This window comes from Inquilinus sp. CAU 1745 (genome assembly GCF_039839375.1).
Taxonomy (GTDB): domain Bacteria; phylum Pseudomonadota; class Alphaproteobacteria; order DSM-16000; family Inquilinaceae; genus JBDOQU01.
Genome location: NZ_JBDOQU010000004.1, coordinates 222948 through 266032 on the forward strand (window position 1 = coordinate 222948; position 43085 = coordinate 266032).

General features: G+C 67.3%; 46 protein-coding genes and 1 tRNA gene (1 of these 47 only partly in view). 15 read left to right on the forward strand and 32 right to left on the reverse strand.

Annotation, left to right across the window (positions count from 1 at the left end):
• Window positions 1-31, reverse strand: partial view of a hypothetical protein gene (locus AAFN89_RS07335; RefSeq protein ID WP_347537498.1) — the beginning only. It extends 188 nt beyond the left edge of the window; the window shows 31 of its 219 coding nt (coding positions 1-31); its start codon is at window positions 29-31; its stop codon lies beyond the left edge, outside the window.
• A gap of 176 nt (window positions 32-207) precedes the next feature.
• On the opposite strand from AAFN89_RS07335, the gene AAFN89_RS07340 reads away from it, so the two are divergent.
• From AAFN89_RS07340 to AAFN89_RS07350, 3 genes are read left to right on the forward strand one after another with little or no spacing between them, the layout of a single operon-like run.
• The gene (locus AAFN89_RS07340) at window positions 208-2196 is read left to right on the forward strand and encodes an acetyl/propionyl/methylcrotonyl-CoA carboxylase subunit alpha (protein ID WP_347537500.1); all 1989 of its coding nucleotides are present in this window, start codon (window positions 208-210) and stop codon (window positions 2194-2196) included.
• A gap of 9 nt (window positions 2197-2205) precedes the next feature.
• A complete protein-coding gene (locus AAFN89_RS07345; protein ID WP_347537502.1) occupies window positions 2206-2655 on the forward strand; it encodes a hypothetical protein in 450 nt (149 codons plus the stop codon).
• Between the two features lie 41 nt (window positions 2656-2696).
• Window positions 2697-2996 (forward strand): acylphosphatase, encoded by a 300-nt coding sequence (locus tag AAFN89_RS07350; protein WP_347537504.1) that lies wholly within the window; start codon window positions 2697-2699, stop codon window positions 2994-2996.
• On the opposite strand, the gene lipB is transcribed toward AAFN89_RS07350, so the two are convergent.
• Entirely contained in the window at window positions 2993-3715 is a 723-nt protein-coding gene (gene lipB / locus AAFN89_RS07355) for a lipoyl(octanoyl) transferase LipB (protein WP_347537506.1), read from the reverse strand. The two genes, AAFN89_RS07350 and lipB, sit on opposite strands and share 4 nt — an antisense overlap.
• A 63-nt stretch (window positions 3716-3778) precedes the next feature.
• Here lipB and AAFN89_RS07360 point away from each other — a divergent pair.
• Together AAFN89_RS07360 and AAFN89_RS07365 are read left to right on the forward strand one after the other, a co-directional pair.
• Window positions 3779-3865 (forward strand) — tRNA-Leu (locus AAFN89_RS07360).
• Window positions 3866-3959: 94 nt separating this feature from the next.
• Window positions 3960-4277 carry a hypothetical protein gene (locus AAFN89_RS07365; protein WP_347537508.1) on the forward strand — a complete coding sequence of 106 codons (318 nt, stop codon included), beginning with the start codon at window positions 3960-3962 and terminating at the stop codon, window positions 4275-4277.
• Window positions 4278-4342: 65 nt separating this feature from the next.
• Here AAFN89_RS07365 and AAFN89_RS07370 read toward each other — a convergent pair whose 3' ends face one another.
• The 6 genes from AAFN89_RS07370 to AAFN89_RS07395 form a co-directional block, all read right to left on the reverse strand.
• A complete protein-coding gene (locus AAFN89_RS07370; protein ID WP_347537510.1) occupies window positions 4343-4846 on the reverse strand; it encodes an invasion associated locus B family protein in 504 nt (167 codons plus the stop codon).
• 31 nt (window positions 4847-4877) lie between these two features.
• The gene (locus tag AAFN89_RS07375; protein WP_347537512.1) at window positions 4878-5234 is read right to left on the reverse strand and encodes a hypothetical protein; all 357 of its coding nucleotides are present in this window, start codon (window positions 5232-5234) and stop codon (window positions 4878-4880) included.
• Window positions 5231-5938 (reverse strand): response regulator transcription factor, encoded by a 708-nt coding sequence (locus AAFN89_RS07380; RefSeq protein WP_347537514.1) that lies wholly within the window; start codon window positions 5936-5938, stop codon window positions 5231-5233. Before AAFN89_RS07380 ends, AAFN89_RS07375 begins: the two co-directional genes overlap by 4 nt.
• Before the next feature lie 36 nt (window positions 5939-5974).
• The gene (locus AAFN89_RS07385; RefSeq protein WP_347537516.1) at window positions 5975-6361 is read right to left on the reverse strand and encodes a hypothetical protein; all 387 of its coding nucleotides are present in this window, start codon (window positions 6359-6361) and stop codon (window positions 5975-5977) included.
• A gap of 70 nt (window positions 6362-6431) precedes the next feature.
• Window positions 6432-7496: a hypothetical protein gene (locus tag AAFN89_RS07390; RefSeq protein WP_347537518.1), complete on the reverse strand. Its 1065-nt coding sequence runs from the start codon at window positions 7494-7496 to the stop codon at window positions 6432-6434.
• Complete coding sequence (locus tag AAFN89_RS07395; RefSeq protein WP_347537520.1) at window positions 7483-8325, reverse strand: CsgG/HfaB family protein; 843 nt, start codon at window positions 8323-8325, stop codon at window positions 7483-7485. Before AAFN89_RS07395 ends, AAFN89_RS07390 begins: the two co-directional genes overlap by 14 nt.
• Window positions 8326-8701: 376 nt before the next feature.
• Between AAFN89_RS07395 and AAFN89_RS07400 the strand changes: the two genes are divergently transcribed.
• Complete coding sequence (locus tag AAFN89_RS07400; RefSeq protein ID WP_347537522.1) at window positions 8702-9373, forward strand: LuxR C-terminal-related transcriptional regulator; 672 nt, start codon at window positions 8702-8704, stop codon at window positions 9371-9373.
• On the opposite strand, the gene AAFN89_RS07405 is transcribed toward AAFN89_RS07400, so the two are convergent.
• The gene (locus tag AAFN89_RS07405) at window positions 9366-9857 is read right to left on the reverse strand and encodes a hypothetical protein (protein WP_347537524.1); all 492 of its coding nucleotides are present in this window, start codon (window positions 9855-9857) and stop codon (window positions 9366-9368) included. The genes AAFN89_RS07400 and AAFN89_RS07405 overlap by 8 nt on opposite strands.
• 326 nt (window positions 9858-10183) lie before the next feature.
• Here AAFN89_RS07405 and AAFN89_RS07410 point away from each other — a divergent pair, with 326 nt between their 5' ends.
• Entirely contained in the window at window positions 10184-10879 is a 696-nt protein-coding gene (locus AAFN89_RS07410) for a response regulator transcription factor (protein WP_347537526.1), read from the forward strand.
• Between the two features lie 9 nt (window positions 10880-10888).
• Here AAFN89_RS07410 and AAFN89_RS07415 read toward each other — a convergent pair whose 3' ends face one another.
• Window positions 10889-11353, reverse strand: a complete 465-nt coding sequence (locus tag AAFN89_RS07415) for a hypothetical protein (protein ID WP_347537528.1) — start codon at window positions 11351-11353, stop codon at window positions 10889-10891.
• A gap of 174 nt (window positions 11354-11527) precedes the next feature.
• Here AAFN89_RS07415 and AAFN89_RS07420 point away from each other — a divergent pair, with 174 nt between their 5' ends.
• On the forward strand, window positions 11528-11683 hold the full coding sequence (locus tag AAFN89_RS07420; protein ID WP_347537530.1) for a hypothetical protein: 156 nt from the start codon (window positions 11528-11530) through the stop codon (window positions 11681-11683).
• A 103-nt stretch (window positions 11684-11786) separates the two neighbouring features.
• Here the strand turns inward: AAFN89_RS07420 and AAFN89_RS07425 are convergent, their stop codons facing one another.
• Window positions 11787-12584, reverse strand: coding sequence for a metal ABC transporter permease (locus AAFN89_RS07425; RefSeq protein ID WP_347537533.1), 798 nt, complete (start codon window positions 12582-12584; stop codon window positions 11787-11789).
• Window positions 12577-13404, reverse strand: a complete 828-nt coding sequence (znuC, locus tag AAFN89_RS07430; RefSeq protein ID WP_347537536.1) for a zinc ABC transporter ATP-binding protein ZnuC — start codon at window positions 13402-13404, stop codon at window positions 12577-12579. The genes AAFN89_RS07425 and znuC overlap by 8 nt, the downstream gene beginning before the upstream one ends.
• Window positions 13405-13583: 179 nt before the next feature.
• On the opposite strand from znuC, the gene AAFN89_RS07435 reads away from it, so the two are divergent.
• Window positions 13584-14534: a zinc ABC transporter substrate-binding protein gene (locus tag AAFN89_RS07435; RefSeq protein WP_347537538.1), complete on the forward strand. Its 951-nt coding sequence runs from the start codon at window positions 13584-13586 to the stop codon at window positions 14532-14534.
• A 45-nt stretch (window positions 14535-14579) separates the two neighbouring features.
• On the opposite strand, the gene AAFN89_RS07440 is transcribed toward AAFN89_RS07435, so the two are convergent.
• Both AAFN89_RS07440 and AAFN89_RS07445 read right to left on the reverse strand, forming a co-directional pair.
• Window positions 14580-15653 (reverse strand): tartrate dehydrogenase, encoded by a 1074-nt coding sequence (locus AAFN89_RS07440; protein ID WP_347537540.1) that lies wholly within the window; start codon window positions 15651-15653, stop codon window positions 14580-14582.
• A 124-nt stretch (window positions 15654-15777) separates the two neighbouring features.
• Window positions 15778-16755 (reverse strand): tripartite tricarboxylate transporter substrate-binding protein, encoded by a 978-nt coding sequence (locus AAFN89_RS07445; protein WP_347537542.1) that lies wholly within the window; start codon window positions 16753-16755, stop codon window positions 15778-15780.
• Window positions 16756-16913: 158 nt separating this feature from the next.
• Between AAFN89_RS07445 and AAFN89_RS07450 the strand changes: the two genes are divergently transcribed.
• Window positions 16914-17660 carry a GntR family transcriptional regulator gene (locus AAFN89_RS07450; protein ID WP_347537544.1) on the forward strand — a complete coding sequence of 249 codons (747 nt, stop codon included), beginning with the start codon at window positions 16914-16916 and terminating at the stop codon, window positions 17658-17660.
• 9 nt (window positions 17661-17669) lie between these two features.
• Here AAFN89_RS07450 and nagA read toward each other — a convergent pair whose 3' ends face one another.
• The 9 genes from nagA to AAFN89_RS07495 form a co-directional block, all read right to left on the reverse strand.
• Complete coding sequence (gene nagA / locus AAFN89_RS07455) at window positions 17670-18815, reverse strand: N-acetylglucosamine-6-phosphate deacetylase (protein ID WP_347537546.1); 1146 nt, start codon at window positions 18813-18815, stop codon at window positions 17670-17672.
• On the reverse strand, window positions 18812-19819 hold the full coding sequence (locus AAFN89_RS07460) for an SIS domain-containing protein (RefSeq protein WP_347537549.1): 1008 nt from the start codon (window positions 19817-19819) through the stop codon (window positions 18812-18814). Before AAFN89_RS07460 ends, nagA begins: the two co-directional genes overlap by 4 nt.
• Before the next feature lie 35 nt (window positions 19820-19854).
• A complete protein-coding gene (locus tag AAFN89_RS07465) occupies window positions 19855-20640 on the reverse strand; it encodes a GntR family transcriptional regulator (RefSeq protein WP_347537551.1) in 786 nt (261 codons plus the stop codon).
• Complete coding sequence (locus AAFN89_RS07470) at window positions 20637-21533, reverse strand: BadF/BadG/BcrA/BcrD ATPase family protein (RefSeq protein WP_347537553.1); 897 nt, start codon at window positions 21531-21533, stop codon at window positions 20637-20639. The genes AAFN89_RS07465 and AAFN89_RS07470 overlap by 4 nt, the downstream gene beginning before the upstream one ends.
• On the reverse strand, window positions 21530-22663 hold the full coding sequence (locus AAFN89_RS07475; protein WP_347537555.1) for a DUF1343 domain-containing protein: 1134 nt from the start codon (window positions 22661-22663) through the stop codon (window positions 21530-21532). Before AAFN89_RS07475 ends, AAFN89_RS07470 begins: the two co-directional genes overlap by 4 nt.
• Window positions 22656-23495, reverse strand: a complete 840-nt coding sequence (locus AAFN89_RS07480; RefSeq protein ID WP_347537558.1) for a carbohydrate ABC transporter permease — start codon at window positions 23493-23495, stop codon at window positions 22656-22658. The genes AAFN89_RS07475 and AAFN89_RS07480 overlap by 8 nt, the downstream gene beginning before the upstream one ends.
• A gap of 4 nt (window positions 23496-23499) precedes the next feature.
• Window positions 23500-24465, reverse strand: coding sequence for a sugar ABC transporter permease (locus AAFN89_RS07485; RefSeq protein WP_347537560.1), 966 nt, complete (start codon window positions 24463-24465; stop codon window positions 23500-23502).
• A gap of 76 nt (window positions 24466-24541) precedes the next feature.
• Window positions 24542-25666: an extracellular solute-binding protein gene (locus AAFN89_RS07490; RefSeq protein ID WP_347537562.1), complete on the reverse strand. Its 1125-nt coding sequence runs from the start codon at window positions 25664-25666 to the stop codon at window positions 24542-24544.
• A gap of 6 nt (window positions 25667-25672) precedes the next feature.
• Window positions 25673-25795 carry a hypothetical protein gene (locus tag AAFN89_RS07495; protein ID WP_347537565.1) on the reverse strand — a complete coding sequence of 41 codons (123 nt, stop codon included), beginning with the start codon at window positions 25793-25795 and terminating at the stop codon, window positions 25673-25675.
• Window positions 25796-25976: 181 nt separating this feature from the next.
• Between AAFN89_RS07495 and AAFN89_RS07500 the strand changes: the two genes are divergently transcribed.
• A complete protein-coding gene (locus AAFN89_RS07500; RefSeq protein ID WP_347537567.1) occupies window positions 25977-26852 on the forward strand; it encodes an N-acetylmuramic acid 6-phosphate etherase in 876 nt (291 codons plus the stop codon).
• A gap of 201 nt (window positions 26853-27053) precedes the next feature.
• On the opposite strand, the gene AAFN89_RS07505 is transcribed toward AAFN89_RS07500, so the two are convergent.
• Genes AAFN89_RS07505 through AAFN89_RS07515 form a run of 3 tightly spaced genes read right to left on the reverse strand, consistent with a single transcriptional unit; the run spans window position 27054 to window position 33776 of the window.
• A complete protein-coding gene (locus AAFN89_RS07505; RefSeq protein WP_347537569.1) occupies window positions 27054-28073 on the reverse strand; it encodes a serine hydrolase in 1020 nt (339 codons plus the stop codon).
• Window positions 28070-30703, reverse strand: coding sequence for an aminopeptidase N (gene pepN, locus AAFN89_RS07510; protein WP_347537571.1), 2634 nt, complete (start codon window positions 30701-30703; stop codon window positions 28070-28072). The genes AAFN89_RS07505 and pepN overlap by 4 nt, the downstream gene beginning before the upstream one ends.
• A 34-nt stretch (window positions 30704-30737) precedes the next feature.
• On the reverse strand, window positions 30738-33776 hold the full coding sequence (locus AAFN89_RS07515) for a phosphoenolpyruvate carboxylase (RefSeq protein ID WP_347537573.1): 3039 nt from the start codon (window positions 33774-33776) through the stop codon (window positions 30738-30740).
• A gap of 207 nt (window positions 33777-33983) precedes the next feature.
• Between AAFN89_RS07515 and AAFN89_RS07520 the strand changes: the two genes are divergently transcribed.
• Window positions 33984-35366 carry a methyl-accepting chemotaxis protein gene (locus AAFN89_RS07520; RefSeq protein WP_347537576.1) on the forward strand — a complete coding sequence of 461 codons (1383 nt, stop codon included), beginning with the start codon at window positions 33984-33986 and terminating at the stop codon, window positions 35364-35366.
• Window positions 35367-35574: 208 nt separating this feature from the next.
• Here AAFN89_RS07520 and AAFN89_RS07525 read toward each other — a convergent pair whose 3' ends face one another.
• From AAFN89_RS07525 to AAFN89_RS07550, 6 genes are all read right to left on the reverse strand, one after another.
• On the reverse strand, window positions 35575-35883 hold the full coding sequence (locus tag AAFN89_RS07525; RefSeq protein WP_347537578.1) for a HigA family addiction module antitoxin: 309 nt from the start codon (window positions 35881-35883) through the stop codon (window positions 35575-35577).
• A gap of 19 nt (window positions 35884-35902) precedes the next feature.
• Window positions 35903-36157: a type II toxin-antitoxin system RelE/ParE family toxin gene (locus AAFN89_RS07530; RefSeq protein WP_347537580.1), complete on the reverse strand. Its 255-nt coding sequence runs from the start codon at window positions 36155-36157 to the stop codon at window positions 35903-35905.
• A gap of 77 nt (window positions 36158-36234) precedes the next feature.
• Entirely contained in the window at window positions 36235-37305 is a 1071-nt protein-coding gene (locus AAFN89_RS07535) for a GTP-binding protein (protein WP_347537582.1), read from the reverse strand.
• 1 nt (window position 37306) lies between these two features.
• Entirely contained in the window at window positions 37307-37804 is a 498-nt protein-coding gene (locus AAFN89_RS07540; RefSeq protein ID WP_347537584.1) for a Fur family transcriptional regulator, read from the reverse strand.
• A 3-nt stretch (window positions 37805-37807) separates the two neighbouring features.
• Window positions 37808-38215, reverse strand: coding sequence for a hypothetical protein (locus AAFN89_RS07545; protein WP_347537586.1), 408 nt, complete (start codon window positions 38213-38215; stop codon window positions 37808-37810).
• A gap of 530 nt (window positions 38216-38745) precedes the next feature.
• The gene (locus AAFN89_RS07550; protein WP_347537588.1) at window positions 38746-40740 is read right to left on the reverse strand and encodes a PhoX family phosphatase; all 1995 of its coding nucleotides are present in this window, start codon (window positions 40738-40740) and stop codon (window positions 38746-38748) included.
• A gap of 214 nt (window positions 40741-40954) precedes the next feature.
• Here AAFN89_RS07550 and AAFN89_RS07555 point away from each other — a divergent pair, with 214 nt between their 5' ends.
• The 3 genes from AAFN89_RS07555 to AAFN89_RS07565 are packed head-to-tail and all read left to right on the forward strand — an operon-like array spanning window position 40955 to window position 42946.
• Window positions 40955-41554: a LemA family protein gene (locus tag AAFN89_RS07555; protein ID WP_347537590.1), complete on the forward strand. Its 600-nt coding sequence runs from the start codon at window positions 40955-40957 to the stop codon at window positions 41552-41554.
• Entirely contained in the window at window positions 41551-42321 is a 771-nt protein-coding gene (locus tag AAFN89_RS07560) for a TPM domain-containing protein (protein ID WP_347537592.1), read from the forward strand. The genes AAFN89_RS07555 and AAFN89_RS07560 overlap by 4 nt, the downstream gene beginning before the upstream one ends.
• 4 nt (window positions 42322-42325) lie before the next feature.
• On the forward strand, window positions 42326-42946 hold the full coding sequence (locus tag AAFN89_RS07565) for a TPM domain-containing protein (protein ID WP_347537594.1): 621 nt from the start codon (window positions 42326-42328) through the stop codon (window positions 42944-42946).
• The last annotated feature ends 139 nt before the right edge of the window (window positions 42947-43085 follow it).

Genomic DNA, 43085 nt, shown 5'->3' on the forward strand with positions numbered 1-43085 from the left:
CGATCAGAAGAGAGGGAAGGGGGGAGGGCATGAGAACGGCTCCGTCCAGTGAAAGAAGCTATGGGCGTGAATACTCCAACGGCCCTGATACGGATGCGTTTCGCCAGTTGGTGCAAACAGGCATCGCGCTCTGCTATTCCTCATTCTCAAACCACATTGCGGCGGCCGCGCCCGATGACAAGAGATGGACGGGAGGAAACCGGACGGATGTTCGACAAGATTCTGGTCGCCAACAGGGGCGAGATCGCCTGCCGGGTCATTCGCACCGCCCGCCGCATGGGCATCGCGACGGTCGCGGTCCATTCCGAAGCGGACGCCGACGCGCTGCATGTCCGCATGGCGGACGAGGCGGTGGCCATCGGGCCCTCGGCCTCGGCGCAATCCTATCTGGTGATCGACCGTATCCTCGATGCCTGCCGCCAGACCGGGGCGCAGGCCGTCCATCCCGGCTACGGCTTCCTGTCGGAGAATGCGCGCTTCGCCGACGCGCTGGCGGAAGCCGGCATCGCCTTCATCGGGCCGGGGCCGGCGGCCATCCGCGCCATGGGCGACAAGATCGAAAGCAAGAAGCTGGCGAAGGCGGCTGGCGTCAGCACCGTGCCCGGCCATCCCGACGCGGTGGCGGACGATGAAGAGGCGCTGGCCGTGGCGCGGGAGATCGGGTTTCCCGTAATGCTGAAGGCCTCGGCCGGCGGCGGCGGCAAGGGCATGCGCATCGCCTGGAGCGAGGCGGAGGTGAAGGAGAGCTTCCGCTCCGCCGCCAGCGAGGCGCGGAACGCGTTCGGCGACGATCGCGTCTTCGTCGAGAAGTTCGTGACCCAGCCCCGCCATATCGAGATCCAGGTGCTGGGCGACGCCCACGGCAATGTCGTCTACCTGCATGAGCGGGAATGCTCCATCCAGCGCCGCCACCAGAAGGTGATCGAGGAAGCGCCGTCCCCCTTCCTCGACCCCGCTACCCGCGAGGCGATGGGCGAGCAGGCGGTCGCGCTCGCGAAGGCCGTGGACTACAAATCCGCCGGCACGGTGGAGTTCATCGTCGACGGCGCCCGCAATTTCTATTTCCTGGAGATGAACACGCGGCTCCAGGTCGAACATCCGGTGACGGAGAAGATCACCGGCCTCGACCTCGTGGAATGCATGATCCGCGTCGCGGCGGGGGAGAAGCTGTGGTTCGGCCAGCAGGATATCCGGCTGGATGGCTGGGCGATGGAGGCGCGGGTCTATGCAGAGGACCCTGTGCGCGGCTTCCTGCCCTCGACCGGCCGGGTAACGCGCTACCTTCCGCCCGCCGAGGACGACCATGTCCGCGTCGACACCGGCATCCATGAGGGCGGCGAGATATCGATGTTCTACGACCCGATGATCGCCAAGCTAGTGACCCATGGCGGCGATCGGGCGGAGGCGATCGGCCATATGGTCCGGGCGCTCGATGCCTTCGTCATCGGCGGCGTGCGCCACAATATCCCGTTCCTGGCGACGCTGATGGCCCATCCGCGCTTCGCCGCCGGGGAGATGACCACCGGCTTCATCGCGGAGGAATTCCCCGAAGGCTTCCACGGCCGCGACCTGCCGCCGCGCGACCGGGAGCGCATCGTCGCGGTCGCCGCGGCGCTCCACCGCCACTATGTCGACCGCAACCGCCAGGTCAGCGGCCAGGTCGCCGTCCACCGCACGCCGCCCTTCACGGACTGGATCGTCCGCATCGACCGGGAGAACGTGGCTGTCACCATCCGGCCGATCGACGGCGGATACCGCGTGGCGGAAGGGGAGGGCGCGCCGGTCGATGTTGTGGGTGACTGGTCGCCCGGCCAACCCCTCTTCGACGGATCGGTGGGCGGGGAGCCGATGGTCGTCCAGGTGAAGATGACCGGGATCGGCTACCGGCTCGTCCATGGCGGCGCGACGGTGGACGCGCTGGTGCTGACCCCGCGCGCCGGCGCGCTGGCGGATCTGATGCCGGTGAAGGAGCCGCCGGACCTCTCCCGCTTCCTCCTGTCGCCCATGCCGGGGCTGCTCGTCTCGCTCGCCGTGGAGGAGGGACAGGATGTCGATGCCGGGGAGCCGCTGGCCGTGGTGGAGGCGATGAAGATGGAGAACGTGCTGCGCGCCGAACGGCGCGGCCGCGTCTCCGTCCTCCACGCCGCGGCCGGCGACAGCCTGTCGGTCGACCAGAAGATCCTTGAATTCGAATAGGCCCCGCTCTTGTTCGCCGCCCAGCCACCCGAACCGGCCCATTGGGAAGGCCGCGTGCGATGGCTGCACAATGTGCTGGCCGACGCCCGGGACCGGCAGGATGCCGAAATCGGCGACCACACCGCCGCCCTGCTGGCGGAGCTGGAGACGGTGTTCGCGGCCGGGGCCTGGGTCGCCACGGTCATCCTCGCCGCCTCCATCGTGGAGGCGCATCTGCGGGCCTCGATGCCGGAGATCGGGCCCTATGGCAACGCCGTCTCCCTGTTCGGGGAGGCGGGGCTGACCGAGGAACATGACTGGCTCCGCCGCCGCCGGAACCGGCTGCTCTACGTCTCCGACCCGCCGGCCCTGACGCCGGACATGCACTGGTTCCAGGCCGAGGAGTTGGAGGCCGACGCCCGCCGCGCCGTCACGCTGATGGCCGACGCGCTGTTCCGGCCGCTCTACAGGCCGCTCTGAGGGACATTGCCGTAAGCGCTACGAGCGGTCACAGTCGCGAAATGACCGATGCTCCCCAACCCGACCGCCTGTCGGTCCGTCTCCTCATCGCCGGCCGCGTGCAGGGCGTCTTCTTCCGCAACTGGATGATCGCCGAGGCCAATCGCCTGAACCTCGACGGCTGGGTCCGCAACCGCGCCGACGGCACGGTCGAAGCCGTCATCGCCGGCCCGCGACCGGCCGTGGAGGAACTGGCCGAACTCTGCCGGCAAGGCCCGGACTCGGCCCAAGTCGCCTCCATCGACCGCACCCCCGCCCCCGACCCCGGCGCGAAAGGCTTCACCAAGGCGGCGACGGCCTAGCGGTCCACCGGATCGGCCTCCTCGAAGACCTCGTCCCAGGCGGCGCGCAGGGCCACATCCATGTCGGCCATCGTCACCGGCAGGCCGAGGTCGACCAGCGACGTCACGCCGTGCCCCCCGATGCCACCCTGGATGCCGCAGGGGACGATGCCCGCGAAGTGGGTGAGGTCGGGCTCGACGTTCAGCGATATCCCGTGGAAGGTCACCCACCGCCGCACCCGCACGCCGATCGCCGCGATCTTGTCCTCCTGTCCGGCCCGGCCGCCGCGCCTTCCCCTGTCGACCCAGATGCCGACGCGGCCGTCGCGCCGCTCTCCCTCGACATTGAACCGCGCGAGCGAGCGGATCAGCCACTCCTCAAGGTTCCGCACGAAGACGCGCAGGTCCGGCCCGCGCCGGTGCAGGTCCAGCATCACATAGGCCACGCGCTGGCCGGGGCCGTGATAGGTGAATTGCCCGCCGCGCCCGGTTCGATGGACGGGGAACCGTGTCGGCTCCAGCAGATCCTCGTCACGGGCCGACGTGCCGGCGGTATAGAGCGGCGGGTGCTCCAGCAGCCACACCAGCTCCGGCGCCTCGCCGCGCGCGATCCGGTCGACCCGCGCCTCCATCTCCGCGACGGCCTCTTCATAGGGGATCAGCCCTTCGGAAATCCGCCATTCCAGCCCCGGAGCCGGACTTTCGCCGACGGGCGCGCACAACTTCTTGATCGAGGTCATGCGATTTGGTATTCCCCCGTCACCTCGAAGGCAAGGTCCGTCTGATGGGCTTGCCTGACCGGTGCGGTCGTGGCGGAATTGGTAGACGCGCAGCGTTGAGGTCGCTGTGGGCTAACCCCCGTGGAAGTTCGAGTCTTCTCGACCGCACCAATCTTCTTTTCGAGAAATTCCGTCATGCCGGACTTGATCCGGCGTCGATGGCCGCAGGGACGCGGCCCGGTTCTTCGCCGACGGTGAAGCGGCGATGACCCATGGATTCCGGATCAAGTCCGGAATGACCAATAAAAACAATGTGGTGCCCCAACCAGCACAACGTCATGCCGGACCTGATCCGGCATCCATGCGGCGTCGAAGGCCGCCGGACGCGGCCCAGTTCTTCGCCGACGGTGAAGCGGCGCTGACCCATGGATTCCGGATCAAGTCCGGAATGACCAATAAAAACAATGTGGTGTCCCAACCAGCACAACGTCATGCCGGACTTGATCCGGCATCCATGGGAAGTCGACACCGCATGGATTCCGGCTCGGGGGCCGGAATGACCGAAAAGGAAACCTCATGGTGAGCCCGTCGAACCATGTGTGCACACACCTTTCGACAAGCTCAAGGTGAGGAGGTTCTCTCCCCCGCTCACTGCGTTATCGAATTGTACGCCGCCGTGAAGCCGATCAGGGAAAGGTCGATCCGCACCTGTCGCTGGTCGGCGGCGATATAGCTGATCGTCGCCTCGTCGCCGGCCCCGAACTGCTCGATCAGGTCGTTCGCCGTGGCCCCGGTGATCGACCCTCGGCAGATGTCCCCCGAACAGGAAGGCAGCGAGGCGAGCAGCGGCTCCTGCCCGTCCACGCCGAGCCCGAATCCGGTGCTCTGCTGCGCATGGATCAGTTCGATAACCAGCGCCATCTGCTGGCTTGAATCCGGTCCAAGCGCGATCCTCGCGCCAAGCGGGCCGGCATCCGTGGCCAGACCGTTCTGGGTATAGATCACGCAAGGACGCGTGGTGTTCTCTCCGGGGGCCGGGCAGTTGCTGCGCCACTGCTGGAAGGCCTCTTCGACGCCGTCCTGCGCCTGCGCGCCGCCAGCCGCCAGGGCCAGGATGAAGGCGGAGATCAGGGGGATGGTGGAATGTCTCATGGCTTCCTCGCGTTCCTCTTTCAGGTGGTGGTCAGGATTCCAGGCACATCATCATCGGCGTCGGCGCCGATGCGCCCGGCAGGCATACCGGCTGAATCCCGCAACTGCCCGCGGGCTGCGGCTCCGTCTGCGGCAGATCGTCCAGCCGGGCCCGGCAGATGGGGGTGACTTCGCGGGCGGACTGGTCGGCCACCGCCTGGGCGGCCTGCTCCAGCCCCCGGCCCGCCTCGTAAGGCGCGCCCATGCCCAGCGCGTCGGACGATGGCGCGCCGCCGCCGACCAGCGCGCTGACCGCCGTCCCGACCAGCGCCGCCGTCACGCAGCCGCCCAGCGTCGCCGAGGCTAAAACCAGCAGCGCCGCCGCCGCCATTTCGGGCCTGCGCCTCACAGCCTTTCTCCGGCATGGGCCGCGCCGTTCATGCCGGCCGCGCGATCGGTCCGTCCCAGGGCCCAGATCGCCGCCTGGGTCCGGTTGCCGACATGGATCTTCTTCAGCAACCGCCGCACCTGGACCTTCACCGTCGCCTCGGCGATGCCCAGCCGGCGCGCGATGACCTTGTTGGGCTCGCCCTCCACCAGATGCTGCAGGATCTCCGCCTCCCGCGGCGTCAGCCGGGGTCCCGGATGCCCCGGCGTCGCGGCGGCGCGCGGCGGCGCGGTCCCACCGATCAGCCGCGCCGCCAGCCGCGTCGGAAAGACGTTCTCGCCCAGCATCACCAGCGCGATGGACTGGATCAGCGCCTCCTTGGAGATGCCGCGCGGCAGCAGGGCGTGGAATCCCAGATCGAGCGCCAGCATCAGCTGGTCCATCGATTCCTCCGAGACGAGGACGACCAGGCGCAAGGTGGGACGCTCCGCCATCAGCCGTTTCAGCCCGGCGGCGGGAGAAGGGTCGATCGGTGGCATGTCGAGGAAGATCGCCACCGTCATGTCGGCCGGCGACGCGTCGCCGGCGTTGCCGATCAGCGCCTCGAAGCCGGGCAGGCTGCCGGTCACGCGGATCGGCGAATCTTTCAGGAGATGGCGTAGCCCGTCCCGGAACAGCACCTCGCCGCCCACCAGCGTCGCGTCGATGGTATTGGTCCGGTCCATGACATCCTCGGCTCCCCGGTTTCTTCGGGCTTTGCGTCAGTCGCTGGCGGTTTCGCCATTCAGCGCGTCGGTGACGGTGTCGACGGGGGAGTTGGAGTTGGAGGTCGCGGTCTGGTCGCCATCGCTCGCCTGGTCCGCGCCGATATCCGCGTTCGCGCCCTTGCCGACGAAGATGCAGGCCATGTTGGATGTCGCGCTGCCGGTCTGCCCGTCGGCGCCGCCGCAGATGACCTGCGTGACCTCTCCCGAGCTCCCGCCCGATCCGTTCTGGTCCTCTCTGTCCTCCACCGCCCGCATTGAGAAGGCGATGCCCACCCGGTCGCGTGGCTGGAAGTTGTAGGGCCGTTCCATCATCTGCGCCTGCGCGGCGCCGGAAGCGCCGAGCATCAGGAGCGCGACCAGTGAAACCGTCGAACGACGCATGATGTCCTCCTGTCCTGTTTCCTCTGGAAAAAGGAGGGGAGCGGCCGAAACCGCTCCCCCGAACCATGGATTACTCTTCACCGCCTTCTTCGCCGGGCTCCGGAACTTCGATGGCGCCGACGCTGACGCTGATGTTGTTGCCAACGGCCGTGGCGATCGAGGACACGATCGGCCGGCCCAGAACGTCGAGATCGTCATTGGCCAGCTCGTCCACGCCCAGGTTGTAGTAGCCCTGGAGGGTCACGTCGTGGACGTTGGACACCGCATTGACGTTGGCGTGGCTGTACTGGCTGATGTTCGCCGTGACCACCGCGTCGTCGGGCGTGGCGGGATCGACGGTCAGGCTGTAATTGTTGCCCACCGCCGTCGCCGTGCTGTCGACCGTCGCATTCAGGATGTAGGAGACATCCGAAACGGCTTCGACCTTGGCCGCGTCGAAGTACCAGTCGCCATACAGACTCTGCTCGGCGTCGGCGTTGACCGCGACCGTGCTCTCGATCGAGGCGTTGTTGCCCACGGCCGTGGCCGTGCTGATGACCTCCGGCAGTTGGCTGATCGCGTTGGCGACGAAGCCGGTCGGCACATAGACGTTGCCGGAGACGGTCACGTCGAGTTCGCCGCTGGTCGTGCCGACGACATCCAGGCCGTTCGGCTCATCGCCGTTAACGCCGCCGGTTACGGTTCCAGCAACGTCCGACTGGTTCGTGCCCGCCGGCTGTCCGGCGATGCCCACAAGCCCGTTGATCGCCTGCTGATTGGACGATGTGCCGTTCGCGCCGGTGCTGTCGATGTCCACGAAGCCGGTGGCGTTGCCGGTGACGTCCAGCGAGCCCGAAGTGGTTCCGGTCAGCGTGACCGGGACCAATTCATATTCCACCGGCTGATGGTTGTAGATGCCGTAGACGGTGGAATAGGCGGTGACGTCGCCCTTCTGGATCTGAACGGTTTCGACCGTCACCATGCCCGACGGATCGAAGTAGGAATAGACGTCGACCTCGATATCGATGTCGGTCCAGACATCCAGGTACCAGTCCCAATGGGAGTGGTCGAACGCCTGGGCCGAGCCGGCCCCGAGGCCGACGGCCAGCGCGCATGCCGCGGTGGCGGTCGCCAGTACGAGTTTACGTGTTGCCATTGTCAGAGTTCCTCTCTTCTAGAACGCCGTCCATGTACCCGGTCTCCACGAGGGCGCAGTTGGGGCCCGCGGGGAGACCGAGGAATTCCGTCATGATCTGGTGCACACCCATTTCCACGACGGACCTGACGCCGAGCTGGAGCGGCTCGTTCTGGATTCTCCCGGCGTCAAACTCGACAAGCGTGTCCCCGAAGAAGCGGAAGACGTTGGCTTCCACCTCATAGCCGAGGATCTGCTTCTGAAGGCTGGTGACGTAGCGGACCGCGAAGGTCCGGGCGTCGACGACGCGCATGTCCAGCGCGACGTTGATGATGACCGTCCGCGCCCCGGCGCCGATGCCCGACACGTAGAGGCCGGCGCCCTCGCTGACGATGTTGTAGTTCAGCTCCGTCAGCGCGCCGAGGATCAGGAAATCGAACGGCGCGATCTGGAAATCCTGCTTGCCGATCGGCAGCATTCCCTGCTCGGCCATCCGCACCTCGGCCAGCGGGACCCGCAGGTCGAACCGCTCCACCAGATGCGCCTTGCCGGTCTTGAAGAGCGCGCTCATGACCATTTCCGACACGCCCTGGGTCAGGGCGTTGCCGTTCTCGTCATAGTTGATCTGCCCCGTCTTGTCGGCAACCTCACCGACGGAGAAGGTCGGCAGGTTGTTCGCCGCGATCTGCTGCATTGAGCGCAGGCATTGCGAATAGGGCGTGTCGTTGTCGGTGACGGGGAAGCTGTAGACCGGCTGCACGCCATTATCCGGATAGACGCCGGTGCCGGCGCAGGCGGACAGAAGCATGGTCGCCGCCGAGATGGTCAGTGCTGCGCGGATCCCATGCATGCGTCTCTCCCTGCCCCGGCCCGGACCTGTGGCGTTACCGGTCTCGCTTGGCGGCGCCGGCGCTTCAGGTCAGGAAATTTTTGAATTCATGGCCTCGATTTGGCGCAGTAATTGTGCGCGAAATGCCCCGGATCGGAAGCACGCTTTGGTATCGGCGGAAGGCAATTCCGGCGGGCGGGCGTTAACGATTAATTAACTAAAATGCGCCGGAAGGTGGATATCCGTTGGGCTAGGCAAGCGCGGAAGACGGTGGAAGGAAACCCTTCCGGATAGCGTCCAAAGAGAATCGGCCCGCTACCTCATCGACGTTCGTTCTGTGGATTGCGCCGTCTACTCTGGAAGAGCGGTGGGATTTTCAGCGAGGCCGGAGCGTGCCATGTCCTGTGAAGACGCCTTCGCGGCACGGCCGCAGATCCTGATCGTCGTCGACCGGCTGCAGCGGTCCCGCCGGCTGGCCCGCATCTTCGGTGGCGGCGGGGTCGCGATCGGCGGCATCGTCCGCCGGTTGGCCGACCTGTCCGACGCCCTGGCGCGGCAGAGGGTGGACGCGGTGGTGACATCGCCGCGCTTCCTGGGGGCCGTGGCGTCGCGGCTGTCCCAGCCTGCCGTCTCCGCCCCTGCCAATGCCAAGCCGCTGATCCTGCTGCTGCTGAGAAACCCGGCCGATCTGGGCGTCATCGGCAGCGCCCAGAAAGCCGACGGCTGGATATTCGAGGATTGGGAGATCGGCCGGCTGCGCCAGGCCCTGCTGCTGGCGCGCTTCGGCCTCACCGTGCTGCCCGACATCCGCCGGCTGCTGGGCGGCCGCATGGCGCGGCGGCGGACGTCACGGCTGGATGATCTGTCTGACCTTCAGCGGCGGACCCTGAAGATGCTGTCGCACGGCCTCTCCAACAAGGACATCGCGGTCGCCCTCTCCGTCGGCGAGGCGACGGTGAAGGCCGCCGTGCGCGGCATCATCATCAGGCTGGGCCTGCGCAACAGGACGGAGGCCGCGGTGTTCGCGGCCTCCCATTATCGCAGGATGGAGACGGAGAGGCCTACATGACGTCCAGCATCGCGATCCACTGGTCGATCGACGCGGACCATCTGGAATGCAGGCCGGGGGTGCCGTTCAAGCCATCCGCCACCGCCACGCGCCGGTACAGGCTGTCGGAGATCGAGCTGGCGCTGTCGCTGTAATAGGGGAAGGGGCCAAGCCCCTCCGCCCCGCGCGACGGGCCCATCACGGCGGACCGGGGCAGCAGCACGCCGCTCAGCGTTCGGATATGGGCCTCATTGTCCTTGCCCTCCACCACCGTCACCAGCGATCCGTCGAAGGCCCTCAGCATGTCGTCGGGGCGCACGCCGTCGATCTCATCCAGCAGGATCGCCTGGCGATAGGCGTTGCTCATGCCGATGTCCGAAAGCCCGCCGGGTCTCGGGAAATTGTAGGGCTCGTTGAAAAGCTGCGCGTCGGCTGCCTTCGGGACGACGGTCGATCCGATCGCCGCGACGGCGAGGGCGCAGAGCAGAAAACGAACAAGCCTCATGGCGACTCCTTCTCCCATCATCGGGATCGCAATCTCTTTCGACTTTAGAATAAGGCTCCCCCTCAGCCGATAGGCAAGACTCGCTACCTCTTCTGCGTCGGCTCTTACCTCTTTGTGATTACTGGAAAGGCGCGGTCTTTCTCTTGTTCAGCGAGAACGGAATTCCTCACGCGGGCTCGACCATGGTTAAAATAATATGGCAATCAGACAGTCAACAGCGCATAATAATTATAATCTTGTCGAAAACTGAATATAATGCGGCCAAATTCTCTTCCGTCCTGTTCCTTGCGGGAAAACCTGAGGCTCAACTGACAGGAAGAATGCCGATGACTGATGGACAGGCCCGCTGCCTCATCGTTGGCGGCGACCAGCTTCTTCGCGAAGGATTGCAGCGGGTCCTCTCCGGCGTGGTCGATGTGGTCGACATGTTCGACACGCTCATCCACGGCATGAACGGCCGGTCCGAACCGCCCGCCGTCGATATCGTCCTCCTTCTGGAATGGCATCCGGGCGACCTCCAGTTCCTCGAATGCCTCCGCCGCCTGCGGTCGGGGTCTCCCAAGCGGCGGGTGGTCATCCTCGGCCGCGACCTCGACGCGTGGAGCATCCGGGTTGCCCTGAAGGAAGGGGTGGACGGCTATCTCGTCAGGGATTTCGGCGCGCCGGCACTTCTCCACTCGCTTCATCTGGTGCTGCTGGGCGAAGGCGTCTTCCCCCGGCGCGTGGTCCAGCAGCTCCTCCAGGGCGGGGTGGAGAATGGCGGCCTCTCACGCCATGGGGAGATGCCGGTCCTCTCCAACCGCCAGACGGAGATCCTGGAGCGGATCGCCAACGGCCAGTCCAACAAGGAGATCGCCCGCGGCCTCGGCACCAGCGAGGCCACGGTGAAGGTCCATGTCCGCTCCGTCTTGCGCAAGATCGGGGTGGAGAACAGGACCCAGGCCGCCATCTGGGCGCATGCCCACGGCGTCGGCCAGGGTGAGCTGACTCCCCGTCCTTCCGCGGCGGCCGCTCCGGTCTAGTGCCCCCGCCTAGTGCAGCGTAGCCGATCCGGCGTGAAGGGTCGCTTCCCGTGAATGGCCGAAAGCCCGCTCCGGCGGGATATCGACCGGCGGGAAGACCATCCCGGCGTCGGAGAAGACGCGCCCGATATCCCGAAGGATGCCGCCCGCCGCCCGGCAGGCCGTCTCCGTCAGCATCGAGTGCAGCAGCAAGGGGCCCTCCAGGCTTGCGCCGCCCTGATAGAGCGCCGCCAGGTCCAGGATGCGCCGTTCGTCCTCCGACAGCCCCTTCTGGCACGGGCAGTTGATGTCCAGCTGCCGGATCGCGCCATGGCCGACGACGACCATCAGATTGTCGACCAGCCCCACAGCGCGCGGCGCGCCGGCCCGCGAATAGGCCTCATGCAGTTTCTCGCCCACCGGAATGCGCTTCTGAAGGCCGACCACCCAGATGCGCATCGACCACAGAAGCATCTGCTCCGCGAAGCTCAGCATGTCGCTGCTCCAGGCTCTGTCGTCCTGGGATGAAAGATGGTTCGCCAACGGATCCTCCTCGACGGGAGCGATCATGATAATGAGAATGATTATCATTTTCCAGCGACATTTCCGGGACGCCAGTCGGCCAATCCGGCCCCGAGCCGGCATCCACGCAGTGTCGGTACCCTATGGATGCTGGATCAAGTCCAGCATGACATTGTTTTTGTTGGTCATTCCGGACTTGATCCGGAATCCATGGGCCGTTGCCGCGTCACCGGCGGCGAAGGACCGGGCGCCGTCCCGGCGGCCATCGACGCCGCATGGATGCCGGATCGGGGTCCGGCATGACGGCTTTCTTCTCGAAAACCTCACCTTGAGCCTGTCGAAAGGTGCGTACCCGCATGGTTCGACAGGCTCACCATGAGGAAGAGAGGTCAGGCCCTGCCATCCCTCACGACCGCTGCACGAACGCGCCGGCCATCTGGCTGAGGAGGAACAGCGACAGCGCCGCCACCACGACCGACGGGCCGGACGGCGTGTCCCAGAGGAGGGAGGCGAGGATGCCGCCGGCGACCGACGCTGCGCCCGCCAGGCTGGCCATCGCGGCCATCTGCTCCGGCGTCCGGGCGAAGCGCCGCGCCGTGGCCGCCGGGATGATCAGCAGGGAGGTGATCAGCAATATGCCCACCACCTTCATCGCGATCGCGATCACCGTCGCCAGAAGCAGGGTGAAGACCAGCCGGACGGCCAGCGCGTTGACCCCTTCGGCCCGCGCCAGCTCGTCGCTGACGGTGATCGCCAGCATCCGCCGCCAGATCAGCGCCAGCACCGCCAGAACGGCCGCGCCGCCGGCATAGATCCAGGCCAGGTCGGTGATCCCCACGGACAGGATATCGCCGAACAGATAGGCCATCAAATCGATCCGGAGCCCGTCGAGGAAGCTGATCGTCACCAGCCCCAGCGCCAGCGCGGAATGCGACAGCAACCCCAGCAGCGTGTCGGTCGCAAAACGCTGCTGCTCCTGCAGGAAGACGATGACCAGGGCCAGCGCGGCGCAGGTGAAGACCACCCCGATCGTCAAATCGACCGAAAGGAGGAAGCCCAGCGCGACGCCCAGCAGCGCCGAATGGGACAGGCTGTCGCCGAAATAGGCCATCCGCCGCCAGACCACGAAGCAGCCCAGCGGCCCCGCCACCAGCGCCACCCCGATGCCGGCCAGCAGCGCGCGGACCACGAAATCGTCAAGCATCGCCGCGCCCTCCATCGGGGCCGTGCTCGTGCATATGCCCATGATCATGCCCGCACCCGTCCTCCAGCGGCGCCACCTCGCCGGACAATGTGTGGGCGTGGGCATGATCGTGCCGGTAGACGGCCACGCTGCGCGATCCTTGCGCGCCGAACAGCGCCTGATATTCCGGATGCTCGCTGACCGCCTCGGGCGTGCCGGCGCAGCAGACATGACCGTTGAGGCACAGCACGCTGTCGGTCGCCGCCATCACGACATGCAGATCGTGGGACACGAGCATGACGCCGCAGCCATGGCGGTCGCGGATGCGGCGGATCAGCTCGTAGAGGTCGGCCTGTCCGGCATAGTCGACATTCTGCGTCGGCTCGTCCAGGACCAGCAGCGCCGGCTCCCGGATCAGGGCGCGAGCCAGCAGCACCCGCTGCGTCTCGCCGCCCGACAGGGTCTGGACTTCGCGGTCCAGCAGATGCTCCGCGCCGACCTCCGCCAGGCTCCGCCGCGCCGCCTCTTGGGCGACCGGCCGGGGCAGGGACATCAGCCGCGCCACGCTCATCGGCAGCACCGGATCGATCGACAGGCGCTGGGGCACATAGCCGACGGTCAGCCCCTCGGCCCGCCGGACGGAGCCCTGCGTCGGTTTCAGAAGGCCAAGCACGATCCGCGCCAGCGTCGTCTTGCCGGCCCCGTTCGGCCCGATCAGCGTCAGGATCTCACCCGGCCTGACGGAAAGCGAGATATCGTGCAGCACCCGCCGGTCACGGAACCTCATGCCGACGCCGCGGAGCGCGACGAGGTCGTGGAAATCTGACTTTCTGGCCGACAAGAGGGCTTCCCCCGAAATGCGTCGGCGCCTGGTATAGCGATCGGGAAGCGTGATGTCTCGGGCGTGCATCGGGAACCGGATGGGTGACGGAACGGGGTGGACTGGATAAGAAACGTTATACTATAACATTTCTGTTCGTCATGATTTTTCTTCCCCCGATGATGTCGAGGCAGCCCCCGATGCGGAAACTTCCCCCCTTCGCCGCCGCGCTCTTCCTTCTGGGCGCGGCGTCGCCTCTCCCCGCGCTGGCCGAAGCGCCGTCCGTGGCGGTCAGCATAAAGCCGCTGCATTCGCTGGTCGCCGGCGTGATGGGCGATCTCGGCCAGCCTGACCTGCTGGTGGAGGGGGCGGGGTCGCCCCACACCTATTCCCTCCGCCCGTCCGACGCCAGGGCGTTGGCCGACGCCGATCTTGTCGTCTGGACGGGGCCGGCCCTGGAGACCTTCCTGATCGGTCCGCTGGAGACCCTGGCGGAAGATGCGCGGACGTTGGCCGTCGCCGATGCGGAGGGCGTGGAGCTTCTCCCCGTCCGCTCCACCGGCGCGTGGGAAGGCCATCATCATGAGCATGATCATGAAGGGGAGGATCACGGCCACGATCATTCCGCCGCCTATGACGCTCATCTCTGGCTCGATCCGCACAACGCGGCGGCCATCGTGGAATCGGTCGCCGACGCCCTGTCTGAACTGGATGCGGAGAATGCCGCCGCCTACGCCGCCAACGCCGATTCCGTGCTGGAGCGGCTGGACGCGCTGGACGCCGATCTGCGCGCCCGCCTCGCGCCGGTAGGGGACGCGCCCTTCGTCGTCTTCCACGACGCCTACCAGTATTTCGGGGCCCATTACGGGCTGAACGCCGTCGGCTCGATCACCGTCAGTCCGGAGCTTCCGCCGGGCGCGCAGCGTCTGCGGGAGATCCAGCACACGATCGCCGAAAGCGGGGCGCGCTGCGTCTTCAGCGAACCGCAGTTCGAACCCGACCTGGTCGATACGGTGGTCGAAGGAACCGATGTCCGCCGCGGCCAGCTCGATCCGCTGGGCGTCGCCGTGGAGGAAGGGCCCGAACAGTATTTCCGGCTGATGACAGACCTCGCCGACAACCTCGTCGCCTGCCTGTCCGACGCGTCATAACGGGACGGGCAGGGGGCGGGCCCGCCGAGGCTCGCCCCCTGCCGGTCAGTCGTTCGCGCCGCGGATCGCCTCGCACACCGCGTCGGTGACTTCTTGCGTGGTCGCCTTGCCGCCGATGTCCGGCGTCCGGACGCCTTCACCCGTCACCTGCTCAACCGCCCGCATCAGCCGGGCGGCCGCCGCGCCTTCGCCCAGATGCTCCAGCATCTGGGCCGCCGTCCAGAAGGTCGCGACCGGATTGGCGATGCCCTTTCCGGTGATATCGAAGGCGGAACCGTGGATCGGCTCGAACATCGAGGGGAAGCGCCGCTCCGGATCGATGTTCGCCGTCGGCGCGACGCCCAGCGAACCGGCCAGCGCGCCGGCGAGGTCTGAAAGGATGTCGGCATGGAGGTTGGTGGCGACGATGGTGTCCAGGCTGCGGGGCTTCAGCGTCATGCGCACCGTCATGGCGTCGACCAGCATCTTGTCCCAGGTCACGTCCGGGAATTCGGCCGCGACCTCCGCTGCGATCTCGTCCCACATCACCATGCCGTGGCGCTGGGCGTTGGACTTGGTCACGACGGTCAGATGCTTTCGCGGCCGCGACTGCGCCAGTTTGAACGCGTAGCGCATGATGCGCGTGACGCCGACGCGGGTGAAGATGGCGACCTCGGTGCCGACTTCCTCCGGCATGCCGCGATGGGCGCGCCCGCCATTCCCGGAATATTCGCCTTCGGAATTCTCGCGCACGATCACCCAGTCCAGATCGCCCGGCCCGATGCCCGACAGCGGCGATGCGATGCCCGGCAGGATCCTGGTCGGGCGCACATTGGCGTACTGGTCGAAGCCCTGGCAGATCGGCAGCCGGAGGCCCCAGAGCGTGATGTGGTCGGGCACGTCCGGCGCGCCGACGGCGCCGAAGAAGATCGCGTCGAAACCCTTGAGCCGCTCCAGCCCGTCCTCGGGCATCATGCGCCCATGGGCCTTGTAGTGGTCGGAGCCCCAGTCGAAGCTCCGGACGTCCAGCCGGAAATCGTCGCCGCGCTTCTCCAGCACCTCCAGGACCTGGAGGCCGGAGTCGATGACCTCGGGGCCTATGCCGTCCGCGGGGATGGCCGCGATCCTGTACTGCCTCATGGGTTTCCCGTTCCGTATGGCCGCACGACTCCCTGTCGCGCGGCCTGTTTACAGTCAACTGCTGGAGCGCGATGCGATCAGGTTGGTTCAACCTGATCGCTGAATCGCACTCCACTTATCAAGCTTAATTCGCCGAAACGCCGGCTTCCTCAATAACCTGCGCCCACCTGTCGATTTCCGACTGGAGCTTCTGGCCCAGCGCCTCGGGCGTCGCCTGTTCGTGCGACACCGGCTGCGCGCCCAGGTCAGTCAGGCGCTCGATGACGGCGGGGTCCTTCAGCGCCTCCTGCAAGGCGGCGGACAGCGTGTCGATCACCGCCTCCGGCGTGCCCGCCGGAGCCCAGAGCGCGTGCCAGGCGCTCACCTCGAAGCCCTCCATGCCGGAATCGTCCAGCGTCGGAAGGTCGGGCAGGGCGTCGACCGGCTCCGGCGTGGTGACCGCATAGGCCTTCACCTCGCCGGATTCGATCTGGCCCATCGTGTTGGTGCTCTGGTCGCACATCAAATCGACCTCGCCGGCGATCAGGTCGGTCAGCGCCGGTCCGGTGCCGGGATAGGGCACTTCGATGAACTGCACGCCAAGCTCCTGCATCAGCAGCATGCCGCAGAGATGCGACGCCGCGCCGATGCCGGCATGGGAGTAGGTGACATCCGAACCGTTCTGCTTCAGATAGTCGATCAGCGCAGTCACGTCCTCGGGCTCGAAATCCTGCCGCGCGATGACGGTCATCGGCACGTCGGCGACCTGGCCCACCGGCGCGAAGGCCTCGCCCGGATCGTAGGGCAGGTCGTCATAGAGTGAGGCGCTGGTCGCGACGCCGATATGGTAGAGCAGCAGCGTATAGCCGTCCGCCGGGGCGTTCGCGACCCGCGCCGCGCCCAGCGTGCCGCCGGCGCCGCCCATGTTCTGGACCACGATCTGCTGCCCGAGCTGTTCCGACATGGCTTCGGCGACGATGCGGGTCACCGTGTCGCTCGGCCCGCCGGCCGCGGCGGGAACCATGATGGTGACGGGACTTTCCGGATAGGCGTCCTGCGCCATGGCGGGGCCCGCCACGGTCACCGCCGCCGTTCCAAGCGCGATCAGAAGATTTCGGTTCATGTCATCCTCCCGGAGGATTGTGATGGCGGCGGTTCGCCGGGCTTTTTCATCCGCAAGGGCCAGCCGTATCATGCGTTCCAACTTGCATGCAAAATTAAACGCAAGTGGACGGGCGCGCGATCTTTTGCCATTCATGAACGGATGGGGAAGGAACTCGAATGAACGGCAAGGCAGGTTCGGTTTCCAGGCGGGGCGTCGCCGGGAACGAGGATGCGCTTTCGACGGCCGTAGAGCCCGCGGCGGAGGAAGGCCGGGCGGACGCCGCCTATCGTTTCCTGCGCAACGCGATCCTGTCGAACGAACTGCCGGCCGGATTCCAGGCGGCGGAGAATGAGATCGCCGCGCGGCTCGGCATGAGCCGCACCCCGGTCCACGAGGCTATGGCGCGTCTCCAGGAGGAAGGATTCGTCCAGATCCTTCCCCGGAAAGGCATCCTGGTAAAGGCGCTGTCGCCCGCCGACCTGCTTGAGATCTACGACGTGCTGATCGCGCTGGAGGGTGCGGCCGCCGAACGGCTGGCCGGCGGCCATGTGGCGGATGTGGCGTCCGTCCTGGACGAGTTGGCCGCCCGGACGGCCGATATGGAAGCCGCCCTGCGGGATGGCGATCTGGAACGCTGGGCGCAGGATGACGAAGCCTTCCACGACACGCTGGTCGCGCGCTGCGGCAATGGCCGCATCAGGCGCATGGCGGCGACGGTCACGGGCCAGTCGCACCGGGCCCGGCGGCTGACGCTCCATCTAAGACCGCTCCCCCTCGGCTCGGCCGCCGAGCATCGGGCGATCATCGATGCCATCCGCTCGGGCGACGCCGCGGCGGCCGGAACCGCCGCGCGGAGCCACCGCAGCCATGCAAGGGACCAACTCGTCCCGATCCTCGACCGCCTGAAATTCGCGACGCTCTGAAGGGGAGGATCAGTCCGGCTCGCCCCCGATCCAGGTCCGGCGGACGGCAAGATCGTCGTCGAGCAATACCAGATCGGCGCGGTAACCCGGCGCGATGCGGCCCAGCCGGTCGTCCAGCCCCAGGAAGGCGGCGGGGTAGAGGGAGGCCATGCGCAGCGCCTCCTCCACCGTCTGGCCCAGCCAGGCGATGGTGTTGCGCACCGCCGAGGCCATATCCAGCGCCGATCCGGCCAGCGTCCCGTCCTCGGTGGCGCAACGGCCGTCGATCTCGGTGATCTTCTCTCCCTTGAGGACGAAGCTCGGATCGGCCGCGCCCACCGTGGCCATGGCGTCGGTGACCAGCATCATCCGCCCGCGCGGCTTGGCGGCCAGCGCCACCCTGAGGCTCGCGGGATGGACATGGTGGCCGTCCACGATGATGCCGCACCAGGTGCCGGGATCGTCCAGCGCCGCGCCGACCACCCCCGGCTCCCGGCTGTCGAACGGGGCCATGGCGTTGAACAGATGGGTGAAGCCGCGCAAGCCCTCCGCGATCGCGGCTCGGATCGCGTCGTAGGGGCCGACCGTATGTCCCGCGCAGACCAGCACCCCCGCCTCGGCCAGTCGGCGGACGGTCCCCGCCGGGGCCTGCTCCGGGGCCAGCGTCACCAGCGTCTTCCCAGTCTCCAGCGACATGACGACCGCCATGTCCTCCTCCGCGATCGGCCGGATCAGGCGCGGGTCGTGGACGCCCTTGCGCGCCACATTCAGGAACGGCCCCTCCAGATGGATTCCGAGGATTCCCGGAACCGCCTCCGCCATCGCCCGCCGCACCGCGTCGATCGCCGCCGGCATCTTGTCCGGCGCGTCGGTGATCAGGGTCGGCAGCATCCCTGTCGTGCCGAACCGGCGGTGGGCTTCCGCGATCGTGCGGACGCCGTCGATCGTGGGGCTGTCGTTCAGCATCACGCCGCCGCCGCCATTCACCTGCACGTCGATGAAGCCCGGCGTCAGCAGCCCGCCCTCCAGCGCCACGCGCTGGGCATCCCGTGGAATGTCGGGTTCGGGGACCAGCGCCTCTATGCGCCCGTCCGCGATCAGGACGGCCTGTCCCTTGACGATCCGGTCTCCGTCGAAGACCCGGCCGCCGATCAGCGCCTGGAGGTCGTCGCTCATCTCGTCTCCGTCACCTTGCGCAGATGCCTGGGCTCATCCGGGTCCAACCCCCGCCGGACCGACAGCCGGGCGGCCGCGCGGTAGAAGGCCAGGATCATCGGCAGCGAATCGCAGGCAGGATGAAGCGGGCGGGGGACCGGTAGCCGGTCGGCCGCGCCCTCCGTCTCGGCGATCAGGACGCGCCCGCCCTGGGCGCGGATCGTCGCCGCCAGCTCCCGCACGCTGGCGCGGGTCTCGTCTTCCGGGCTGAAGACGACGACCGGATAATCCTGGCCGACCAGCGCGACCGGTCCATGCATCACCTCCGCCGCGCTGAACGCCTCCGAATGCAGCCCACAGGTCTCCTTCAGCTTCAGCGCCGCCTCCTGCGCGATCGCCAGATTGGTCCCGCGCCCCAGGATCAGCAGGTCCCGCGCGTCGGCCAGCGCGTCGACCATCGGGCTCCAGTCCAGATCCAGCGCCTCCTCCAGCCGTCCCGGCAGTTGGGTCAGCGCCCGGGTCAGCGCCTCGTCGCCGGTCCAGGCGGCGGTCAGGTGCAGTAGCGCGGCGAGCGAGCCGATATAGCTCTTGGTCGCGGCGACGCTGGTCTCCGCCCCGGCATGGAGCGGCAGGACCGTGTCGCAGACGGCCGCCAGCGGCGATTCCGAATCGTTGACCAGCGCCACGGTCAGCGCCCCGCCTGCCTTCGCGCGTTCCGTCATGTCGATCAGGTCGGGGCTGCGGCCGGACTGGCTGATCGCGATGAACAGCGCCCCCTCCATGGCCAGCGTGCGGTTATAGATCGTGGCGACCGACGGCGCGGCCGACGCCGTCACCAGCCCCAGCCGCGTCTCGATCAGATATTTCGCGAAGGTCGCGGCATGGTCTGAACTGCCGCGCGCCCCGGTGACGACGAAGCGCGGCGGGGCCGCGCGCAGCCTTTCGGCCAGCGTAGCGACGGCGTCGGCGTTCCGCTCGAACTGCCGGGCGACGATGCGGGGCGTCTCCGACGCTTCGGCCAACATTCTCGAAGTCTTCTGGGTCTTGCTCATGGTCTCGATCATTCGGGCTTGTGGTTGGCGGGGCCGGCGTCGACGCGCAGCTCCGTCACGAAATCGTAGAGGTCGCCGCGATAGCGCGAGCGGGTGAATTCGACCGGCGTTCCGTCGGCCCGGAAGGCCCTGCGCTCGATCGACAGGATGGCGGTCCCGGCGGGAACGTGAAGCTGCCGGGCGTCCGTCTCGTCGATCAATTCTGCGCGCAGCCTCTGCAACGCCCGGACCGGCCGTGCGCCATGGGCCGCCATCGCGTCGTAGAGCGAGGGGCCGACATCCTTCGGATCTGCCAGGAACTGGCGGGGGACAGTCGCCCGCTCCAGCGCCATCGGCGTGTCGTCGGCCGTCCTCACCCGCGCGATGCGGACGACCTCCGTGCCCGGCGGCAGGTCCAGCGCCATCGCCTCCTCCGGCGTCGCCCGGCCGAAACCGCGCTCCAGCCACACCGATCCGGGCTTCAGCCCACGGGCCAGCATGTCTTCGGAAAAGCTGGTCAGCAGCGACAGCGGCTGTTCGACCCGTGTCGCCACGAAGGTCCCGGCACCCTGCTTCTGGATCAGCAGCCCATCGACCACCAGATCGTCGATCGCCCGCCGCACGGTGACCCGCGACACGCCCAGCAGGCTCGCCAGATAGCGTTCCCCCGGCAGAGCATCCCCGACCCTCAGCGCCCCGCTCTCGACCGCTTGGCGCAGGCGGTACTGGAGTTGCAGATAGAGCGGCGTCGGGCTGTCGGGGTCCAGCTTGAGACTTTCCACCGGGCCGGGTCTGGCCGTTCTCGTCACGCTCATCGGCCCGTCTCCGCCCCTGTTTCCGCCATGGTTCGCCGGGCGATCAGGATGGCGCCCTTCAGCGCGTCGCCCTTCGCCGGGGCCAGATAGGGCTGCTCTTCCTCCGGCAGCCATCCGGCGATGGGGCCGGCCAGCCCGCCCATCAGGCAGACCGTCGGCGCGCCGGCCCGGCGCAGCGTTGCTGTCATCGCTCCCAGATCGCGGCCCGCCTCGCGCAGCAGGTCGGCGGCCACCCGGTCGCCGCCGGCGGCTGCGTCCAGGATCGACGGCGCGAACGCGGCCCAGTCCCTCGGATGCGCGGATTGGGAGAAGGCGACGATCGCCTCCGGATCGTCGCCGAAATGCTTCATGATCCCGACGGTGAAGGGCGTGGCGAGGGTAACGCCGTCATAAGCGAACAGCGCCCGCCGCACGGCCTCCAGCCCCAGCCACGCCCCGCTGCCATGGTCCGACGCCGGGAATCCCCACCCGCCGACGCGGGTCTCCTCGCCGTCGACGATGGCGCAGCCGCACGATCCCGTACCGACGATCATGATCGCCCCGTCGCCGCCCTCATGGGCGCCCAGGCAGGCGGCGTGGGCGTCGGTCCGAAGCGTCATGGTGCGGAAGGGGTGGGACCAGGCCAGCATCTGGCCGCGCTCCCTCGCCTGGCCGGTCCCGGCCAGCCCCAGCCCGGCATGGGTTCGGGCCAGATCGGCCTCGATCAGGCCGGCGACCTCAAGCGCCTGCCGGGTCGCCAGCAGGATTTCCCCGATCGCGGCGTCCAGCCCCCAGCGCGGATTGGCGCTGCCGGCCCGCCCTTCGCCCAGCAGGTTCCCATCGGAATCCTCCAGCCGCGCGCGGCAGCTCGTGGCGCCGCCATCTATACCCAGGAACAGGGCGGGAGGGGTCATGGGCAGGATCCGTAAAGCCGGTGGGGACGGGCGCGTTCCGCGAAAGCCAGGCGGTCCGGCTCCCACGATCGCAGCATATCATCGACGCCCGCGCCCTCGCATTCCAGCCACTCGCCCAGCGCCGGCCCGCCAGCCAGCAGCGCCAGATGGCCGTTCACCGCCAGCGCATCGGGGGCCTCGTCGCGGACGAAGGCCAGGATGTCCAGCGCCACCGGCAGGGCGCGATAGGCCCGCCGGTCGGCGATGTAGAGTTCCACGCCGTCGCAGACCGTCCCGGCGTGCTTGGAGAAGCTGGGCCGGAACCAGGTCGCCCAGGCCTCCAGCCCCGGATGCCGCGACAGCCGGTCGGCCAGCGCGACCCCGTCCAGCCCCGGCGCGCCGATCGTGGTGAAGGGGCGGGTGGTGCCCCGCCCTTCGGACAGGCCGGTGCCCTCGACCAGCACCGTCCCCGGATAGGCCAGCGCCGCCATGGAGGTCGGCAGGTTGGGGGAGGGGGCGAGCCACCGCCGGTCCGGGGCCACCGGCTCTCCGGTCCAGCCCTCGCAGGGCGCCACTGTCGGCGGCGGCAGGGCGTTCTCCGCGCAATGGAGACGCGCGATCTCCCCGAGCGTCAGCCCGTGGCGCAGCGGCGCGTCCATCGGCGCGACGAAGTTCAGCGAATCGGCCGCCACGCCGCCGCCCTCGATGATCCGGCCCAGCGGGTTGGGCCGGTCCAGGATGATGATGTCGATCCCTGCCTCGGCCGCTCCGGCGCAGAGCCGAAGCAGCGTCGCAAGATAGGTGTAGGCCCGCACACCGACATCCTGGATGTCGTAGACGATCGCATCCAGCCCCTCGAAATGGCTGGTTTCGGGCGTCAGGCGCGGGCCGTAGAGCGAGATGACGGGAAGGCCCGTCTGGCCGTCCGTGCCGTCCGCCGCCTTCTCCCCGTCCTGCAGCACGCCGTGCAGCCCGTGTTCGGGGGAGAACAGCCGTTCCAGCCGCGCGTCCTTCAGCGCCTTCAGCCGGTCCCAGGTGGGGACAAGATTGCTGTCCCGGCTGGCATGGTTCGCCACCAGCCCCAGCCGCCTGCCCTCGAACAGGCGCGCGAACGCCTCCAGCCGGTCGACGCCCAGGATGGGATTACTCATTCACCGCCCCCATGGTCAGGCCCTGGACGAAGCTGCGCGACGCCAGCAGGAAGGCGACGATCGTCGGCAGCATCATGATGATCAGCCCGGCGAACAGCAGGTGCCACTGGATGCTGAACTCGCTGAAGAAGACCGAAAGCCCGACCGGCAGCGTCCGCAGATGGTCGCTGGTGATGAAGATCAGGGGGAAGAAGAAATCGTTCCAGACGCTGACGAAGGTGAAGATGCCGACCGTCGCCAGCGCCGGCTTGATCAGCGGCAGGATGACGATCCGGTAGATCTGGAACGGCGTCGCCCCGTCGACCCGGGCCGCATCCTCGATCTCCCGGTTGATGCCCCGGAAGAAGCTGGCCAGGACGAAGACGGCGAAGGGCAGGCTGGAGGCGACATAGACCAGGACCAGCCCGACCAGGCTGTCCAGCAGCCCCAGCTCCCGCATCAGGACGTGAAGCGGGATGACCGCGATCCTGAGCGGGATCGCCAGCCCCGTCAGGAACAGGACGAAGACCAGCTTCGACCCGCGGAATTCGTAGCGGGCCAGCACGTAGGCGGCCATGGAGCCGAAGAACAGGGTGAAGAAGACGGAAGCCGCCGCGACGATGGCGGAATTCCTGAAGTAGATTCCGAAGGAAGCCTGGGTCCAGGCCTCGACATAGTTCGACCAGCTCAGCGTGTCGGGCAGCCCGAACGGGTCCCGGTAGACCTGCCCCAGCTCCTTGAAGGAGTTGAAGAAGGCGACCGCCAGCGGCGCGATGACGACGAAGGCGTAGGCGACCAGCAGCACCTGGATCGCCAGTTGCTCCCTCGTCTTCAGGCGGAACAGCTTGTCCATGCGCTTAAGCCCGCCGCATGTTGCGCAGCGCGAAATAGATCGACGCCGGCAGGATCAGGATCGCCGTCACGACGGCGACGGCGGAGCCCAGCCCGAAATAGGTCACCGTCGCGCCGATCCCGCCGAAGGCCAGCCGGTAGAACATGGTCGCCAGCAGGTCGGTCGATCCGTAGGGGCCGGCCTCCACGCCCTGAAGCACGAAGACCAGTTCGAACGTGTTGAAGGACCCGATGAAGACCAGCAGGCCCAGAAGGACGTAGACGGGCTTCAACTGCGGCAGGATGATGTGCCGCACCACCTGCCACCGGGTCGCGCCGTCCAGGAAGGCGGCCTCCACGATGTCCGTCCTCATGCTGGTGACGCCGGCCAGCAGCAGCAGGATCGGGAAGCCGATCAGGTGCCAGACATTGATCAGCGCCAGCGTCGGCAGCGCCGTCGCCGCATCTCCCAGCCAGGGATGCGCCCATGAGTCCAGCCCGATCGCGCGCAGCGCGTCGTTGACCGGCCCGAATTGCGGGTTGAGCATCAGCCCCCACAGGAAGGCCACCGCCACCGTCGCCAGCGGGTGGGGCAGGAAGAAGACCAGCCGGTAGACCCGCTCCCCCCAGACCTTGAAGCTCAAAAGCAGCGCGAAGGCCGTGCCCAGCAGGGTGTAGCAGGCCATCACGATCAGGAAGAACTGGATGTTGTTCCAGGCGGCGTTCAGGAACTCCGCGCGCAGCAGCGGCTTGGTGAACAAATCGATATAGTTCTGAAGCCCGACCCATGTCATCGGGCCGATACCCTGCCATTCGAACAGGCTGATATAGATCGCCGCCGCCTTCGGATAGACGTCGAACACCAGATAGACCAGCAGCGCCGGGGCCAGCATCGTCAGATACTGCCGGCGCTCCCGCGCCCGGTGGCCGCCCCGGCGGGGGCGGATCAGGACCGGCGCGGCGGCGGCTTCCGTCTCTGAGATGTCGGTCATGGCGTCGCCTTCGGCCGCTTGCCGGAGGGATTCCCCGCCGCCCGGAACGCCGGACGGCGGAGAGGTTCCCTGCCGCTCAGGGGCATTTGCCCTTCTCGACATAGGGGCCGTACCAGGTGTTCAGCCCGTCCTGGATGGTCCGCGCCAGTTCCTCCGGCGTCGTTTCGCCGGCATAGAGCCTCTGCTGCCCGGACGCCAGCATCTCGTAGAGGCTGGGCTCCCCGTCCCGGAAGGGCGAACGCACCCAGGTCAGATAGTCCAGGCTGCGTTCGTTCAGGAACCCGATCGCCTCCTGCAAGGCGCTGTTGTCGGCGACCGTGTAGTCGCCCTTGACCGCCGTGATCTCCCCGACCAGGTCGACGAACATCTGGCCGAACTCCTCGGTCTGGGTGAACTCCAGCACCTGCCGCACCGCCTCGGGATGCTCCGTCGCGGCGTTCATGTAGTAGCCGCCGTCCGGATAGGCGAAGACCAGCGGCTCCAGCGACGGGTCGCCGGTCGGGGCCAGGAACAGGCCGACCTCCATCTCCGGGTTGATCTCCTTCATCAGCCCGATGCCGAAGATGCCGTAGCCGACGATACCCGCCTGCTCCAGCGCCAGGGCCGCCACCATGTCGTCGGTGGTGTTGCCGCTGAACCCTTCCTGGAAATAGGGGGCGAAGCTTTCCAGCCGCTCCAGCACCGCGACATATTCCGGATCGGTGAAGCAGGCCTCGCCTTCCTGCAGCGCCTTGATGAAATCGTTGCGCAGCATGCTGGCGTCCAGGATGCCGGCGGTGATGTTCAGCGCCCAGGCCTCCCGGCCGGGAGCGTACATCGGCGCCACGCCGTTTTCCTTCAGCGTCTCCAGAAGGGCGTAGAATTCGTCCCAGGTCTGCGGCTCTTCCAGCCCCAGTCGCTCGAACAGCGCCTCATTGTACATGAAGTGCGTGGTCTGGAACGCGAAGGGCACGCCGTAGATCACGCCGTCGCTGCCCTTCACCAGGTCCAACGCCACCTGCGGGAACATCTCCGGGTTCACAAGGTCTTCCAGCGGGGCGAAGGCCCCGGCGGTGGCGTAGGGATCGATCCAGCCAGCGCCGGCGCGGCCCTGGATGATGTCCGGCCCCTCGCTCTGCATCGCGATCCGCAGGCGCGCGTCATATTCGGTAGGGCGCGTCGTCTCGACATTGATCGTGATGTCGGGGAATTTCTCGTCCACCGCCTCTCACAGCGGGATTTCCTGCTGCCGCCATGTCCAGAGGTTCAACTCCGTCTGCGCCGCGGCGGCGAAAGAGGCAAGGCCTGTGGCGGCGCCCAGGGACACCGCCAGGAATGTCGTGGTTCTCAAGGCATCCTCCCATTTCTTTGATTGTCGAAGGGGGTCTTTCCTAGCCCAGTTTTAATACCACTACAGAACCTCTCCGGCTGTCAAACCGGTTAATTTTCCTAAATGGTATTGCTATGGTTTTGTCACGCCGCCCTTGATAAGCTTGTTCTCCTTCCCAGCAGCAACCGGACCCGCGACCGCCGTGAAGACCGAAACCGCAAGCCCCCGCTACCGCGCGCTCGATACCTGGAGCAGCGAGGACATCCTGGAAACGATGCTTGAGGGCCAGATGGCGGCCGTGGCGGCGGTGGCTCCGGCCCTGCCGGCGATCGCGGCGGCCGCCGATGCGGCGGCGGAGCGGCTGGCCCGTGGCGGCCGCCTGATCTATGTCGGGGCCGGAACCTCCGGCCGCATCGGCGTCCAGGACGGGGTGGAACTGACGCCCACCTTCAACTGGCCGAAGGACAGGCTGATATTCCTGCTGGCCGGCGGCGACCTTTCCCTCATGGAGTCGATCGAAGGGGCGGAGGACGATTCAGAGGCGGCGGAGCGGGAGATCGTCGCCGCCGGGATCGGCAAGGACGATGTCGTACTCGGCCTCGCCGCCAGCGGCGGCACGCCCTACACCGTGGCGGCGCTCAGGCGCGCGCGGGCGCTGGGCGCGCTGACGATCGGCGTCGCCAACAATGCCGGCACGGCGATCCTGGAGGCTTCCGCCCATCCCGTGCTGCTCGACACGGGGGCGGAGATCATCGCCGGCTCGACCCGCATGAAGGCGGGAACGGCCCAGAAGGCGATGCTGAACCTGTTCTCCTCGCTGCTCATGATCCGGCTCGGCCGCGTCTATGAAGGCCAGATGGTCGACATGCAGGCCAGCAACAAAAAGCTGGTGCTGCGCTCCGAACGGATGCTGCGGCAACTGACCGGCTGCGGGTCCGATGCCGCCCGGGCGGCGCTGGAAAAGGCGGATGGCAACGTGAAGCTGGCGATCCTCATCCTGCGCGGCCGCTCCCCGGAAGAAGCCCGCACCGCCCTGGCCGCCGCCGGCGGCCATCTGCGGAAGGCGTTGGAAGGCTAGCCAGGACTGCCGCAATCTGCCCTCACGGCGAGCCTGCCACTCTCAAACAACGTCATGCTGGACTTGATCCAGCATCCATACGGGTCGGTCGAGGCGAAGACGGCGCTTCATCTTGCACTGCCGGGGAGACGACGACGGCACATGGATTCCGGCTCGGAGGCCGGAATGACCAATGAAAACAATGGGGAAAGCATCCGCTTTTTACCGCCGGCTCCACTCCGCCGCGACGATGTTCCCGACCGCGCGGCGCAGCGGCATGATTCCGGTCTCGACATGGCGGGAGGGGTGGACGCGGTTGGTCAGCAGGGACCACGCGACCCCTCGCTCCCTGTCGATCCACAGGCCCGTGCCCGTGAAGCCGGTATGGCCGATCGTGTCGGGATGGCACAGGCTTCCGCCACTCCAGCCCGGATAGCGCCGCTCCCAGCCCAGCGCGCGGGTCCCGACCGTCGAGGCGACGATCTCCGCCAGCGTCGCCGGGCTCAGCACCTCGCCCTTCATGAAACTTTCGGCGAAGTTCAGCACGCCCTCGACCGTGCCGAACAGCCCGGCATGGCCGGCCAGCCCGCCGAGGGAGAAAGCGTTCTCGTCATGCACCTCGCCGCGCATCACCTGGCCGCGCCACATGCAGTTCTCCGTGGCCGCCGTCCGCTCCGGGTCGGGGCGGAAGATCAGGCCGTCGGGCAGGGGCGTCTCCGTCAGCGGCCGGCCGCGCAGCCGTTCGACCAGGATGCCCAGCAGGATGAAGTTGATGTCGGAATAGACCTTCTCACCGATCGGCCAGTCGCGCTGGAGGATTAGCGCCTTCAGCCGCTCGGAATCGCCGCCCCAGCTATAGATCGGCTCCACCGCCACCAGCCCGGTCTGGTGGGTCAGGCATTGCCGGATCGTGAAAAGCCGGATCGGTGCGGACGCATCGTACTGGTGCAGGTCGGGGATATGGCGGTGGAGCGGATCGTCCAGGTCGATCAGCCCTTCCTCCGCCAGCCTCAGCACCTCCGTCGTGGTCAGGATGACCTTCGTCAGGCTCGCCAGGTCGAAGATCGTCCCTTCGTCCAGCTTCCGGTCCTCCGGCACGGTCTGTGCCCTGCCGCCAAACCGGACGGTGCGCTCGCCCTCGGCCGTCACGATCCCAAGAACCGCGCCGGGGATGCGCGCCTCCTCCAGCGCCGCGCGGACCGGGGCGAAGGCGCGGTCGGCGATCTTCTCCGTCAGGTTCATGACAGGCTCTTGCTCGCGATCTCGAACGAATCCTTGGACAGGCCTTCGGTCGCCAGGATGCGCTCCAGCGCCTGCTTCATCAGCGCCTGTCGCCCCGGATCCTGTCGCCGCCAGCGCCCAAGCGGGCTGATTAGCCGAGCGCTGAGCTGCGGGTTGTGCCGGTCCAGCGCGATGATCCGGTCGGCCAGGAAGGCATAGCCCGCCCCGTCCGCCCGGTGGAAATGCAGCGGGTTGGCGCTGCCGAAAGCGGCCAGCAGGGCGCGCACCCGGTTGGGGTTGCGCGGGTCGTAATCTTCATGCCGGGTCAGCCGCTCCACCGCCTCCACCGTACCGGGAAGGCGGCTCGTCGCCTGGAGCGTGAACCATTTGTCCATGACCAGCGGGTCGTCCTTCCACCGGTTGCGGAACGCCTCCAGCGCCGTCGCGCGGGCAGGGCGGGCGGAATCGTTCAGGACCGACAGGGCGGCCAGCCGGTCGGTCATGTTGCCGGCTTCAGCGAACTGGCGGTCGACCAGCGCCGCCGCGTCCGCATCCTCGTCCAGCACGCCTAGGACCGACAGGCAGAGATTCTTCAGCGCGCGCCGCCCGACCGAGTCCGGGTCGATCCGGTAGGGCCCCTCATCCTGGTTCGCCCGGTATGCCGCGATCAGCTCGCCATGCAGCGCCTCGGCGATCGTCCGGCGCGCGGCGGTCAGCGCGGCGTCGATCGCCTCCACGTCCACCACTTCCATCTGGTCGGCCAGGAAACCGTCGCCCGGCAGCGTCAGCGCCTCCGCCCGGAAGGCCGGCTCCAGCGACCCGTCCGACAGCGTCCGGGCGAAGATCCCGATGAAATCGGGGTCCAAGGCCATCAGCCCCCCGGACTGGTGCGCCTTCACCATGTCCAGCAGAAGCTGGGCCGCGAATTGCTGCCCCGCCTCCCATCGCGCGAACGGGTCGGTGTCGTGCGCGAACAGGAATTTCAGCCGCTCCCTCGGCTGCGCGGCCAGCCTGACCGGGGCGGAGAAGCCGCGCAGAAGGGACGGGACCGGCTTCGCCTTCTGTCCCTCGAAGGTGAAGCGCTGCTCCCGCTCAGTCAGCTTCAGCACCGTCGTCTCCAGGATCTCGTTCCCCTCCGGCGACAGGAGGCCGACGGCGAGCGGGATCAGCAGCGGCTCCTTCTTCTCCTGCCCCGGCGTCGGCGGGATGCGCTGGCGGACGGTCAGGGCGTAGCGGCCGGTCTCCGGGTCATGATCCTCCTCGACCGTCAGCACCGGCGTTCCGGCGGTCGAATACCAGCGCCGGAACTGCGTCAGGTCGACACCGGACGCGTCCCGCATCGCCGCGACAAAATCCTCGATCGTCACCGCCTGGTTGTCGTGGCGCGCGATATAGAGGTCCATGCCCTTCCGGAACGCGTCGGCCCCGATCAGGGTGTGGATCATCCGCACCACCTCCGCGCCCTTCTGATAGACGGTCGCGGTGTAGAAATTATCAATCGCGATATAGCGCTCCGGCCGCACCGGATGGGCCATCGGCCCTGAATCCTCCGGGAACTGGCTGGCCCGCAGCCGCGCCACGTCGCCGATGCGGCGCACGGCGGCGCTGCCCTGGTCGGCGGAGAATTGCTGGTCCCGGAAGACGGTCAGCCCTTCCTTCAGGGAAAGCTGGAACCAGTCCCGGCAGGTGACGCGGTCGCCGGTCCAGTTGTGGAAATACTCGTGGGCGACCACCCGTTCGATGCTGTGATAGTCGAAATCCGTCGCCGTCTCGGGTTTGGCCAGGATGTATTTCGTGTTGAAGATGTTTAGGCCCTTGTTCTCCATCGCGCCCATGTTGAAGTCGCTGACGGCGACGATGTTGAACAGGTCTAGATCGTATTCCAGCCCGTAGACCTCCTCATCCCATTTCATGGCGGTCTTGAGCGACCGCATGGCGTGGCCGCACTTGTCCTCGTCCCCGCGCCGGACATGGATGTTCAACTCCACCTTCCGCCCCGACCGGGTGGTGAAGCTGTCGGACAGCGCCACCAGGTCGCCCGCCACCAGCGCGAACAGGTAGGAGGGCTTGGGGTGCGGGTCCTCCCATTTCGCCCAGTGCCGGCCGCCGGTGGCGTCGCCGCCGTCGACCCTGTTGCCGTTGGACAGCAGGACCGGATAGGCCGCCTTGTCCGCCAGCATGGTGACGGTGTAGCGGGCCATCACGTCCGGCCGGTCGGGGAAGAAGGTGATGCGCCGGAAGCCCTCCGCCTCGCATTGTGTGCAGAAGGTCCCGCCCGACGTGTAGAGGCCGCTCAGTTCCGTGTTCTTGGCCGGGTCGATCTCCGCCTCCACGTCCAGCGTGAAGGCGTCCGGCGCGTCCGGGATGGTCAGCCCGTCATCGGAAAGGACGTAGCGGTTGGCGCCCAGCGCCTCGCCGTCCAGCGTGACGGCGGTCAGCCGGACATCCTCCCCGTCCAGGAACAGCGGCGCCGTCTTCTCCTCCGAATCCGGGTTGCGGCGAAGGGTCAGGCGGGAGGTGACGCGCGTGCCCGTTTCCTTCAGGTCGAACACCAGGTCGACCGCGTCGACCAGGAAGGGCGGGACCTTGTAGTCCTCCAGGCGGATTTCCTTCGGCGGAGCGGCGGGACCTGTCGCCAGCGTGTCGGGCATGGGAACTCTTTCGATAAAAGGTGGCGGTTCGGGCTCAGCCAAGGAAGCCGATGCGGTGGACGTTCGCCGTTGAGATGCGGCGGATGAGCGTATAGAGGCCCTTCATGGGCCGGAAGATGGTCTCGTTCTCGAACTGGTAGCTCTGCTTCTCGTCGCCATGATAGCTCGCCGGCTCCCCGAAATCGGCGGAGGCCGCGTCGCCCTCGGTCAGCGGGAATATCTCCTCCAGCAGCCTCGCCACAGGCGGCACGTCCAGATGGAGGAGCCGGGTGACGAGCTGCTTCGGCGTCATCGAATGGCGGCTGGAGAATTCCGGGATGCGGGTGGCCAGCAGGAAGATCTCATGGATCACCGCCAGCCGGATCGCGTGCAGCATCCTCAGCGCAATCTTCGTCCGGTCGCCGACCAGCGCGCCGCTTCCCTCCGCGCCCAGATCGTCCAGCGCCGCCGACAGGATGGTGAAATCCTTGTACAGCCGGCGGAACACCCGGTTCTGCCGCTCGTGCAGCCCCAGCCCCTCCAACTGGCCGGCCAGCCGCAGCATCTCGTCCGCCCGGCGGGGGGAGGCGGCGTCGCTCGCCCGGACGATCCAATGGCTGGGATCCAGGCTGTCGACATAGCCCCGCATGATCTCCGGGTCGCTGATCGCCGCGCCATATTCCACGATGCCCATGAGCTGCCGAAGCCGTGCGGATTTCGGATAGAGCTCGCGGAACTTCTCCGGGTCCCGCGCGATCGCCGCGCCCGCCCCGCCGACGCTGTTGGCCAGAAGGCCAAGCTGCTGGAGGATTGCGTTGTGCGGGATGGCGCGGAACTGCGAGGCCTCGGCATAGTCGATCTCCGAAGCGTCCTCATGCTCCCGCTTGAAGGCGCGGCTGCCGGACTGGAACAGCAGGTTGGCCCCGAAGGCGGACAGGAGGACGCCGTAATCCTTGTCGTCCATCAGCCCGACCTGGAATTCCTTCACCGTCGTGAAGAATTCCCGGATATAGGCGGCCTCGTCATAGAAGGGATCGTCCACCGAATTGTCGCCATGGCGCAGCGCGTGCTCCAGGATCCGCGTCACCGACGCGAAGGCGGCGGCGGGGTTGATGAAATAGAGATAGCCGTCCCCGCCCTGGAAGCTCACCTCCTGCTTGAACAGCACCTTCTCGTCGCTCATGAACCCGCGTGAGGCGGGGGTGTCGACATAGGACAGCCGCTGCTCGAAGCTCGCCGGGTGCGCGCCTCGGCCGATCGATTCCCCATGGGTGTCGAAGATCAGCAGCCGCACATCGCGCAGCCCATGCTTTGCCATCACGCGGATCAGCCGCAGCCGCAGCCTTTCGATGGAGGCGGCGGCCGGGCTCTGCCCCAGATAGCGGCCGGCGTCGGAATAACCGGTCTGGACGCAGATGCGCCCGCGCGCCTCGACATAGGCGCGGTAGTGCGGGTTCTCCAGCAACTGCTCGATCACCCGGCTGCCGGCCTCCAGCGCCTTCTCCGTCTCGAACAGGGGGGAGATGTCGACGTGCCGGTCGACGCCGAACAGCTTCGCGTAATAGAGCGCCGTCAGCGCCGTGAACGCACTTTCGCATTCCGCGATCAGGAACCGGACGGGCGCGGTCGCGTCGCTGTATTTCAGCATCTGGGCCACGACCATGAACAGCCGCTTGACGGAGGTGCGCTCCCCCATCACCGATCCGAAATTGATCGTCTCGGGCTTCACTTGGTCCAGAAGCTCGTTGATCGTGTCGGTGTATGAAACGCGGTAGCGCGGATCGTTGGGATGGGTCACCAGCCCCACCGCCTTGCGGATCGCGTTGTGGACCTGGGTGGCGTTGATCCGCACATGGGTGTGGGCCAGCCCCAGTCCGTGATTGGCCATCTCCGCCCGCAGAACGCACAGCCGCCGGACCAGCCCTTCCGTTCCCTTCCGTCCGTCCGCCTTGCCGATGGCGCGGTCCAGCATCTCCACCAGCAGCGAGCTGTCAGCCAGCCGCAGCGACCGGCCCTCGAACATCCGGCGGGAGATTTCCTTCACCCGCTCGCGCTGTTCCTCGCCGCCCGCGTCGGAATCGCCGAACACTGCGATCTCGTCCGATGCTTGAGTAATCGCCAGCGCCAGCCGGCTTTCCATCAGGTCCAGCGTATCGCGCAGATCGCGGTCGTTGACGCCAAGGTCGCCCCGCAGATCGCGCAAATCGGCCAGATAGCGCTCAAGCTGCGCCTTCTGTATCCGCAGCCGCTTGTGCAGCGTGTCGGTCCAGGTGATGTCCGACCGGCCGTCCAGATCGTAGCCGACCCAGCTCGCCACCGTCAGCAGGCGCGGCTTCAGCTCGATCCAGCGTTTCGGGTAAAGCTCGCGGGCCGTCTGGAACAATATGTCGTAGGCGCGGCGCAGCGCCGTCTGGATGCCCTCGATCGCCTCGACCGACAGCGCATGCTCCCGCGCCAGGCTGATATCGTCGTCGGGACGGTGCTCCGCCCGCCGGGCCAGCGCGACCAGCGCCTCCCGCTCGTCCTCGGTCAGAATCTCCCCCGACGCGCCGCGTCCGGACGCCAGCGCCGCCAGCGCGCGCATCAGCTCCGTGGAAATGTTGAAGGTCGGATGCGCGGTGATGACGATGCCGAAGCTCTCGCTCTCCACACGATCGCGGAAGATCTCGAACCGCACCACATCGCCGCCATCATTGCCGACCTCCTCGGCATTGCGCGGCCGGGCCAGCGCCGCGAAGGCGTCGCGCAGCTTGCCGTCATTCGCGGCCGGGTCGCACTCCCCGATATAGCGTCCCAGCCGCCGCGCCCGGTCGACGAAGCCTTCGGCCGTCAGATGCTGGACCGCCTGCTCCAGCGCGGCATAGCCCAGGCTTCCCGCCTCCAGCCGCCGCGACAGCTCCACCGCCAGCAGCATCACGGGGTTGGAGAAGGGATCGTCCTCACGAGTCTTCTCCAGCCGCGCCAGTTCCGCCGCCAGTTCCTCGGCCAGCGCCGCCGGATCGGTGTCGGCGTCGGGCCTGAAGCACGGCCGGTCGAGGCTAAGGGGCGCGGGGCTGTGCTGGTCGCGCGGGGCGATCTTCACCGCTTCGGGCATGGGCGTTCCTGGCGTCTTTGCGTGGGGGCGCGCGCAGCGGCGATGGCCGCCGGAGCCGGGCGGGAACGATGCGACGCCGCGCCCGACCCTGTCAACGATGCCCGAGATGGCTGTGGAGTTGGATTTTATTTAAGTGCCGGTTAACCAATGCAACGGCAAGCTTCCCGATCGGATGACGCTCCACAATCTCGGGGGAGAAGGGCTGCCATGGTCGTCGAAAACGCCGCCATCGTCGGAAAGGTCGCCAACGAGGCGGGAACCCTGGGCGTGGAAATTGCTGACGTCGCCGGCCATGTCGAGGATGTGAGCAGGCGGGTCGAAAGCCAGGCCCGGGTCTTCTCCGACCTCGACCAGGCCGCCGGGCTGATGGTCGACAGCAACCACCGCGTGACCTCGGCGGCGGAGGCGGCGCGCATGGCGGCGGCCGGCGCCCGGTCCGAGGTCGCGAACTCCACGGACAGGATAGAGACGGCGCTGGGAGAGATCCGCGGACTGGTGGAGGCCGTCGCCGGCATCGAAGGCCGGCTCTCCGGCCTGCGTCAGGCGCTCGACCGGGTCGGCAAGGTCGCCGCCGGCATCGACGCCATCGCCAAGCAGACAAACCTCCTGGCGCTGAACGCCACGATCGAGGCGGCGCGGGCGGGGGAGGCGGGTCGCGGCTTCGCCGTCGTCGCCGGCGAGGTCAAGGCGCTGGCCGGCCAGACCAGCAGCGCCACGGCGGAGATCGACGCCACGCTCCGCGACCTGAACGAGCAGGCCTCCGCCATCATGCAGGATATCGCCGGCTCGATGGGTCGCGCGGAATCGGTGCGGGAAGGCACCAGCGCCATCGGCGGCGTCGTTTCCGCCGTCGGCGCGGCGATGGGCGATGTCGACCAGGAGGCCGAACGGATCGGCGGCGCGGCCGAGGAGATCGGCCGCCATTGCGCCATGGTGCGGGAGCGCATCCAGGGCATGGCCTCGGATGTCGCCCTGTCCAACGACAGCCTGAAGACCGCGAAGGACCGCCTCTACGGCCTTCTCGGCGTCAGCGAAAGGCTGATCGGGCTGACGGCGGAAGCCGGCGTCGACACCGTCGACACGCCGGTCATCGGCAAGGCCAGGGACACCGCCGCCGCCATCGGCCGCCTGCTGGAAAAGGCGGTGGACGACGGGACCATCACGCTCGACGCCCTGTTCGACGAAGACTACAAACCCGTCCCCGGCACGAACCCGGAACAGGTCACGACCCGGTTCACCGACCTCACCGACCGGCTGCTGACGCCGGTGCAGGAAGCGCTGCTGGATTCCGACAGCGGCATCCTCTTCTGCGCGGCGGTCGACCGGAACGGCTACCTGCCGACCCACAACCGGAAATTCTCCCAGCCCCAGGGCGACGACGCGGCCTGGAACACCGCCAACTGCCGCAACCGCCGCATCTTCAACGACCGCGTCGGCCTCGCCGCCGGCAGAAGCCAGCAGCCCTTCCTGCTGCAGAGCTACCGCCGCGACATGGGCAGCGGCAAATACGCCCTGATGAAAGACATCTCCGCCCCCATCATCGTCAAAGGCCGCCACTGGGGCGGCTTCCGCATTGGTTATAAGGTATAGCCTTCCCCCCTCGTCCTGAGCCTGTCGAAGGACGCAGGCACGCATGGTTCGACTGGCTCACCATGAGGATTTTCTTGTAGTTGGTCATTCCCGACTTGATCGGGAATCCATAGGCGCTCGCCGCTCCACCGCCGGCGAAAGAACGAGCACGGTCCCGGCTTCCGTCGACGCTGCATGGATGCCGGATCGGGGTCCGGCGCCGCTTCTTTCAGGCGGCCGGCCGGAACGTCACCGTCGGCGTCCAGTCCTTGACGGACTGATGCGCCTCATAGGCATCCAGCCTGGCCTGGAGGTTGATCCACAGTTCGGCCGAGGTTCCCAGCACCTTTCCGATCCGGGCCGCGATCTCCGGCTCCAGCCGGACATGCCCGTTCACGATCTGGCTCATATGCTTGCGGCTGATCCCGATCGCCCCGGCAAACGCGGTGAGCGAAACCTCCCGTGGCTTCAGGTACATCTCCGTCAGGATCGTACCCGGCGGCGTCGGTCGCCGCCCCATACGCGTCAGCCTGTCCATCAATGATAATCCTCAAGATTCAGGATCGTGGCGTTCTCGCTGTCAAAGGTGAAGTGCAGTAGTTGCCGGAAACGTGCATCGAAAATTCGCCTTTCCGATCTCCGCTCAACTCGTGGAAATCCTTCACCCCCTGGCAATCTCCCAGATCGCTGATAGCGTCCAGCAGGTCCAGGATCAGTAGGCAATTGGCATGATGATGTTTGCTGATCTTCGCCGTTTTGCCCTTCTCGAACAGCTCCTTCAGCCCCTTGTGCCTGATCTTCTCTATCGGCATGACGCCTCCGGATCGTTACCTTATAGGTAACAGATGGCCGGTTACCGCGCAACTGCCGTTGTCGGGAAGCCCGAAGGTTAAAGGCTCCCCCTCGGGGCCTGTTTCATGCTTTCCATGAAGGCCAGGAACATGCCCTCGATGGCCTGCCGGCCGATGTCGCGGGTGATGAAGACGATCTGGGTGCGCGGTGCGCCGGTCGGCCATGCGCCGATCGTCGCCGGCGGGTGGAACAGGTGCTGGACGCCGTGGATCACCACCGGCCGCTCCGTCTGGGTCGTCCAGACGACGCCCTTGACGCGCAGCAGATCGTCGCCGCGCAGCCGGGTCAGCGCGTCCATCCAGTCGGCGAAATCCTCCCACGGCACGGGATGGTCGAGTTCCAGGCAGAAGGACCGGATGCGGTCGTCATGGCGGTTCACATCGTGATGATGGCCGTGGTCGTCATGTTCATGCCCGTTTCCGTGCCCATACGCCTCCGCCTTCAGCCAGCGTCCCACGTCGGCGGATTTCGTCGACGGGTCGTAAAGGCCGGCGTCGAACAGCGTGGCGGGGTCGATGTCGCCATGGTTTGCGGGCAGGATCGGCGCGGCCGGGTTCAGCGTCCGCAGCCGTCCGGTCAGTTCCTCCACCGCCTCGGCGTCCGCCAAGTCGGTCTTGGTCAGGACGATGCGATCGGCGACGGCCGCCTGCTTCACGCTCTCCGGTTGCGCGTCCAGCGTCGCAGCACCGTTGAATGCGTCTACGGTGGCGATCACCCCGTCCAGCCGGAACCGTCCGGCCACCAGAGGGTCGGTCATCAGCGTGTGCAGGATGGGCGCCGGGTCGGCCAGCCCCGTCGTCTCGATCACGACCCGGTCGAACTCCGGGATCAGCCCCTTCACCCGCTTCAGGAACAGGTCGCGCAGCGTGTCGATAAGGTCGCTCCGAATGGTGCAGCACAGGCAGCCGCTCTGCATCAGCACGGCATTGTCGTCCGCCTTCGCCATCAGCGCGTGGTCCAGCCCCACCTCGCCGAACTCGTTGATGATGACGGCCGTGCGCTCCATCCCCGGATGCCGGATCAGGCGGGAAAGAAGTGTGGTCTTGCCGCTGCCCAGGAACCCGGTGATGACGGAGATGGGCAGTCTCTCGACTTCGGTCTCGGCCATCTCAGCTTCCGGCCCGGTCACGACAGAGCGGGCACAACCCCTTGATCTCGACCATCGGCCGCTCGATCGTGAAGCCGCGATCGGCGGCGCTTCTGTCGATCGCCTCGGCGACGTCCCGGTCATGCAACTCCGTCGCCGCTCCGCAGTCCGAGCAGACGAGGAACTGCGTCGGGTGTCGCTCGCCCGGATGGACGCAGCCGACGAAGGCGTTCAGGCTCTCCAGCCGGTGCGCGAAGCCCTGGGCGACCAGGAAATCCAGCGCCCGATAGACGGTCAGCGGGGCGGGCCGACGGCGGTTGTCGCTCGCCAGATCGTCCAGTATGTCGTACGCCCCGCGCGGGCGGTGGCTGCGCCAGACAAGCTCCAGCACCTGCCGCCGCACGGGAGTCAGCCGTACGCCCCGCCGCTCGCAAAGCGCCTCCGCCCGCGCCAGCGCGTCGTCGACGCAGGCGGCATGGTCGTGGGGTTCCGACGCGATGTCGTAGGGCGCGGCGGTCATGGGTCAGGCCTCGCCCTCAACCATTGCCCCCGACGCCATCCCGTCCCGCAAATCGAAGATGCGCGCCATGACCGCCAGCATCAGCACGCAGCAGGACGCGAACAGCCCGAGGCCGAACCAGTAGAGATAGGGGTCGCGTGTGGCCGCCACGAACAGCCCGACCAGCCCCGCCACGCCCAGCGCGGTCACCATCAGCCAGCCGCTGGCGTCGTCGTTCGGCCAGATATCGAAGGTCTCGCCGTCCGGCACGCCGTCGAAATGCTGCTTCATCAGGCGGAAGACGGAGAGCGTCGCCGCGACGAACAGCAGAAGCCCCAGCTTGTAGCCGTTCTCGGTCTGCGCGCCGGACGACACGAACAGGCCGAACAGCCCGGATACCGTCATCGCGGCCGCGGCTCCCAAACGTTTCATGATGTCGATCTCGCTACCTGATGGACTGACCAGTCGATTGTTACACTATTTCATAAGCATTCCCGGCCCTCGCGACAATGGGACCGAATGTCCACGATTGACGGTCCGCCGCACCACTCTTGTTGGTCATTCCGGCCCCCGAGCCGGAATCCATACGGCGCCGAAGGAAGTCGAGGCCGTGCCCCGCCCGTCGCCGCCGGTGAAGCGGCAAGGGCTTATGGATTCCGGATCAAGTCCGGAATGACCAACAAAAACAATGTCATGCTGGACTTGATCCAGCATCCATACGGTGTCAACGATTTCGGCGAGCGAGCCGGTTCTTCACCGCCCGCGCAGCGTCGACGGCCTATGGATTCCCGTTCAAGTCGGGAATCACCAACGAAAAGAACCTCATGGTGAGCCCGTCGAACCATGTGTGCCCGCACCTTTCTACAAGCTCAAGGTGAGGAGTTGTTCTCCGAAAGCCGCCCCCCGAAACGGAAACGGGGCGGCCCGAAGACCGCCCCGCTCATCTCCACAACCGGCCTTCGTCAGCCGATCGCGCCGCCATCATCCCTGGTGACGACCACCACGGAGGGCCTGACCGGCATGTCGGGGTCGAAGTCGGGCCAGCGGGTGGACGGGTCGGCGTAGGTCGAGGGCCGGCCGAAGCCCGGCCATTCCGATCCGCCGTCGGCCGGGTGCTGGACCGCCAGGAACAGGGCCTTCCCGTCCGGCGTGAATTTCGGCCCGCACATCTCCGCGCCCACGGGCACGCGGAAGAACAGCTTTGAGAAGCCGCGCCGCTCCCCCTCCGTCTCCATCGCCCACAGACCGTCCGTGCGGCCGCTATATTCGAAATCGTTGCCGTCGGTGCTGATCCAGAGCCGCCCCTGCGGGTCGATCGCGCAATTGTCCGGCGATCCGAACCAGCCGTTGGCGCTGATGTCGGAATGCCAGGCCGCGCCATGGTCGGGATTGTCGGGATCGCCGCACTTCACCAGGATCTCCCAGGTCGCGCTGGTGGCGGCGTGGTCGCCGTCCGGCGTCACGATCTCCACGATATGGCCGTAGGCGTTGTCCGGCCGCGGGTTGACCGCGTTCTCCTGACCGGCCTCGCGCCTCGTATTGTTGGTCAGCATCAGATAGACGCGGCCATTGGTCGGGTTCGGCTCCACATCCTCCGGCCGGTCCATCTTGGTCGCGCCCAGAAGGTCGGCGGCGCGGCGGGTCTCGATCGCCACGTCGGCCTGGGCCTCGAACCCGTTCTCCGCCGTCAGCGGCCCCTGCCCATGGACCAGCGGCATCCACTCCATCGTCCCGTCCTCGTCGAAGCGGGCGACGAAGAGCGTCCCTTCGTCCAGAAGCGCGCCGTTCGACGCCGGGTTCTCCAGATCGACCCGGCCGTCGGAGACGTATTTGTAGAGATAGTCGAACCGCTCGTCGTCGCCCATATAGACGACCACCCGGCCGTCGCCGTTCATGATCGATTCCGCGCCCTCATGCTTGAACCGGCCCAGCGCCGTCCGTTTCACCGGCACGGAATTGGGGTCATAGGGATCGACCTCCACCATCCAGCCATAGCGGTTGGGCTCGTTCGGCTCCTGCCCGACATCGAAACGGGCATGTTCCCGGCTCCAGGCATAGGAACCGTCGGGCGCGCCGTAGCGGGCGTAGTTCTCCGTCTCGCGATGGCCTTCGGGCAGCGTTCCGGCGAAATAGCCGTGGAAATTCTCTTCTGCCGTCAGGATGGTGCCCCAGGGTGTGGTCCCGCCGGCGCAATTGTTGAACGTCCCGATGACGTTCCGCCCTTCCGGATCGGCGGAGGTCTTCAACCGGTCGTGCCCCGCTGCCGGGCCGGACACCGTCATCATCGTCGAAAGCGCCGTGATGCGCCGGCCATAGCGGCTGTCGGGAACCACCGCCCAGCCGTCGCCTTCCTTTCGGACCTCCACGACGGAAAGCCCGTGGGCCGCCATCTCGATCGCGATCTGCTCCGGCGTCAGGTCGGCCAGATCGTATTCGCCCTCGGCATTGGCAAGGCCGGGGAACATCAGTTCGGAATTCACATATTCATGGTTCACCACCAGCAGCCCGTGGTCGGCGGTCTCCGACCCGCGCGGCAGCGGCACATAGCCGACATAGTCGCTATTGTAGCCGAACTGCATCTCCTGCGCGGCGGCGGTCTGGTTCTCCGGGTCGAAGGCGGGCGCGCCCGCGACGACGGGATCGCCCCAGCGGATCAGCACCTGCGCGGTGTGGCCCGCCGCGACGTGATGGGTCTCGTCGACCCCGGCCTCGATCTCCTCGAACCCGAAGCCGCCGACCGCCGCCTTCGCGGCCTTGGACGTCAGCAGCGACATGGCCGGAATCGCCAGCGCGGTCATCGCCGCGACCCCCAGCCCGCCGCGCAGCATGTCGCGCCGGCCGAAGCGGGCATTGACGATGTCGCCGAAGGTCGGGTTGTCCGAAGCGTTGCGCCCGGCATCCTCCGACAGCTCGTATTGCATGGATTTCGACAGGTATGTGCCGTCGCGTGCGTCCATTGACTTGACCTCTCCCAATCGAGGATTTCACGGATTTCGGATATTTTGGGGCACGAAATGCCGAGCCCGGCCGGGACCATATCCGCCGGCCGTGATGGTTTTGTTTCGGCCCCATGACCGCTCGGTGAAATGCCGGCGCGTCCCCAATACGGTTGTCCGATTCAATCCAGGCTTGTATCGTCCGCGCCGTCCGCCGCTGTTTCCGAGGCTTCCCATGTCCGCCGCCCTTCCATCCTTCCGCGCCACGCTGGCGGCGCTCGCCTGCCTGGTCCTGCTGACCGGCTGCGGCGTCAACGCGATCCCGACGCTGGAGGAGCAGGTGAACGCGGCGTGGAGCCAGGTGCTCAACCAGTATCAGCGTCGGGCCGATCTCGTGCCGAACCTGGTCTCGACCGTGCAGGGCGTCGCCGCGCAGGAGCGGGAGGTTCTGGAATCGGTCACCCAGGCCCGCTCGCGGGTCGGCCAACTGGCGATTCCGGCGGACATCACCTCCAACCCGGAAGCGTTCCGCCAGTTCCAGGAAGGGCAGCAGGCGCTGACCGGCGCGCTGTCCCGCCTGATCGCGGTCAGCGAGGCTTATCCCGTCCTGCGGTCCAGCGAGAATTTCCTGACGCTCCAGTCGCAACTCGAGGGGACGGAGAACCGCATCGCCGTCGCCCGGCGCGACTATATCGAGGCGGTGCGCCTCTATAATACCGAACTGCGCACCATCCCCGGCCGCTGGTGGGCGGCCTGGCTCTATCCGGAGGCCCGGCCGAAGGAGAACTTCACGATCGACGAGGCGGACCAGCAGGTGCCGGAGGTGGAGTTTTGATCGCCGCGCGTCTGCGCCGGCTGCTGTTCCCCGTACTGGCGGCCCTGTTCCTCACCTCAGCCGCCGCCGCCCAGTCGCTGGACCTGCCGGCGCTGAACGGGCGTGTCGTGGACGAAGCCGACATCCTGCCGGCGGATGTCGAGGCGTCCCTGGACGGGCAACTGGCCGCCGAGGAGGAAAGGACGACCAACCAGGTCGTGGTCGCCACGGTTCCGTCCCTTCAGGGCGTCGATATCGAAACCTTCGCGGTCGAGCTGTTCCGCGCCTGGCAGATCGGACAGACGGACGCCGACAATGGCGTCCTGCTGCTGGTCGCCCCGGAAGAGCGGGAGGTGCGGATCGAGGTCGGCTACGGGCTGGAGGGCGCTCTGACCGACGCCGTTTCCTCCTCGATCATCCGGCATCGGATCCTGCCTTCCTTCCGGGATGGCGACCTTTCCGGCGGCGTCCAGGCCGGGGCCTCGGCCATCATCTCCGCGCTCGGCGGCGAATACGTGGTTCCCGCGACGGCGACGGGGGTAACGGAGGGTGGAAGCGGTCTCGTCACCTCCGCGATCACCGTCGGCGTCTGGGCCTTCATGGTCTTCCTGTTCGTCGTCCGCCGGATGATCGGCAGCCGGAGACGCCGGTTCTACGGGCGTGGCTGGGCGATCGGGACGGGAGTCGCCGGGGCGAGGGGCGGGTTCTCCGGCGGCGGCTTTTCGGGTGGGGGTTTTTCGGGCGGCGGCGGCAGTTCCGGCGGCGGCGGCGCTTCAGGGGGATGGTGACGACATGGCGCATCTGACAGGGCAGGACCGGGAGAGGATCGCGGCAGCCGTCGCGGCGGTGGAGGCCAGGACCTCGTGCGAATTCGTCGCGATCGTCGCGCCGGAAGCCAGTTTTTACTGGAGCGTGCGGCTGGGCGCGCCCATCCTCGCCTCCGCTCTCATCTCCCTGGTCTGGCTTCTCTGGGGGCCGACGCCGCTCACGGCGACAGGCCTGCTCCAACTCCAGACGGTTACTTTCGCGGTCGTCGGCGCGGCCTTCTTCTGGACCCCGCTCCTGCGCGCCGTGACGCCGAAATCCCTCTTCCATGAAAGGGCGGCCATGCTCGCCCAGGCCCAGTTCCATGCGTCCGGCGTCGCCGGCACGAAGGGGCGGACGGGCGTCCTGCTGTTCGTTTCGCTATGCGAGCATCATGTGGAGATCATCGCCGACCGGGGCGTTGCGGAGCATATGGGCCCGGACGACTGGCAGGCCGTCATCGACGGCTTCGTCGCGAAGGTGCGGCAGGGCCGCCTGGTCGACGCCTTCGAATACGCCACGGCCGCCTGCGGCGACCTCCTGGCGGAAAAATTCCCTCGCCGCGACGACGACCAGAACGAACTCCCCGACGCCCCCACGGCCCTCTAACGTCATTCCAGCAGAAGCTGGCAACTGTGTTGTCAGGCCCAGGCTTTACGGTCTCTGAGCATGGCGTTGAGGTGGGTGAGGAGCTTTCTGGCGACGGCGATGATGGCGACTTTCTTGGTGAGTGAGCGGCTGTAGACAG

Coding starts and splice junctions, on each gene's coding strand:
- AAFN89_RS07340 (WP_347537500.1), top strand. CDS start 208: ATGTTCGACAAGATTCTGGTCGCCAACAGGGGCGAGATCGCCTGCCGG.
- AAFN89_RS07350 (WP_347537504.1), top strand. CDS start 2,697: ATGACCGATGCTCCCCAACCCGACCGCCTGTCGGTCCGTCTCCTCATC.
- lipB (WP_347537506.1), bottom strand. CDS start 3,715: ATGACCTCGATCAAGAAGTTGTGCGCGCCCGTCGGCGAAAGTCCGGCT.
- AAFN89_RS07365 (WP_347537508.1), top strand. CDS start 3,960: ATGACCCATGGATTCCGGATCAAGTCCGGAATGACCAATAAAAACAAT.
- AAFN89_RS07370 (WP_347537510.1), bottom strand. CDS start 4,846: ATGAGACATTCCACCATCCCCCTGATCTCCGCCTTCATCCTGGCCCTG.
- AAFN89_RS07380 (WP_347537514.1), bottom strand. CDS start 5,938: ATGGACCGGACCAATACCATCGACGCGACGCTGGTGGGCGGCGAGGTG.
- AAFN89_RS07385 (WP_347537516.1), bottom strand. CDS start 6,361: ATGCGTCGTTCGACGGTTTCACTGGTCGCGCTCCTGATGCTCGGCGCT.
- AAFN89_RS07390 (WP_347537518.1), bottom strand. CDS start 7,496: ATGGCAACACGTAAACTCGTACTGGCGACCGCCACCGCGGCATGCGCG.
- AAFN89_RS07395 (WP_347537520.1), bottom strand. CDS start 8,325: ATGCATGGGATCCGCGCAGCACTGACCATCTCGGCGGCGACCATGCTT.
- AAFN89_RS07400 (WP_347537522.1), top strand. CDS start 8,702: ATGTCCTGTGAAGACGCCTTCGCGGCACGGCCGCAGATCCTGATCGTC.
- AAFN89_RS07405 (WP_347537524.1), bottom strand. CDS start 9,857: ATGAGGCTTGTTCGTTTTCTGCTCTGCGCCCTCGCCGTCGCGGCGATC.
- AAFN89_RS07410 (WP_347537526.1), top strand. CDS start 10,184: ATGACTGATGGACAGGCCCGCTGCCTCATCGTTGGCGGCGACCAGCTT.
- AAFN89_RS07415 (WP_347537528.1), bottom strand. CDS start 11,353: ATGCTGAGCTTCGCGGAGCAGATGCTTCTGTGGTCGATGCGCATCTGG.
- AAFN89_RS07420 (WP_347537530.1), top strand. CDS start 11,528: ATGCTGGATCAAGTCCAGCATGACATTGTTTTTGTTGGTCATTCCGGA.
- AAFN89_RS07425 (WP_347537533.1), bottom strand. CDS start 12,584: ATGCTTGACGATTTCGTGGTCCGCGCGCTGCTGGCCGGCATCGGGGTG.
- AAFN89_RS07435 (WP_347537538.1), top strand. CDS start 13,584: ATGCGGAAACTTCCCCCCTTCGCCGCCGCGCTCTTCCTTCTGGGCGCG.
- AAFN89_RS07440 (WP_347537540.1), bottom strand. CDS start 15,653: ATGAGGCAGTACAGGATCGCGGCCATCCCCGCGGACGGCATAGGCCCC.
- AAFN89_RS07445 (WP_347537542.1), bottom strand. CDS start 16,755: ATGAACCGAAATCTTCTGATCGCGCTTGGAACGGCGGCGGTGACCGTG.
- AAFN89_RS07450 (WP_347537544.1), top strand. CDS start 16,914: ATGAACGGCAAGGCAGGTTCGGTTTCCAGGCGGGGCGTCGCCGGGAAC.
- nagA (WP_347537546.1), bottom strand. CDS start 18,815: ATGAGCGACGACCTCCAGGCGCTGATCGGCGGCCGGGTCTTCGACGGA.
- AAFN89_RS07460 (WP_347537549.1), bottom strand. CDS start 19,819: ATGTTGGCCGAAGCGTCGGAGACGCCCCGCATCGTCGCCCGGCAGTTC.
- AAFN89_RS07465 (WP_347537551.1), bottom strand. CDS start 20,640: ATGAGCGTGACGAGAACGGCCAGACCCGGCCCGGTGGAAAGTCTCAAG.
- AAFN89_RS07470 (WP_347537553.1), bottom strand. CDS start 21,533: ATGACCCCTCCCGCCCTGTTCCTGGGTATAGATGGCGGCGCCACGAGC.
- AAFN89_RS07475 (WP_347537555.1), bottom strand. CDS start 22,663: ATGAGTAATCCCATCCTGGGCGTCGACCGGCTGGAGGCGTTCGCGCGC.
- AAFN89_RS07480 (WP_347537558.1), bottom strand. CDS start 23,495: ATGGACAAGCTGTTCCGCCTGAAGACGAGGGAGCAACTGGCGATCCAG.
- AAFN89_RS07485 (WP_347537560.1), bottom strand. CDS start 24,465: ATGACCGACATCTCAGAGACGGAAGCCGCCGCCGCGCCGGTCCTGATC.
- AAFN89_RS07505 (WP_347537569.1), bottom strand. CDS start 28,073: ATGAACCTGACGGAGAAGATCGCCGACCGCGCCTTCGCCCCGGTCCGC.
- pepN (WP_347537571.1), bottom strand. CDS start 30,703: ATGCCCGACACGCTGGCGACAGGTCCCGCCGCTCCGCCGAAGGAAATC.
- AAFN89_RS07515 (WP_347537573.1), bottom strand. CDS start 33,776: ATGCCCGAAGCGGTGAAGATCGCCCCGCGCGACCAGCACAGCCCCGCG.
- AAFN89_RS07520 (WP_347537576.1), top strand. CDS start 33,984: ATGGTCGTCGAAAACGCCGCCATCGTCGGAAAGGTCGCCAACGAGGCG.
- AAFN89_RS07525 (WP_347537578.1), bottom strand. CDS start 35,883: ATGGACAGGCTGACGCGTATGGGGCGGCGACCGACGCCGCCGGGTACG.
- AAFN89_RS07530 (WP_347537580.1), bottom strand. CDS start 36,157: ATGCCGATAGAGAAGATCAGGCACAAGGGGCTGAAGGAGCTGTTCGAG.
- AAFN89_RS07535 (WP_347537582.1), bottom strand. CDS start 37,305: ATGGCCGAGACCGAAGTCGAGAGACTGCCCATCTCCGTCATCACCGGG.
- AAFN89_RS07540 (WP_347537584.1), bottom strand. CDS start 37,804: ATGACCGCCGCGCCCTACGACATCGCGTCGGAACCCCACGACCATGCC.
- AAFN89_RS07545 (WP_347537586.1), bottom strand. CDS start 38,215: ATGAAACGTTTGGGAGCCGCGGCCGCGATGACGGTATCCGGGCTGTTC.
- AAFN89_RS07550 (WP_347537588.1), bottom strand. CDS start 40,740: ATGGACGCACGCGACGGCACATACCTGTCGAAATCCATGCAATACGAG.
- AAFN89_RS07555 (WP_347537590.1), top strand. CDS start 40,955: ATGTCCGCCGCCCTTCCATCCTTCCGCGCCACGCTGGCGGCGCTCGCC.
- AAFN89_RS07565 (WP_347537594.1), top strand. CDS start 42,326: ATGGCGCATCTGACAGGGCAGGACCGGGAGAGGATCGCGGCAGCCGTC.